General features: G+C 35.1%; 51 protein-coding genes and 4 pseudogenes (2 of these 55 only partly in view). 37 read left to right on the forward strand and 18 right to left on the reverse strand.

Annotated elements, in window-relative coordinates:
• The 6 genes from RCG21_RS33085 to RCG21_RS33110 form a co-directional block, all read left to right on the forward strand.
• On the forward strand, positions 1 to 415 hold the end of the coding sequence (locus RCG21_RS33085) for a carbohydrate ABC transporter substrate-binding protein (protein WP_308914643.1). 920 nt of this gene lie to the left of the window's left edge; only the last 415 of its 1,335 coding nucleotides appear in the window; the start codon falls outside the window, past its left edge; it ends in the stop codon at positions 413 to 415.
• 149 nt (positions 416 to 564) lie between these two features.
• Positions 565 to 1,455, forward strand: a complete 891-nt coding sequence (locus tag RCG21_RS33090) for a carbohydrate ABC transporter permease (protein WP_308914644.1) — start codon at positions 565 to 567, stop codon at positions 1,453 to 1,455.
• A gap of 14 nt (positions 1,456 to 1,469) precedes the next feature.
• On the forward strand, positions 1,470 to 2,351 hold the full coding sequence (locus RCG21_RS33095; protein ID WP_308914645.1) for a carbohydrate ABC transporter permease: 882 nt from the start codon (positions 1,470 to 1,472) through the stop codon (positions 2,349 to 2,351).
• A 12-nt stretch (positions 2,352 to 2,363) separates the two neighbouring features.
• On the forward strand, positions 2,364 to 4,535 hold the full coding sequence (gene gnpA / locus RCG21_RS33100) for a 1,3-beta-galactosyl-N-acetylhexosamine phosphorylase (RefSeq protein WP_308914646.1): 2,172 nt from the start codon (positions 2,364 to 2,366) through the stop codon (positions 4,533 to 4,535).
• Complete coding sequence (locus RCG21_RS33105; protein ID WP_308914647.1) at positions 4,525 to 4,692, forward strand: DUF6903 family protein; 168 nt, start codon at positions 4,525 to 4,527, stop codon at positions 4,690 to 4,692. The genes gnpA and RCG21_RS33105 overlap by 11 nt, the downstream gene beginning before the upstream one ends.
• Positions 4,693 to 4,954: 262 nt before the next feature.
• Complete coding sequence (locus RCG21_RS33110; protein WP_308914648.1) at positions 4,955 to 8,809, forward strand: endo-alpha-N-acetylgalactosaminidase family protein; 3,855 nt, start codon at positions 4,955 to 4,957, stop codon at positions 8,807 to 8,809.
• Positions 8,810 to 9,470: 661 nt separating this feature from the next.
• On the opposite strand, the gene RCG21_RS33115 is transcribed toward RCG21_RS33110, so the two are convergent.
• The 3 genes from RCG21_RS33115 to RCG21_RS33125 form a co-directional block, all read right to left on the reverse strand.
• Positions 9,471 to 10,583, reverse strand: coding sequence for a GerAB/ArcD/ProY family transporter (locus RCG21_RS33115; RefSeq protein ID WP_308914649.1), 1,113 nt, complete (start codon positions 10,581 to 10,583; stop codon positions 9,471 to 9,473).
• A gap of 1,028 nt (positions 10,584 to 11,611) precedes the next feature.
• A complete protein-coding gene (locus RCG21_RS33120; protein ID WP_308914650.1) occupies positions 11,612 to 11,890 on the reverse strand; it encodes a DUF3847 domain-containing protein in 279 nt (92 codons plus the stop codon).
• A gap of 18 nt (positions 11,891 to 11,908) precedes the next feature.
• Positions 11,909 to 12,157 (reverse strand): hypothetical protein, encoded by a 249-nt coding sequence (locus RCG21_RS33125; protein WP_308914651.1) that lies wholly within the window; start codon positions 12,155 to 12,157, stop codon positions 11,909 to 11,911.
• A 213-nt stretch (positions 12,158 to 12,370) separates the two neighbouring features.
• On the opposite strand from RCG21_RS33125, the gene mobQ reads away from it, so the two are divergent.
• The 7 genes from mobQ to aac(6') all read left to right on the forward strand — a co-directional run bounded on the left by mobQ (position 12,371) and on the right by aac(6') (position 19,604).
• Complete coding sequence (mobQ, locus tag RCG21_RS33130; RefSeq protein ID WP_308914652.1) at positions 12,371 to 14,377, forward strand: MobQ family relaxase; 2,007 nt, start codon at positions 12,371 to 12,373, stop codon at positions 14,375 to 14,377.
• A gap of 598 nt (positions 14,378 to 14,975) precedes the next feature.
• Positions 14,976 to 15,248 (forward strand): hypothetical protein, encoded by a 273-nt coding sequence (locus RCG21_RS33135; RefSeq protein ID WP_308914653.1) that lies wholly within the window; start codon positions 14,976 to 14,978, stop codon positions 15,246 to 15,248.
• A 504-nt stretch (positions 15,249 to 15,752) separates the two neighbouring features.
• Positions 15,753 to 15,983 (forward strand): hypothetical protein, encoded by a 231-nt coding sequence (locus RCG21_RS33140; protein WP_308914654.1) that lies wholly within the window; start codon positions 15,753 to 15,755, stop codon positions 15,981 to 15,983.
• 200 nt (positions 15,984 to 16,183) lie between these two features.
• Positions 16,184 to 16,348 carry a hypothetical protein gene (locus RCG21_RS33145; protein WP_308914655.1) on the forward strand — a complete coding sequence of 55 codons (165 nt, stop codon included), beginning with the start codon at positions 16,184 to 16,186 and terminating at the stop codon, positions 16,346 to 16,348.
• The gene (locus RCG21_RS33150) at positions 16,342 to 16,575 is read left to right on the forward strand and encodes a DUF3953 domain-containing protein (RefSeq protein ID WP_308914656.1); all 234 of its coding nucleotides are present in this window, start codon (positions 16,342 to 16,344) and stop codon (positions 16,573 to 16,575) included. The genes RCG21_RS33145 and RCG21_RS33150 overlap by 7 nt, the downstream gene beginning before the upstream one ends.
• Positions 16,576 to 17,357: 782 nt before the next feature.
• On the forward strand, positions 17,358 to 18,239 hold the full coding sequence (locus RCG21_RS33155) for an aminoglycoside 6-adenylyltransferase (RefSeq protein WP_308914657.1): 882 nt from the start codon (positions 17,358 to 17,360) through the stop codon (positions 18,237 to 18,239).
• Between the two features lie 930 nt (positions 18,240 to 19,169).
• Positions 19,170 to 19,604, forward strand: coding sequence for an aminoglycoside 6'-N-acetyltransferase (gene aac(6') / locus RCG21_RS33160; protein WP_308914658.1), 435 nt, complete (start codon positions 19,170 to 19,172; stop codon positions 19,602 to 19,604).
• 204 nt (positions 19,605 to 19,808) lie between these two features.
• Here aac(6') and RCG21_RS33165 read toward each other — a convergent pair whose 3' ends face one another.
• Positions 19,809 to 19,931, reverse strand: a complete 123-nt coding sequence (locus RCG21_RS33165; RefSeq protein ID WP_308914659.1) for a GNAT family N-acetyltransferase — start codon at positions 19,929 to 19,931, stop codon at positions 19,809 to 19,811.
• Between the two features lie 451 nt (positions 19,932 to 20,382).
• Here RCG21_RS33165 and RCG21_RS33175 point away from each other — a divergent pair, with 451 nt between their 5' ends.
• The 3 genes from RCG21_RS33175 (at position 20,383) to RCG21_RS33185 (ending at position 23,959) form a co-directional block, all read left to right on the forward strand.
• Positions 20,383 to 20,622, forward strand: a complete 240-nt coding sequence (locus tag RCG21_RS33175) for a hypothetical protein (RefSeq protein ID WP_308914660.1) — start codon at positions 20,383 to 20,385, stop codon at positions 20,620 to 20,622.
• A gap of 550 nt (positions 20,623 to 21,172) precedes the next feature.
• Positions 21,173 to 21,820, forward strand: a complete 648-nt coding sequence (gene sigH, locus RCG21_RS33180; protein ID WP_308914661.1) for an RNA polymerase sporulation sigma factor SigH — start codon at positions 21,173 to 21,175, stop codon at positions 21,818 to 21,820.
• An 802-nt stretch (positions 21,821 to 22,622) separates the two neighbouring features.
• Positions 22,623 to 23,959 (forward strand): IS3 family transposase gene (locus RCG21_RS33185; RefSeq protein WP_308914662.1). Its coding sequence is split into 2 segments (ribosomal slippage): positions 22,623 to 23,007 and positions 23,007 to 23,959, totalling 1,338 coding nucleotides; the frame shifts between segments, so codons are not numbered across the junction.
• 208 nt (positions 23,960 to 24,167) lie between these two features.
• On the opposite strand, the gene RCG21_RS33190 is transcribed toward RCG21_RS33185, so the two are convergent.
• Positions 24,168 to 25,136 carry an FTR1 family iron permease gene (locus RCG21_RS33190; RefSeq protein WP_308914663.1) on the reverse strand — a complete coding sequence of 323 codons (969 nt, stop codon included), beginning with the start codon at positions 25,134 to 25,136 and terminating at the stop codon, positions 24,168 to 24,170.
• A 315-nt stretch (positions 25,137 to 25,451) separates the two neighbouring features.
• On the reverse strand, positions 25,452 to 25,610 hold the full coding sequence (locus tag RCG21_RS33195; protein ID WP_308914664.1) for a LuxR C-terminal-related transcriptional regulator: 159 nt from the start codon (positions 25,608 to 25,610) through the stop codon (positions 25,452 to 25,454).
• Positions 25,611 to 26,225: 615 nt separating this feature from the next.
• Here RCG21_RS33195 and RCG21_RS33200 point away from each other — a divergent pair.
• Positions 26,226 to 27,586 (forward strand): annotated as a pseudogene (locus tag RCG21_RS33200) (arsenic transporter).
• 34 nt (positions 27,587 to 27,620) lie between these two features.
• A complete protein-coding gene (locus tag RCG21_RS33205; RefSeq protein WP_308914665.1) occupies positions 27,621 to 28,289 on the forward strand; it encodes a YwrJ family protein in 669 nt (222 codons plus the stop codon).
• A gap of 308 nt (positions 28,290 to 28,597) precedes the next feature.
• Here RCG21_RS33205 and RCG21_RS33210 read toward each other — a convergent pair whose 3' ends face one another.
• A complete protein-coding gene (locus tag RCG21_RS33210; protein ID WP_308914666.1) occupies positions 28,598 to 29,119 on the reverse strand; it encodes a hypothetical protein in 522 nt (173 codons plus the stop codon).
• A gap of 56 nt (positions 29,120 to 29,175) precedes the next feature.
• Between RCG21_RS33210 and RCG21_RS33790 the strand changes: the two genes are divergently transcribed.
• The 3 genes from RCG21_RS33790 to RCG21_RS33220 all read left to right on the forward strand — a co-directional run bounded on the left by RCG21_RS33790 (position 29,176) and on the right by RCG21_RS33220 (position 31,062).
• Complete coding sequence (locus tag RCG21_RS33790; protein ID WP_504928519.1) at positions 29,176 to 29,346, forward strand: RNA polymerase sigma factor; 171 nt, start codon at positions 29,176 to 29,178, stop codon at positions 29,344 to 29,346.
• A gap of 564 nt (positions 29,347 to 29,910) precedes the next feature.
• Positions 29,911 to 30,192, forward strand: a complete 282-nt coding sequence (locus tag RCG21_RS33215) for an HPr family phosphocarrier protein (protein WP_308914667.1) — start codon at positions 29,911 to 29,913, stop codon at positions 30,190 to 30,192.
• Positions 30,193 to 30,276: 84 nt separating this feature from the next.
• Positions 30,277 to 31,062 (forward strand): nucleotidyltransferase domain-containing protein, encoded by a 786-nt coding sequence (locus tag RCG21_RS33220; protein WP_308914668.1) that lies wholly within the window; start codon positions 30,277 to 30,279, stop codon positions 31,060 to 31,062.
• Between the two features lie 352 nt (positions 31,063 to 31,414).
• Here RCG21_RS33220 and sda read toward each other — a convergent pair whose 3' ends face one another.
• Together sda and RCG21_RS33230 are read right to left on the reverse strand one after the other, a co-directional pair.
• Entirely contained in the window at positions 31,415 to 31,570 is a 156-nt protein-coding gene (sda, locus tag RCG21_RS33225; RefSeq protein ID WP_308914669.1) for a sporulation histidine kinase inhibitor Sda, read from the reverse strand.
• Between the two features lie 121 nt (positions 31,571 to 31,691).
• Positions 31,692 to 31,913 (reverse strand): hypothetical protein, encoded by a 222-nt coding sequence (locus RCG21_RS33230; protein WP_308914670.1) that lies wholly within the window; start codon positions 31,911 to 31,913, stop codon positions 31,692 to 31,694.
• Between the two features lie 763 nt (positions 31,914 to 32,676).
• Between RCG21_RS33230 and RCG21_RS33235 the strand changes: the two genes are divergently transcribed.
• Positions 32,677 to 34,029: a cation:proton antiporter gene (locus RCG21_RS33235; protein WP_308914671.1), complete on the forward strand. Its 1,353-nt coding sequence runs from the start codon at positions 32,677 to 32,679 to the stop codon at positions 34,027 to 34,029.
• A 353-nt stretch (positions 34,030 to 34,382) separates the two neighbouring features.
• Here the strand turns inward: RCG21_RS33235 and RCG21_RS33240 are convergent, their stop codons facing one another.
• From RCG21_RS33240 to RCG21_RS33270, 7 genes are all read right to left on the reverse strand, one after another.
• Positions 34,383 to 35,900, reverse strand: coding sequence for a COG4705 family protein (locus RCG21_RS33240; RefSeq protein WP_308914672.1), 1,518 nt, complete (start codon positions 35,898 to 35,900; stop codon positions 34,383 to 34,385).
• A 940-nt stretch (positions 35,901 to 36,840) separates the two neighbouring features.
• Entirely contained in the window at positions 36,841 to 38,013 is a 1,173-nt protein-coding gene (gene dltD / locus RCG21_RS33245) for a D-alanyl-lipoteichoic acid biosynthesis protein DltD (RefSeq protein ID WP_308914673.1), read from the reverse strand.
• A complete protein-coding gene (gene dltC, locus RCG21_RS33250; protein ID WP_308914674.1) occupies positions 38,010 to 38,246 on the reverse strand; it encodes a D-alanine--poly(phosphoribitol) ligase subunit 2 in 237 nt (78 codons plus the stop codon). Before dltC ends, dltD begins: the two co-directional genes overlap by 4 nt.
• Before the next feature lie 5 nt (positions 38,247 to 38,251).
• The gene (gene dltB / locus RCG21_RS33255; RefSeq protein WP_308914675.1) at positions 38,252 to 39,418 is read right to left on the reverse strand and encodes a D-alanyl-lipoteichoic acid biosynthesis protein DltB; all 1,167 of its coding nucleotides are present in this window, start codon (positions 39,416 to 39,418) and stop codon (positions 38,252 to 38,254) included.
• Positions 39,415 to 40,929, reverse strand: coding sequence for a D-alanine--poly(phosphoribitol) ligase subunit DltA (gene dltA / locus RCG21_RS33260; RefSeq protein ID WP_308914676.1), 1,515 nt, complete (start codon positions 40,927 to 40,929; stop codon positions 39,415 to 39,417). Before dltA ends, dltB begins: the two co-directional genes overlap by 4 nt.
• Positions 40,930 to 40,950: 21 nt before the next feature.
• A complete protein-coding gene (dltX, locus tag RCG21_RS33265; protein WP_372512795.1) occupies positions 40,951 to 41,085 on the reverse strand; it encodes a teichoic acid D-Ala incorporation-associated protein DltX in 135 nt (44 codons plus the stop codon).
• Positions 41,086 to 41,271: 186 nt separating this feature from the next.
• Positions 41,272 to 41,823, reverse strand: a complete 552-nt coding sequence (locus tag RCG21_RS33270; RefSeq protein ID WP_308914677.1) for a class I SAM-dependent methyltransferase — start codon at positions 41,821 to 41,823, stop codon at positions 41,272 to 41,274.
• A gap of 337 nt (positions 41,824 to 42,160) precedes the next feature.
• Here RCG21_RS33270 and RCG21_RS33275 point away from each other — a divergent pair, with 337 nt between their 5' ends.
• From RCG21_RS33275 to RCG21_RS33315, 9 genes are all read left to right on the forward strand, one after another.
• Positions 42,161 to 42,778 carry a DedA family protein gene (locus RCG21_RS33275; RefSeq protein ID WP_308914678.1) on the forward strand — a complete coding sequence of 206 codons (618 nt, stop codon included), beginning with the start codon at positions 42,161 to 42,163 and terminating at the stop codon, positions 42,776 to 42,778.
• 267 nt (positions 42,779 to 43,045) lie between these two features.
• A complete protein-coding gene (locus tag RCG21_RS33280; RefSeq protein WP_308914679.1) occupies positions 43,046 to 44,146 on the forward strand; it encodes an AbrB family transcriptional regulator in 1,101 nt (366 codons plus the stop codon).
• 328 nt (positions 44,147 to 44,474) lie between these two features.
• A complete protein-coding gene (locus RCG21_RS33285) occupies positions 44,475 to 45,374 on the forward strand; it encodes a hypothetical protein (protein ID WP_308914680.1) in 900 nt (299 codons plus the stop codon).
• A 101-nt stretch (positions 45,375 to 45,475) separates the two neighbouring features.
• A complete protein-coding gene (locus RCG21_RS33290; protein WP_308914681.1) occupies positions 45,476 to 46,213 on the forward strand; it encodes an ABC transporter ATP-binding protein in 738 nt (245 codons plus the stop codon).
• On the forward strand, positions 46,200 to 46,934 hold the full coding sequence (locus RCG21_RS33295; RefSeq protein WP_308914682.1) for an ABC transporter permease: 735 nt from the start codon (positions 46,200 to 46,202) through the stop codon (positions 46,932 to 46,934). Before RCG21_RS33290 ends, RCG21_RS33295 begins: the two co-directional genes overlap by 14 nt.
• 20 nt (positions 46,935 to 46,954) lie before the next feature.
• Positions 46,955 to 47,497 (forward strand): hypothetical protein, encoded by a 543-nt coding sequence (locus tag RCG21_RS33300; protein WP_308914683.1) that lies wholly within the window; start codon positions 46,955 to 46,957, stop codon positions 47,495 to 47,497.
• Positions 47,498 to 47,517: 20 nt separating this feature from the next.
• Positions 47,518 to 48,438 carry a sensor histidine kinase gene (locus RCG21_RS33305; protein ID WP_504928520.1) on the forward strand — a complete coding sequence of 307 codons (921 nt, stop codon included), beginning with the start codon at positions 47,518 to 47,520 and terminating at the stop codon, positions 48,436 to 48,438.
• Positions 48,401 to 49,096: a response regulator transcription factor gene (locus RCG21_RS33310; protein ID WP_308914685.1), complete on the forward strand. Its 696-nt coding sequence runs from the start codon at positions 48,401 to 48,403 to the stop codon at positions 49,094 to 49,096. The genes RCG21_RS33305 and RCG21_RS33310 overlap by 38 nt, the downstream gene beginning before the upstream one ends.
• A gap of 213 nt (positions 49,097 to 49,309) precedes the next feature.
• Positions 49,310 to 49,567 (forward strand): hypothetical protein, encoded by a 258-nt coding sequence (locus RCG21_RS33315; RefSeq protein ID WP_308914686.1) that lies wholly within the window; start codon positions 49,310 to 49,312, stop codon positions 49,565 to 49,567.
• A gap of 1,343 nt (positions 49,568 to 50,910) precedes the next feature.
• Here the strand turns inward: RCG21_RS33315 and RCG21_RS33320 are convergent.
• Positions 50,911 to 52,344 (reverse strand): MDR family MFS transporter, encoded by a 1,434-nt coding sequence (locus RCG21_RS33320; protein WP_308914687.1) that lies wholly within the window; start codon positions 52,342 to 52,344, stop codon positions 50,911 to 50,913.
• 528 nt (positions 52,345 to 52,872) lie between these two features.
• Here RCG21_RS33320 and RCG21_RS33325 point away from each other — a divergent pair.
• Positions 52,873 to 53,121 carry a hypothetical protein gene (locus tag RCG21_RS33325; RefSeq protein WP_308914688.1) on the forward strand — a complete coding sequence of 83 codons (249 nt, stop codon included), beginning with the start codon at positions 52,873 to 52,875 and terminating at the stop codon, positions 53,119 to 53,121.
• Between the two features lie 528 nt (positions 53,122 to 53,649).
• Complete coding sequence (locus tag RCG21_RS33330; protein WP_308914689.1) at positions 53,650 to 54,300, forward strand: hypothetical protein; 651 nt, start codon at positions 53,650 to 53,652, stop codon at positions 54,298 to 54,300.
• Between the two features lie 185 nt (positions 54,301 to 54,485).
• On the opposite strand, the pseudogene RCG21_RS33335 reads toward RCG21_RS33330, so the two are convergent.
• Positions 54,486 to 54,764: pseudogene (locus tag RCG21_RS33335) on the reverse strand (citrate/2-methylcitrate synthase); the annotation flags it as partial.
• A gap of 10 nt (positions 54,765 to 54,774) precedes the next feature.
• Between RCG21_RS33335 and RCG21_RS33340 the strand changes: the two are divergent.
• The 4 genes and pseudogenes from RCG21_RS33340 to RCG21_RS33355 all read left to right on the forward strand — a co-directional run.
• Positions 54,775 to 54,999 (forward strand): annotated as a pseudogene (locus tag RCG21_RS33340) (DDE-type integrase/transposase/recombinase); the annotation flags it as partial.
• Positions 54,981 to 55,148 (forward strand): annotated as a pseudogene (locus tag RCG21_RS33345) (M24 family metallopeptidase); the annotation flags it as partial. The pseudogenes RCG21_RS33340 and RCG21_RS33345, both read left to right, overlap by 19 nt.
• A 1,124-nt stretch (positions 55,149 to 56,272) precedes the next feature.
• Positions 56,273 to 56,458: an aspartyl-phosphate phosphatase Spo0E family protein gene (locus RCG21_RS33350; RefSeq protein ID WP_308914690.1), complete on the forward strand. Its 186-nt coding sequence runs from the start codon at positions 56,273 to 56,275 to the stop codon at positions 56,456 to 56,458.
• Positions 56,459 to 56,779: 321 nt separating this feature from the next.
• Positions 56,780 to 57,671: the 5' portion of an aminotransferase class I/II-fold pyridoxal phosphate-dependent enzyme gene (locus RCG21_RS33355; RefSeq protein ID WP_308914691.1), read on the forward strand. 416 nt of this gene lie beyond the right edge of the window; 892 of the gene's 1,308 nt are visible here — the first part of the coding sequence; its start codon is at positions 56,780 to 56,782; its stop codon lies beyond the right edge, outside the window.

Genomic DNA, 57,671 nt, shown 5'->3' on the forward strand with positions numbered 1-57,671 from the left:
GGGGATGACTTCGCTGCCGGCGATTGAAAATGGCGGTGACCGTTATGCTTTTACATTCTTCGAACAAATGTGGGTCCCAGCCCAAGCTAAGAATAAAGATGCTGCGAAGGACTTTTTAACCTTTGTATATTCAGATAAAGCAGCAGAAATCTTTGCCCAATCTGGAGCTATTCAACCAATTGAAGGAATCTCTGAAAAACTGACTGGTGACAATAAACTCTTCTATAGTATATATGATTCCGGAGCAAAAGCTGGTATGGGTGGGTTTGCTGCAACAGAAGCGGTTGAGGGTGTTAGTATGGCGGATACATTATTCCATTCGATTGATAGTATTGTTACAGGCGATAAAACGGTAAAAGAATGGCAAAAGGCTGTTGAAAAAGTCAGTGACCAATTGCGCTCCGCGTTAAAATAATAGTTCACTAGTATAACGGTGAGTTACTTTCCTCACCGTTATATTTATTAGTAGTTTTGGAGGATTTATTGACTTTGAGAATGATTTTGACCATAGCCAAGGCTGGTAAGGTTCAAGGAGTCGACATTTTTTAAGCTGAGGTGAAAAAAATGAATAAAACGATGGAAAAAAGGATTTTTATCTTTGTTTGTACAGTACCAGCGTTGATTTTACTTACCCTTTTTATGATTGTACCTACTATTCAGGTATTTCGAATGTCCTTATATAAGTGGGGAGGTTTTTCGAACAATAAGGTATTTGTAGGGTTAGATAATTTTAAAATTTTATGGAATGATCTGAACTTCATTCGATCTCTTCAAAATAGCATTGTCCTCATTGTGTTGGTCACACTGATTACAATGGTCGTTGCCATATTATTTGCCAGTTTGTTAACAAGGGAAAACATGAAAGGGAATAACTTGTTCCGGATTATATTCTATATTCCAAATATCTTATCGGTTGTGGTCATCGCCGGGATTTTTTCCGCTGTATATGACCCGACAACAGGTTTATTGAATAATCTTCTTGGGTTATTTAACCTTGATAACCTACAGAAAATGTGGCTTGGCAACCAAAAAATTGCCCTTTATAGTATCGGCGGGGCGCTCGTTTGGCAGGCGATAGGATACTACATGGTGATGTATATGTCCAGTATGGCGAGTATCCCCGAAAGCTTTTATGAGGCATCTGCTTTGGAAGGGGCAGGACGGATCAGGCAATTTTTTAGTATTACCTTACCGCTGATTTGGAACAACATCCGGACTACGCTGACCTTTTTTATTATCAGTACCATTAATTTAAGTTTTCTACTTGTCCAAGCAATGACCGGCGGTGGGCCGGATGGTGCGACAGAGGTATTTTTAAGCTATATGTATAAGCAGGCATATACCAATTCTTCTTACGGTTATGGGATGGCAATAGGGGTCGCAATCTTTATATTTTCATTCGCATTATCGGCAATCATCAGCCAGATCACAAAACGGGACGTGCTGGAGTATTAGGGGGTCCGTAAACAATGAAAAAACAAACAGGCATGAGTGCAGAAAAGATTTATCGTTTATTTATTTATGTCGCACTAATCACATTAGCCATTTCTATTATTATCCCGGTTGGGTGGGTCTTTTTAGCTTCTATTAAACAAAATAAGGAGTTTTATGGCAGTCCATGGTCGATGCCGAACGGGTTCTATTTTCAGAACTTTTTCGATGCTTTCGAAAAAGCGAACATGGGGACCTATATGTTGAATTCTGTGTTGGTTACAGCCGGGGCGTTACTCATTTTATTGTTATTTGCCTTACCGGCAGCTTATGTACTGGCTAGATATACCTTTAGAGGAAGCAAAATCATGAATTCCCTATTTAAGGCCGGATTATTTATCAATGTAAACTATATTGTCGTTCCTATTTTCTTAATGTTATTAGACGGAGATACCTTTTTACGTGAACAATTTGGAGATGGATTTCTATTAGATAATTTATTTGTATTAGCTGTTGTATATGCGGCGACTGCCCTGCCTTTTACCATCTACTTATTATCGAGTTATTTTCAATCGCTACCATCGACGTATGAGGAGGCAGCACTTGTCGATGGAGCTGGCTATTTTAAAACGATGATTAAGATTATGATTCCAATGGCTCGTCCAAGCATTATTGCTGTGATCTTATTTAATTTCCTTGCCTTTTGGAATGAATACATTATTGCCCTGACATTAATTCCCGGTCCAAATAAGACTTTGCCAGTTGGACTAATGAACTTAATGGCAGCGCAGAAATCGGCAGCTAATTACGGGCAAATGTATGCGGGAATGGTTCTCGTCATGCTGCCAACCTTGATTTTATATATGATTGTTCAAAAAAAATTGACACAAGGGATGACCCTTGGCGGTTTAAAAGACTAGAGGAGGATTTACATGGAAAAGAAAACGGGCCGCGTTACATTACCAAGCGAAGAAAACTTTTTAAAAGAGACGAAAGAATTAATGATGCGCTGGGGTGCAGATGCCATTCGTGACAGCGACGGAACCAAGTTGGATGATGAGATTAAACAATTGGATGCAAAAATTTATACAACCTATTTTGTTGCGCGGGGGCATAACCATTTTGCTAAGGAACATATGGAAGAATGCCAGCAGTTGTACTTAATGAGCTTGTTCAATACGGCCCTTACGGAAACATTGGAAATTGATTTTATGAACGGCTATTTTAAGGAACAATTACAGCCGGATTACGTTCATGACCCCAAGAAGTACTGGGAAGTCATCGATCGGACAACTGGTGAAGTGGTTGATATAAATGACTGGGAGGTAAATGAAGTGACGGATCGTGTGCTGATCAAGGATGCGATACCTTGGCATGAATACACGGTTTCCTTCTTAGTCTATGCTATTTGGGACCCAACCCAAATGTATAATCATATCACCAACAATTGGGGCGATAAGCCCCATGATATCCCCTTTGATGTCAGAGGACCATTCTCCAATGAATATATGAGGACCTATTTAAAACAATGGCTCTTAGATAACCCTGATACAGATGTCGTGAGGTTTACCACGTTTTTCTACCATTTTACACTGGTATTTAATAATCTCGGCAAAGAAAAATTTGTCGATTGGTTTGGATATGGTGCCAGTGTTTCTGTTGCAGCAATGGACGCTTTTGAAAAGGAAAAGGGATATCCTCTAAGACCAGAAGACATTGTAGACCAAGGCTATTACAATACGTCGTTTCGAGTTCCAACTCAGGCCTTTTTGGATTATATGGACTTTATCCAAAAGTTTGTTGCGGAAGAAGCAAAAAAACTGGTGGATATTGTCCATGAAAGCGGTAAGGAGGCCATGATGTTCCTTGGTGATAACTGGATTGGAACGGAGCCGTATGGAAAATACTTTGAAAACATTGGATTAGATGCTGTGGTCGGAAGTGTCGGCAGTGGTGCTACGTTACGTATGATTGCTGATATCCCACATGTTCGATATACAGAAGGTCGATTCTTGCCTTATTTCTTCCCGGATACCTTTTATGAAGGGAACAACCCGGTAATAGAAGCAAATGAAAATTGGTTAACGGCGCGAAGAGCAATTTTGAGGAACCCTGTTGACCGCATCGGTTATGGAGGTTATTTGAGTTTAGCTTATAAATTTCCAGACTTTGTAGATTATATCGAGAAAGTTACCGATGAATTTCGCAAAATTTATGGCACAATCAAGGGTGTAACACCGTATAGCGGGTTAAAGGTGGCCATTTTAAACTCCTGGGGCAAGTTAAGGACGTGGCAGACCCATATGGTGGCCCATGCCTTGTGGTATAAACAAATCTATTCTTATTTAGGTGTATTAGAATCCTTAAGCGGTGCTTCCGTTGATGTTTCCTTTATCAGCTTTGACGATGTAATCAATGACGGAGTCCCTGCCGATGTGGATGTCATTATTAATGCCGGGGATGCAGGAACTGCTTTTTCTGGGGGAGAATATTGGAAAAATGAAAAATTAGTTACTACGATTAGAGCCTGGATTCATAACGGTGGTGGCTTCATTGGAATTGGCGAACCAACAGCTTATCAGCATGAAGGACACTTCTTCCAACTGGCTGGGGCCTTAGGTGTGGACAAAGAACTTGGATTCAGTCTATCGACGGACAAGTATTTTGTTACTCCAGTCAAAGAACATTTTATTTCTGCTGACAGTAGCCGGTTTGATTTTGGCGAAGGCATGAAAAATATTTATGCCTTATCAGAGGACACAGAAATCATTGAGTATTCCGATGGAGAAGTCCATCTAACGAGTCATCCGTTTGGAAAAGGAAGAGCAGTTTATATTGCAGGACTTCCCTATAACGAAGAAAACACAAGGCTATTGATGAGAGCATTATTTTATGCGGCCCATAAAGAGGAAGAGTTCCATAAATTCCACGCGAGCAATATTTATTGCGAAGTTCATGCTTATCCATCGATAGGAAAAATGGCGATTGTCAATAATTCGATGAAAGAACAAACAACGATTGTCTATGATGGAAAGGGAATGGGCAAATCAACGACGCTCGCACCTAGTGAAATTAAATGGGAGGATTTTTCTCATGAAGACTAGTTTGCTCATTTTAATTAAATTAGTGGTGTTCATACTTTGTCTTGTGTTCATCATGATTGGTCAAAAGACTGCGGGAAAGTTGGAACTCGGCATCATGCTGCTTGGTTTAACAGGTCTTTTATGGCTTCTTTATGATTATAATCGCAAATATGTGTAATAGTATAAATCCCTCACTTCCAAAATGTGGGGGATTTATTACTTTTAAAAGATAAGAAGCTCAAAAGTGTTCCTGGGACTGCTCGTCATTCATTTCACTAAAAAAGCAATATATCTAAAAATTTGGACAACATCTTTATTGTGGAAGCGCTTTAACAAAAGTAAGCTAGATTACAGTAGGGGACGGTAATCTGACTTACTTTTAAAAATTAAATTGAATTATCGCACTCTACTAATTTTGAATATTCAAAGGAGGAGAGAAATTGTACAGAAAGAATTCCAAAAGGGCTGCTATTAGTTTAATAGCTACGGTATTATTTTCGCCTATGCTTGTAACGGGATTTACGCCGTCAGTACACGCTGTAGCTGAGGTGACGAATACTCCAGTGGAAAACGTTACAACCCAAGTTGAGGCAGGAACTGGGATTGGTGATGAGGGACTTGTCGACATAACCGATCATCAGCTGCAAGAAGGAGATTTTAAAGTCATCTCAGGAGACGGTAAGATCACTTATAATGAAGATGGGTCCGCAACCTTCAAGGTTACATCCACTCAAAAGAATCGAATTGTCTACGATAAAATGCAGGGGATTAAGAACGGGGTATTTGAGGCCGATATTACACCGGGAACGAACGCAATGAATCGGTTTGGCCTGATCTACCGTGTTCAGAATCCATCTGCCTACACATATGTAGGAACAGGAGATCAAAACAATCAGTATTTTGGTGAGACTTTTGGTCCTGCGAACTCATGGACAGCGATGACCTCAGATGTACCATTAGAGGCAAATAAAACCTATCATTTACGACTGAAGTTCATGGATGATACAGCAACCCTTTATATTAACGATAAAAAGGTGAATGCCTGGACATTATCAGGTGGTGTCGACCAAGCTGGTTTGCTTGGATTTGAAAAAAGCCGTGGTGCTGCAGACATAACGATTTCCAACATCAAGATCAAAGAATATAATCCCCCTAAACCACCGGTAACTCCAGCAGTAGAAGATACATTAATTTCAGACGATATGAAGGTCAAGATTGACCAAGTATTTCCGCGTGTTATTGAATACCAAGTGAAAGATAAGGTGATGGATGGACAAAAATCGCCCGTTTATGGTCTAAAAGTCAACGGTTCCCTTTATTACCCTAAGGTGAGTTTTGAAAAGCTTAACAAAAGCGAAGCATTATATACGTTAAAAGTAAAAGATGAATTTGAAAATCTGGATGCTGTTTTTAAAGTTTCATTAAAGGTGGATAAAAATAAAGTAATCTATACCTTTGAGGATATAAAGAATGCAGGATCAGCAAAAATTGAAAGTGTTGAATTCGCTGATTTGAACTTTATCTCCGTCAATTCAGCGCAACCTAATGCGAAAGCCAAATTAACGAATTTGAGCAGCGATGTGACAAAATCGGGTGACGTCAATGTTACCGTTGATTCCTCTATGGAAGGGGTTGGTACTTCTGCAAAATACTATACAGCCTTTCTTTCAAACGATTCATTAAGTGCAGGTGTATGGTCCAGCTCAGAAGTCGATGGCTATCGTAATCTGGTTGCGAATCGTTATCAGGGTGAAAATGGAACAAAAGCCATTGGAATTGGTTCTAGTTTGCTCTATTATCAACGGGCCTTTATGCCAAACCCGCAAGAAGCTAAACCGACGATTAAGATTGCCATTGCCGAAGATTTAAATCAGGATCATCAAACTGATTGGCAGGATGGTGCAATTGCTTATCGGGAAATTATGCAGGATATTCCAGGTTCAAAGGATGTCAACAACCTTGTAGGGACGAGGATTGCCATGAATTTTGGTTCCCAAGCACAACAGCCATTCCTTAAAACCTTGGATAATGTAAAAAAAGTGGCACTGGCTACAGATGGACTAGGACAGTCTGTACTGTTAAAAGGTTATGGAAATGAGGGACATGACAGTGCTCACCCAGATTACGGCGATGTGGGTGAACGGATTGGCGGTGCAACCGATTTACAGACGCTTATTCGTGAAGGACATAAGTACCATTCACAATTTGGTGTTCATATTAATGCACAAGAAACCTATCCTGAGGCAAAAGCTTTTAATGAGGACTTTATCGACGGACCAAATTCTAAAGGTTGGGGCTGGCTGGACCAATCTTATACCATTAATAAACTGAAAGATTTGTACTCTGGAACACGTGCAAAACGCCTGGATGAATTGAAAGCGGCCGCACCGGGCCTTGACTTCGTTTATCTAGACGTATGGTACCAAGATCAATGGGAATCTGAACGGATTTCTGAGCAGTTCCTCGACCGAGGCTGGCGGGTAGAAACGGAGTTTGGTACATCTGTGGCCAATTATTCAACGTGGCAGCACTGGGCTACCGATAAGAATTACGGCGGACCGGAAAATAAGGGGATTAACTCGGAAGTGCTCCGTTTTATTAGTAATCAGCAAAAAGATTCTTGGGTATTAAACTGGCCTGAAGCGGGCGGAACTGCTGATCATCCGTTGTTAGGCGGATTTGAATTAGCCGGTTTTGAAGGATGGCAATCGGATAAGAACTTTGATCATTTTATCCGGACGACCTTCGATACCAATCTGCCGACTAAATTTTTACAAAAATATTATGTCACCAATTGGAAAGACGATGAAGGTGACAAGAGCAAAACAAACTTGGAAAAAGAAATTAAATTGAAAGACCCAAGTAACGGAGACTTGGTGGTTGTTAAGAGGAAAAGTAATTCCCGAGAGCGGGTCATTACACTGAATGGGAAGGTTGTCCTTGATGAGCATGCCTATCTAATACCGTGGGTGGAACAAGATTTTAAACATCCAACTCCTGCTGCAGAAAAAATGTATCACTGGAACCTCGAAGGCGGTACAACTACTTGGACATTGCCAGATGGATTTGTTGGTCCTTCCAAAAAGGTCTATGTTTATAAATTGACGGACCAAGGCAGAACAGATGTAAAGAAGGTTGAGGTCGTCAATAATCAAATCACATTGACGGCAGAGGCAGCTACCCCTTATATTGTTATACCGGATAAAAAGGAGAAGGGCTTGCAGGTTGATGATTGGAGCCAAGATGCACATGTTTATGACACTGGATACAATTCAGGTACAGTGAAAGACCCGAATACAAAAGTTGCAGGCGATAAGGATTCTGTTAGTGTCCTTCGTACAAGTCAAACTGGCGATGCCCGGAATCTGAGCAGCGGAGACTATTATTTGAATATCGACAGCCCGTCTAAAAAGACTAGCGTTTCCCGGTCGATTACGGATCTTGTCCCAGGAAAAGAGTACGTAGCAGAAGTTTATGTAGATAACAATAGTGATGTGAAAGCAGAAATTAACGTAAGCGGCGGGGTAAAAGATGTGAGCAATTACACACTAAGAAGCCTGCAAAAAAATTATGTTAAAGCAGATTCTCATGCAACGAATGATGGATACAATAATAAGATGCAAAGAATGCAAGTAAGCTTTACAGCTTCGTCAAAAAAGGCAGAATTTACACTCAGTCGTGAAGCTGGAGAAGGAATCACCAAATTTGACGAAATTCGGGTTGTTCAGAAATCCTTGAACAATGATGTATCGTCAAAAGTGTTTCAACAAGATTTTGAATCGGTCGTTCAAGGAATTTACCCATTTGTGATTGGGAATACGGAGGGTGTGGAGGACAACAGAATTCACCTTTCTGAATTACATGCCCCGTATACGCAAAAGGGATGGGCAGGAAAATTGGTGGATGATGTCCTTGGAGGAAAATGGTCTGTCAAGGTGAATACGGGGAACAAGGGCTTGGTGTACCGGACGATTCCACAGAATTTCCGTTTTGAACCAGGCGTTACCTATAAGGTTTCCTTTGACTATCAAACAACAGCGAACGCCTATCGCTTTATTTCAGGGGATCAAGAAATCGATGCCCGGGATATTGCAGCGGTAAAGGGATTAAACACGAATCAAACGCTCACGGCTTCTACCGACACCAAGAGGGTTGAATTTACCGTAACCGGGTCCGAGAATGGCCAAACCTATATTGGAATTTTCAGCGATGGTACCAGCTTGAACGGTGGTACTGGAGCAGGAACATTTATTTTGGATAACCTGCGGATTGAGCAGGTTACCGACGGAAAGTGATGCGGTTTTCCACTTCTTCATAAAAAGTAATTCCTTTAGAAAGGGCATCTATCTTTGATTCTATTGTGGATAGATGCTCTTCAAGAGGGGAAAAAATTGCGTAAGAGCTTATTTGAAAAATTAACTGAGCAAGAGAGGCAACAATTATTAAAAGTATATGAAAAGCTCAGTTCTAATGCTATTAACATCTCAGATTAATAGGGTTTTCCCTAGTGCATTTAAAGTGTAGGCAGCTGTCTTGTCTGCATTGGCTCTCTTAATACAATACGGCAGAAGAAAGTAAGATTTTCATGGGATGTCCGACAAATAACGATTGAAAAGCAAATAATTAAATCTTGGGATTGTATTAAAAGAAATAAATAAAATGTGTACTCTAAAAGGGGAGGTTTCCGGATGTCTTGATGATAGATGTTCTTCAAAAATTTGTTTGAAAAGTTTCAGCGTATGGTAACCGAAGGTCTTCGTGAGCTTCGCCGTCCACTCAACCTCATCATTACAATTACTTATATTTTTTTTTCAGGAATATCGGATGCCATGTTAGATCTGCAAATGCAAAATAGACATCGAATTGGGGTACGAGTTGAGTGTTTCTTCACTGTTAAATCACAAAAATATAATTTCATATGCAAAACAGCCATTAGCAATATAAATGGCTGTTTTTTTATTTTAAATTTGTATCAGGTTTTTTCTTCCTATTTCGAAAGAATGCAATAAGCAGTAAGATGCTTGGAATGATAACTTGAAAAGGCATATTTAAAAAGTATGAAGAAAATCTAAGATTTTCCTTGACAAATTCAGCAAACGTCGATGCCATGGATATGGATGCAAATAAAACAATCATTCCAATTGGAAACGACAATTTTTCCTTTTTTTTAAACTGAAATAGATCTGCTGTACCCTCAACTGCTGCATAAAAATACAATGATATTTTAAAGAAACCGCTAATGATTAGGTAGAGCATAAAAAGAACATCCAGCCGCTCTAAAAAATTTGCCAGTTGAATTCTTGAAACGGTTGTTAACAATGGGAAGGTAGAGCGGGTATAAAGTTCTGGACCAATGGTTGAAATGGTAATAATCACGGTAATGGTAATATTAATCCCCGCTAAAATCATCCCCCCAATACAAACAAATTTTATTTTCTTTCGTTCCTTCACCAACGGGTATATCATCGTGAAAATAAGTATTTCTCCAAAAGGAAATGTAAGTGTGCCAGGGAAAGACTCTTTTAATATGGGTTTCCATCCATTTTCAAGAATAGGCTTTAGAAATTCAAAATGGATTAACCCAGAAAAAATAATTAACAGAAAACCTAAGATGGCCATTAAATAAATAATGCCAAAATAAATCTGCCCCACTCTTGCGATTACCTCTAACCCTTTATGAATGCCATAGAGGATGGTCAAAATCATCAATGTATTAATTGTAAATAACGGCGTATTGGTATAAATAGTCGTTACTAAGAGTTCGCCATAATCTCGTAATATTACTGAATCTGTATAAATAAAATAGCTGACATAGAATAAGGCGATAATCCGGCCCGGCCATTTTCCGGCAATTTTTTGTATATAGCCGGTTAGAATTAATTCTGGATAAAAAAGAAACAGACGATAGTGTATAAAGAAGACAATCAAACCACCTGCTAACCCTAATAAAATGGTAATCCATGCATCCTGTTTTGCATTTGCTCCTAGACCAAAGAGGATTGAACTACCCATTTCAAATAAAAATACTAGTACGAAAAGCTGGGATGCGCTTATTTTAATCTTTTCCATTTACTATATTTCCCCTTTGCATAGGGTTATTTTTGCTTCTCCAAAGTACTTTTTTTCTTTAGTGTACTAATTGTTTCTTGGGCATCCTCTGAATTTCTTTTCAACCAACTGATCAATTTTTTAACAACAGAAACATTAATCAAATCGATAGGAATAAAATACTCTCTTCATTTGAACTTTTTCGTTTCTCTTTAATAAATGAATAAAATTAAAACAATCTCTGCCTAATTAAGAAAACATCTCTAATATTTTCCTTAATATTGGGTGTAGTGTCAGATATCCACCAAATTATTCAAGTCGCATAGAGTATAAACGTTTTAATAGTACAGACGTACAAACCATGTTGAACAAGATTTATTAGTAAAAGAGAATGGTTTTGCTCGCAATTGTGAAATCCTAATGAAGAGAAAGCCATGGCAAGAAGGAAAGGGAAAATTGTTGTTGATGAAAAATGAAATACTATGGTAAAGGTTGAGGTTTGTGCCAAAAAAGAACAGTGCTTTTATAATTAAATCCAAAAATAACATGTTATGAAATAGAACAGGAGCCAATGTTTTTGAATCGGATATAGATAATTCAAAGCATATAAATTATTATGTAATGATCCATCTTTAATAATAAAGATTTGAAAAAGGACAAACCAAGTAGATTGAATTTGGGAGCTGACAATTAATTATTTCGTTCAACATCAAAATCGAGGGAGTTTTTGTAGTGTGGGAAGGTAAAGGAAAGTTTTGACTAAGGATTATTAAAAATAATTGGAATAATTGTTTGCTTTTCTAAACTAAAAGAGAATGAAAACACTTCAAATACATTTTCATATTTGGATTTATTTATACTTTCCTAGGTTAGAGTAGACCACCAATAATATAAAATATTAATTTAATTTCAAATTACTTATTCTTATGAAGAATAGAAATTTCCAGGTATCTAAAAATGAAAGTTATCGAGCTTTTAATTAATTAAAATCAAATGTACAGAAGGAAAGATATGAAAAAGAAGCGCAATAACAATATAGAATATTATTATTACACTTCTGTATCTTCTTTCATTTCTTGAATTTGTCTAATGACACTTTCTTTATTCTTTTTTATATATTCTGCTAAAATTCTCAATAAATTTTCTGTATCTTTCGTTGGGACACCTTCTTCATTTTCTAAATACTTTTCAAGTAGCGCTCCTTTTTGAATCAATCTTTTAGTTCTTGATCGTCGATTTTCATTTGAAATTTTATATTCTAATGCTTTCTTTTTTTGTTCTAGGACTTTAATTTTGTTCTCAAGTTTATGTATATCTTCCTTTGTCATTTTGAACACCCATGAGAATTAAATTTTAACCTCGTCCTCTTCTTGATTTTCTTTAGATGAAGCAACTTCTGAATATACCTTTACCTGGTCTTTAAGTAAGTCTATTAGTTTTTTTGCTTCACTCACATCTTCAATTCCCCATATATCCATAACGTACTTACCAATTTCCCTTTGAGAAGTTGCTAAAATTCTTTTCTGTTTTTCTTTCAGTCTTTTAATCTGTTCCTCAATGTTAGTTATTTGCTCCTTTGTATTATGTTTGGCCATTTTTACCACCTCTTTTGAATATTTACTATATTATATCATTTGAACCAAATATTGGATAGTGATAGAATATACCTAAAAAAGAGCTAGAAGGGCGCACTTATATACCACTTCATTGATATGGTGCGTTGGCTCCTTCTTTGATGGAGCCAATCTCGTGAGGCATCGAAAAAATTCGCTTCGCTCATGTCTTAAAAAGAATGTGGGGTAATATCAATGGCTATCTATCATTTCTCAAATCAGATCATTTCAAGAAAAAAACAGCAAAATACAATAGCTGCTGCAGCTTACCGTTCCGGTGAAAGATTGATAGATGAAAGAACAAATGAGGAAAAGTTCTATAAAAGAAAAGTGAAGCCCATCACTCATATTCTTGCCCCAAGCCATGCACCACAATGGGTTTATGATCGCCAAAGACTTTGGAATGAAGTTGAGTTAAAGGAAAAACAATGGAATGCTCAACTTGCACGTGAAATAAATGTTGCATTGCCAAAAGAGATATCAAAGGAAGAGCAAGAAGAATTAGCGATTGAATTCTGTAAACATGTTTTTGTAAATAATGGTATGGTGGCAGATTTATCAATCCACCGAGAAAATGAGGAAAATCCTCATTTTCATGTGATGTTAACGATTCGTCCATTTAAGGAAGATGGGACCTGGGGAAATAAGCAAGTGAAAGTAAAAGAATTAGTGGACGGTAAAGAACAGGTTAAAGCATTACATACAACTGATTGGAATACTAAAGTAAAGTTGATTTATTGGAGAGAACAGTGGGCTCGTTATGTAAATCACTATTTAGAGAAGAATGGATTTTCTGAACGAATTACTCATTTATCAAATAAAGATAGAGGGATTGAAACACTGCCAACTATTCATGAGGGATTTGTTGCCCGGCAAATGCAAAAAAATGGGAGAGAATCCGACAGGATTCATATAAATCAATCAAGAAAAGAATACAACAAAACGATTATTGAACTCCAAGAAGCGAAGAAAGAAAAACAAAGGATAGAGAGAACAGAAAAGTTCGTTCGTCGCTTTACTCCTTTAGAAAAAAAGCAACTTCGTGAAACAGCTAAATATTTAAGAATGTTTGTAAACTATGAAAATATTAACATCAGGAAATTGCAGTTAGAAAAATGGCAGTCTCGTATTGAATTTCAAAACGATTCTATTGATAAGCATAAAAAATTAAGTCGAATCGAAAAAGAAACAGATATCTTAAAACAAGCTGAATTTATATTAGAAACCGAAGCAAATCGATTTCTGGATAAATACTATCCAAAATTAAATAAAAGTGAACTAACAAAAGACCAGAAAATAGAAGTTGTTGACATTACTGTTTCGCAAAATCAATTGTTAAACACTAATGATATTGAAATTGTATGTCGGGAATTAGAGAAAAAACAGATTGAAAAAGATCTAAATATATTATTAAACAACCGACCTAAATTTGTTTTAGCATTGCAGCAAGAAATACATAATGATGGGATAAGATTTGAACAATTGAGATTAAAAAGTGGAATTAATTTTGCTGAACCAAATTCTATAAAAAATGCATCAGAAAAAGACTTAAATCAATTGCAATTTTTATTGAAACAAAAAGAAAATATGAACAAATCTTTAGAATTAATGAATCAACTATATGATTATCACCTTAGTGATATGTATCCTAATTGGGAGCGGCGCAATTATTTATCCATTGAAGAGAAAGAATTTTTTGTGATGGCAGAAGAGTATTATGGGAAAACCATAACACCTGAAGATTTATCATACACGCCAAGAAAATATTCAATAGAAGAACAAAAGGAAATTATTTCTTATTTGTATTGTATTTATAACAATAAAGTTGAATCAAATCATGATGATCGTGATGATCGAAATTATGAGTTAATGCGTAATAAATACCCAGATTTCCAGTTGCATAATCAATCCTATAAACAAATGTTTTATTATGAATGTATGAAATATAAGGATGAAATTGGCCAAGATACAATTGATCAACTTCAACGTATATTTAATGTTCAACCATATGAGAATATCGAGGAAATACAACCTGATAGTTTTAGCAATACTATACCAAATTCTAAACTCATTTCCTCCAATGGTTTTGACTTCTTTTCGATTCTTGAAAGTGCAATTCGTGAAGCGGATCGAAAATGGAGTGAAGACGAATTTGAACAGCGGAACAAGAAAAAGAAAAGACAAAAGGGGATGGATCGTTAAATAAATTATCAACTGATGATTACTCGATTACCCATATAAAAAACACTTTACTGGACGGAATGTTTCTTTGATTCAATTCATTGTCAGAACGGCAGGCACCATTCCACTTCACATAAACGGAAAAATTGACTCTTACTGACAAAAAAATAAGCCGTACTTTGAAGTTAGATGATGGATACTGCATCACTCTAAATCTAATTTCGTTGTACGGCATCCTAGTGACATTATAAATCCTTTTTATGACTGAACTTGTGAAGATAATCGACCTCTTCAGGCTGGTAATTTCCTTTAATTAATCGTGATAATTCTCCATTGGTAATCTGAAGAATTATCACGGTGCATGAATAACGGTGATGATAGAACATCTAAGCCAGTGTTAATCCCTATTTTTCCTTCCTGCATTAAATTAAACCTGTTGAAGCTGCACATCAATTTTTTTAAGTTCCGAAAGTGTGTTTCAGATTCCTTCAGAATTGCATCCACATATTGCTTCTTGGAGTGCATTATTTTAGAGTAGGATTTTTATACTTTTAACTTTTAGTTTCATTTCGTCACGGAAAATCCTTTCTAATTCAGTTGCTTTATCAGCTGGTTGCATATGAAACTTTGTGTTCATGCTTTACATGCCATTAATCAAGGAATGCGGGGATTTAACAAAACGATTGCTAGCTTTACCCTTTATTCTATTAATCAGCTAATGTCTTTTAATTTAATTAGCACCATTGCAAGCGAAGCAGGGAGCAAAGATCAAAATGAAGGTCGACAACTTGAAGCCATAAAAAATTTGGAGTCGACCAACGTGATATTTTTATATTATGGAATCCAAACCGAAAGGGCCCAACAAAATTTTGGGGTATCAGGATTTAGGTAGAAGTCTTGTCAACTAAGCTCCCTTTAACTCAATAACAATTATTTAAACCCCCATCATTTTCACAATACGTTGTTCAATAATATGGCCCGATTGCTGAATAAATTTAATAGCGCTCTTTAGCTATTTGTTATTTGATTGTGGGCATCGAACCCCCAACAAGACGGCTGCATCCATGCTGCGAAAGGATGTAGCATAAAAAATAGTAATTGTAGATTTAAAATAAAGTTTGATAAAACCCTGTATTAATTTAGTTTATTTTAAACCTTAAACCCCCGCTATAAAGAGATCCAAAGGGAAAACACTCCCTCTTGTCTCTGTAAAAAATAAAAATATATAAAATTTGAATTTTAGTGGGTTTTAAGTGTAGCAAAACACAAGAAACAACACCATTTACCCTTAAAAAGTATCTTTTGACGCCCGTTTAGTGTAGAAAAATTCACTATTTCGCCTTTTGATATTAAAGCACCCAAGGTTTATATTCAAAGAAAAAGGAGTGTGAAGAAAATGAAGAAATATAAGATTTCCGATACTTTTTACTATGCTCAAACGAGAGATCGGGTTGGAGGAACGATAAGAACGGATGTATTTCTTCAAGAAAACGGTTTTTTAAAAGCATATTCTTCCTATTGGCAAGACCAAGATGAAGAAATAGTTGGATACGCCGAGAGTTATGATGATGAACAGGCTGTTTTGTTATCCATGAAAGACTTAAGAAAGGAATGGATAGAAGAATAGGAACGAAGAGCTTCGGGAATTGAGAAGGAAGAGGAAGAAATCATAATTCACATGGCTTCCGGTAAAGTAATAAGACTTTAAAACTTTAAATACATAAACAATTTGTCCTGTTTTAGGTTAACATGCGGGCAACTAGGAACAGCTTACTAGCTGCTTTTCTTTTTGGGGTATGGAAACGATTCAAAGAATGAGGGGTAACTATGGAAAACAAATCCCAAATTGAACAATTAAATGATTATAAAATTGTTCAATTAAAGGGCCATATTATTGAGCAGCACAGTTATGGCATTATGCTAAAATTAGAGATGTATTTAAAGTATCGCGACGGGTTTGTTCGAATAGAGAGGAAGGGATATTCTTGTTGAAAATCCTTCGTTATGTGTTATCAGTAATAACCCTTTTACTTGCTTCTTATGGGCTAATTACGAAAAGTTTTAGGTTTGGGGAAATTATGATTTTTTTCTTAGGTCTATCAATGTTGGTTATGGGGTTAGAAGAGTTACGAAATGAACGAAAAGTAACTGGATGGTCTCTAATTGGCGTTTTTTTATTTTCATTGTATGTATCGATAGAAGGGTTCTTATTAAGCTAACGGGCGCTTTTCTTGAAAAAGAGACTTCTTTTATTTGAGCGTAGAAGTAGTTATTAAATGCGTAAGTAATATGTATCTTAAAAGGGTGGTGAAAATTTGTTAGTTAAAGGTCATACTGTGCCTAAAAATTATTGGATACTAATGATTCCAATTTTTTTATGGATGATTAGCAATAGGATTTTTTCTAGTTCACAATGGGAACGCTATGGCTTTTCTGAGATTGAGGATTTTGGTCGCTTGATATTCGATATAGTCATTTGCCTATTAGAAAGTTTTATTTATATATTGTTAATTTGGTTGTGTGTGTCAGTATTAAAGTATATATTTGGCAATAATCGAAAAAGAAACAAATTTAACTAACGGGTGCTTTAGTTTAACAGTAAAAAGCAGTAATCACTATCTTGATATTCTACAATCGGGCGCAATCCTTGAATAAGGATTGCGCTTATTTCTATTTTAGGGCCATATTGTGAAGGAACTCATTTTAAAAATAAATGAATAAATATGTTAGATTTTATGGGGAGATTGTGAAGAATGGTATTGAAAAAAACGTAGCAGGTTAATAAAACTTTTGGTGATACTTAAAGAAGAAATTGGTGTGCACATGTTAAAATAACTTAAATAAGAGATATCTCTAAATAAGAAAGGAAGGCTAGAATGAAAAAAAGATTGAATAAATTATAACTTCCGTATAACAGATTAGGCATTCATTATTCACGAGCCCCTCCATTGTAATTCAATTTTTCATTCAAAATTCATTATGACATGCGGAGGGATATTTAATGAGAAATGAAAAAGAAATGATGGACTTAATAATAAACACTGCCAAGAAAGATGAACGTATTCGGGCAGTATATATGAACGGTTCGAGAACCAATCCGAATGTTCCAAAAGATATTTTTCAGGATTACGATATTGTTTATGTGGTAACAGAAACTTCTACTTTCATAGAAGATGAAAATTGGACTAATATATTTGGAGATTTGTTAATGATTCAAGAACCAGATAAGCTTGATCAAGGTATTGGATTAGAGATGAATTTCGAACGTAGATATGCATATTTAATGTTATTTACGGATGGCAACCGGATTGACCTAACACTTCAAACAAAAGAAACAATGCTTGAAGAGTATGGAAAAGATAAACTCACGATTCCGTTAATTGATAAAGATGATTTTTTACCATCAATCCCTTCTCCTTCAGATATAGACTATCATGTAAAAAAGACAACCGAAGGCCAATTCGATAGTTGTACAAATGACTTTTGGTGGTGTTTACAAAACGTTGCGAAAGGCATATGGCGTGATGAACTACCATATGCAAAGCAAATGTTTGAATATAACACAAGAGAGTCTTTGGATGAGATGGTCAATTGGTGGATTGGAATTGAATATGATTTTCAAGTATCAACTGGGAAGATGAAAAAGTACTTCAAAAAGTATCTTCCCGAGTCATACTGGGATATGTATCAAGCAACATATTCTGATGGCAGTTACGAAAACATTTGGGATTCTGTATTTATTACCTGTGAATTGTTTCGGGCGTTAGCAAAAGATGTGGCAGAATCTCTTTCATACACTTATCCAGCTGATGACGATAAGAACATGATAGAATATCTCCAATATGTAAGGAAATTACCTGCAGATGCAAAGGAAATCTATTAGTAGTTGGAGCACTCTACAAAGTTAGTAGGGTGCTTATCTATTCAATAATCGGGAGCATTAGCAAAATAACTAAGGAATTATTTTGCAACTTTCTTGTTTTTCAATCTTCAACAATCGGGCGCTTTTCTTTAATAAGAGGGTGTTTTTGTAATGCCCCAACACATTTAAGAGATTAGATCTTGTTAAGGTAAAAAAAAGATTGTGAAGATTTCTACTTAAACTATAGGGTGCAATTGTGGAGCAAAAACAGCATAAAATGATCAAGCTTTTTTATAAATATTAAATTCAAATCCACAAAAGAGGAAATCATTTTGTTTAATCCTTTTTCAAATGGATTCCTCTTAATTGCTGTAAAATGTAGGTTTAAACAATAATTTTGACCAAACTTTATTTAAAGCAACATCAATTGCAGCTAAGCTTTCAAAAAGGAATCTCTACTGAATTAGTAATTTTCGTAACCCCTCAAAAACCAGAATACTTTAATGGAAATGGAAAAAAATCCATTTGTTTGAAAAAGCATTGATTTTTATTCAGTGGGTTAAGGTGGAGACCTAGGATAGATTGGAAACTGGGTGGACTTTACTTTCCCTGGAATATGTTTCACATGACCCTCCGACGAAATCAGAGATATTGGAGATTGTAAATTCAATGAAATAATACTTAAAATGAACGACACACTTTAGTTGTTATTCAGTTAAAGGACGCATTTCTGAAGAATATGATCTTTCTTTGTGTATAGGGCAATTATATTGAAAAGTAGGTTGGATAAAACTGTAAATATCTTATGTAATTACCAAGTTGAGTGAAGATAAAGTTTAAAAAAGGACTAACATGTAATATTGTTTGCTCATAAAAATTTATAATGGAATAAAAGGAATATTCTCCAAACGAATATTTAAGTTAAGGGCAGAATTAATTTGGAGGTTTTATATGCTTAAAGAGGCGACATTACTGGAAGCAAAAGAAGCTGCTCACCTTGCTTTACTGCTTTGGCCAGATCACACTTTAGAGGAATTTATACAAGAAATGACGCATCTTATTGATCAGCCTGACGCAATGGTTATTTTAGCTTATCATGACAGCGAAACAATTGGATTTGCACAATGCCAACTGCGATATGATTATGTTGAAGGGACAATTTCAAGTCCGGTAGGATATTTAGAGGGACTTTATGTAAAAGAGGATTTTCGTAAACAAGGATTTGCTAAAAATTTAGTTAATGCATGTGAGAATTGGGCTAAGCAAAAAGGTTGTCACGAGTTTGCTAGTGACTGTGAATTAGAAAATGAAGAAAGCTTAGCAATGCATCTTAAATTGGGATTTAGTGAAGCAAATCGTATTATTTGTTTTAAAAAGATGTTATAAGACGGATGTAAATTGAGGATTCGTCAATCAAATAAAACAACTTTATTTTACTTATATCCAGAAAAGAGTTAAAGCGCGTTCTTCATAGAACGTGCTTTTTTCAAAATTTAATGGAATAAATGATTGAGGAAGCCCACATTGTCTGAAATAATTGTAATTAAGTATGGGAGGATTGGTGAAAAAAGTGGAGGATTTTTATGTTAATTAGAGAAATAAAACTTGAAATAAAGCTGTTCCTATCCCTTGCCCTCTGTATTCTTCTAAAATTCCAATAACAAGATAAGCAGAGTGCTTTGTTCGCTTAACACTTCCACCAATAGCAATCAAATAGCCTCCTAACTTTCCTTCTTCTTGTTCTGCAATAAAAATTGTTGAATTGCTTTGCTGTTCAATACGTTTCTAATTGTTTACATTTTTGTTCTGGAGTAGTTTTTCTTTGTATATAAGTGTGGGCAATAATTCATAATATTTCACGATTAGAACATACTGTGGTAACAAAAAATGACGCAGGTGTAGCTCTATATAAGAAAAGTGGATTTGAAATTGAAGGTACGAAGAGAAATTCACTTATGATTGATGGAACGCTTTTTTTGAGTATTATATTTCTAAATTATTATGAGTTTCTATACTCTGTTAAAGGGCGCCATTCTTGAGGATTGGCGCTCATTTTGAAATTTAGTACCATATTGTTGAATTAAATATTTTTTACAATTTTACTTTATAGATAATTAATGGATGATATAATAAGATTAAGAACAATTGGACTGGGGAGAAATTTGTGGAAGAAATCTTAAAACAAATTTTAAATGAAATAAAAGAAATGCGCATAGACATAAATGAATTGAAACAAGGACAGAACAGACTGGAAGTTGGGCAAGAAAAATTACAAAAGAATCTTGTCGATAGTTTAGGATTATACACAGATAAAATTGTTGATCATATCGATGATAAAACTGAAGTATTAAACAAAAGAGTCTACAAAGTAGAAACAGAGATTGAACGATTGAGCAGACAGTAAGGAATCATACAGCCCTTACTGTCTTTTAGTTTATATCTCAAAAATTAACCGGAAATCTATGTATTATTCCATAAACGGGCTCGATTGCAGAACAATGAGTAATCGCTTTTTTATTAGGCGACTCATCTTAATAGGTCTATAAATGATAAATAATTAAGAAACCCAGCTAATCTTCTCATGTCAAAGAAGCTGGGTTTTTTAAAGGTTGGAAGTGCAAAATAACACTTAAAATATACGCAAATTATCGGTCAAAATGACAAAAGAAAAAAACTGATACTTTCGTAGTGCACAAAACTTACAACTTTTAGATATATAGTTTTTTTGATTGCCCCTTTTTTCTTTTAAAAAAGTTCAGACACTATTTATTTAGCAAAATCAATTGATTTCCATCAATTGGATCTGGTGCAACAATAAGAATTTTCGCATTTTGTCGTAATTCGTCTATCATTTATAACGAATCTCCATTTATAAAAGAGGTAGTTTAAGTTATGATTATTTAATAACGCTTTCATTAAAATAACAACTGGCTCTGGACAAAAGGGGGATAAGAATGGCGATATGTGTTGGTGGGATTCAAGTAAACAATGAGCTTGAAGATGAGATATTAATAGATAATATACATAACGGAGATAGTGAATCGTTAGAACGATTAATCTTTAAATATAAGAACTTTGTGCGTTCAAGGTCAAGTAAATACTTTTTGATAGGTGGAGACAGAGAAGATATTGTGCAAGAAGGAATGATTGGATTGTACAAAGCAATAAGGGATTACCAAAAAGGAAAAATGTCCTCATTTCTTTCATTTGCTGAGATGTGCATTAAAAGACAAATGATTACTGCTGTTAAACAAGCTACCAGACAGAAGCACAAACCTCTAAATTCTTATGTTTCTTTAGACAAGCCTGTATATAAGGAAGATGGTTCTGTTACATTTATGGACTTGATTCCTGGTACTAGTAATAGCGACCCTATGTCATTGGTGTTAAATAAAGAAAAGGATTGTGAATTTAAGTTACAGTTAACTAAGTTATTGAGTGAACTAGAAAGAAAAGTGTTATCTCTTTATTTGGACGGACAATCGTATGTAGAAATGTCGGAAGAGTTAAATACACAGGTAAAATCGGTAGATAATGCTTTACAAAGAGTGAAAAGAAAAATAGAACGTACCTTAGATATAAATTCGTTCGTAAATGTGTGATAACTTGGAGGGAAAATGATATTCAAGGCAAAAAAGGTATTAAAAATAGGTGATCATATCCATTTTAAGTTGTACTCTGGATGGAAGTCTCGTAAAGGAAACAATCCGCCTAGCCGGAAAAGCAAGACGGATCGTCATATTGGGTAAGAATGTTTTCGTTTTTTGAGACCTTGGTTGGGAGCTAATGGTCTCTATTTTTTTAAATTGTATAGCAATCAATGTTTATATATTCCACTGTACTTCCGAAGTCAAACAGAAAAATTACAGTGGAGTGCTACTTGGAATTAATTCCTAAAGAGTAATTTGTTGTTAAGCTTGAAGAATTACAAAGAGTAATTGATGGAATTCTGATGATGGTCAATCTATATGACAAACAGGCTTAAGCCTGTAATATAAGTCTTAAGGCTAATTCTTAAATAATGTTTGATTTGTTTGGGAGGAGTTTACATATCAAAAATATCGTCAACAAATTTGATAAAGAAAGATATAAAGACTTTGATTAAATTCCATGTTGAAAACTGTAAGTCAGGGAAGAAGTTAAAAATAAGATGTATCTGATTATCTTGCAAAACAAAAAAATTAATAACGATGGTAAAATCCAACATCCAGGTTACTAATTTCTAAAGATCAAAAAGAGTATTCTTCTTACTACCCCGACTACCGTAATATTAAGACCATAAACAAAAAGGTCAACCAGAAAAATAAACTGTACCCTATAGAGTAGACACATAAAAAAAGGTCTACTCTATAGGGTATTTTTATGTATAATCAATAAAAAATAGTGGAATCGGAGAATAATCAAATGCCAAAAAAATACTTTACTGAAAAGGAAATAGAAATTCTTTCTAATAATCCTTATGTTAATTCCGTTAGTATCAAGGGAATTATTTATTCAGATGAGTTTAAAAAGATTTTTATTATTGAAAATAAGAAGGGAAAATCACCACGGGAGATTTTTGAGGAAAATGGGTTTGATGTTGAAGTCATCGGTATAGTTAGAGTAAATAGAACAGCCTCTAGATGGCGTGCAGCTTATAATGAATCAGGTATATTGGGACTCCGTGATACACGTAAGGACAATTCGGGGAGACCAATCCAAAAAGAACTTACCTTAGAAGAAAAAAATGCTAGATTAGAAGCCCAAATTCAACTTTTGAAAGCTGAGAATGAGTTACTAAAAAAGTTAGACATGATGGAAAGGGGGATGGAAAGAAACAAGTAAAAGTCTCTGCTGAAGAGAAATTTCTTTTAATCCGTTCAGTGATTGAAAAGTACGAACTTAAAAATATGGTGAGTTTTTTATGCGAGATTGCTAGAGTTTCACGATCTGGTTATTACAACTTTTTTTCTATAGAAGCCCAAGAAAAAAGAGATCGACAGGAGAAAGAAGACTTAGTTCTAAAAGAAAATATCTTAAAGGCTTTTCATTTTAAAAGACGGAAAAAAGGCGCTCGACAAATTAAGATGACGTTAGAGGGACAGTTTCATATTACATACAACTTAAAACGTATCCGAAGGATAATGAAGAAGTACAAAATCGAATGCCCTATTAGAAGAGCCAATCCATACAAGAAACTGTTGAAAGCTACCCAAGAACACTCCGTACTACCAAATTTACTAAACCGAAAATTCAAACAAGAAATCCCAGGTAAAGTATTTCTTACTGACATTACTTATTTATATTACGGAAAGAGACAAAAAGCTTATTTGTCTACTATTAAGGATAGTTCCACTAATGAAATATTGGCCTATAACGTGTCTGATCGACTTACATTGGATTTAGCCACAGATACATTGGAAAAGTTAAAAAATAATAGAAAAGTAAGGTTTGCCGAAGGAGCCTTTATTCACTCAGATCAAGGAGTACATTATACTAGTCCCACTTTTCAGAAACACGTAAAAAAATTAGGGTTAGGACAATCTATGTCAAGAAGAGGAAATTGTTGGGATAACGCTCCACAAGAGTCTTTTTTTGGTCATTTTAAGGATGAAACATATGTAAAATCTTGTACTACTCTAAAAGAACTTAAAAGGGAAATAAGGAGTTATATGGCCTACTATAACAATTTTAGATATCAATGGAATTTAAAGAAGATGACTCCTGTTGAATACAGAAATCATCTTCTAAAAGTAGCATAACCTTTTTAAAAACGTCCTTTACAACGGGTACAGTTTAAAAATCTGGCTAACCTTATATTACGAACGGGTGCTTATATTGAAGATTCTGCTGCCATCGATGCAGCATTTTTTGTGCTAAATGGCAGAATACTTAAAGAACGGATTCGTATGAAATAAAAAAGAGCAACACTTAAAAGTTGCTCTAATTTTTTATTCTAATGCTTTTATTTTAAGACGCAATTAATTTTTTCTTAATTGCTTTTCTTTTTGTTATATAACGTTGTGCAAAATAGGAACCTAATACATAAATTACTGCTAGTGTTTGAAATAATAAAGTTTCTACAGTTGGAAAAATACAGAACCAAACTTGAGCCCAATTAGGTATATAAAGATTACTAATTGCGGTTGTACTCATCGAACCTGCTAATTGCATCTCTTGAATAGTTTCGCCCACCATTACTGCTAAGACTATTACTAAAAGAGCACCGGTAAACACTAACATCTTTTTATGAGGTAAACGACGTTGGGCTATAAATGTGAGAACGCCAACAATCATTGTTAATGCTAAACCAATTAAAGCTCCTTGAAGAACAATTTCCGATCCTGCTTTTAATCTCAAATTCTGTAGGAATAGTACCACTTCAAATCCTTCTCTATAAACAGATGTGAGACCTAGAATGAAAAGGGACCAAAAAGTAGATGCTTGAACTACTTCCCCTTTATTAGAAGTGATTTTTTGTTTCTTTTGATTATGGAGTTTTATCCATCCAGTCCAATAAATTTGGTGGAAAAACCAGTTCATAATAATAAGCAAAACAACCACTGCTAAAATACCAGTAAAAGCTTGAATATGTAACTCAGATGCGTTCACTGCTGAGATGATGGCTACAACAATGAACCAAGTGGCTATGGTAGCTAAGAATGAAACACCAGCTCCTATGGAAATAGGTTTCCATACAGTGTCTTCCTTTTTACGAACTAGTCCAGAAATTATAGCAGCTAACACTAATATAGCTTCTAATCCTTCTCGAAAAACAAGGATAGCAGTATTAATAATGGCTGCACCTGGTGTTATGTTTTTTGCTGTAGGATCCGGATTACCATGATAATTTACGCCTTGCCATATTATAACACCAATCAACACTGCTAACGCAACAGTTATAAGAAATGTCTTGAGATTAATGATTTTTCTTAACACTTTGATCAACTCCCAAATAAAAACGATAATGATAATGAGAATCTTTATCATTTAGAATGACTTAATTTTAGCCAAACTTATATGTATGAGTCAACGAAATTCTCAAAATCTAATTAAATTTTAATTTATTTACATATTGAGGTATTTTTTCGACCAACTATTCATTCAACATCCTCTCTTCTACTTATAATAGGAACATTTGTTCTATTTTATCAAGGTCCAGTTACTAACATTTTGGATTGACTACATTCCCCAAAGAAAAGGCGATGCCTTCTTAAAGCATCGCTCCTTTAGTGGAATAAAATTACCTCATTATTATAATGGGAACTTCCCTAATCTTATTAATTCATAAAATGTGTGCATTCTTTCTTTTACGTTTAATTTTTTAAAAACTTTACTAACGTGTTTACGTACACTACCTTCACTAATAAAAAGTAAATTAGCAACTTCTTTTGTGGGTTTTCCGTTTATCAATGAATCCGATACTTTTCTTTTTCCCGCGGTCCTTTGTCAAGTCATAGTGAAAAATAGTGAACTTTCACCCCATATTACTATATTAAATGCATTCTCCACACCCCACTGGAGGCTTTGCCTCCCCTGTCTCAACGGGTTATTTGCCCTGTAACTCCTTCGTCATGCCTATAGGGGTGGAGGACAGTCATGCTAACCTGATGGGTCAGAGCCCTTATGGTCAATAAATCTTCTACTCCATACATATTTTGAAATCCCACGAATAAGCCAACATTCAGTCAATATAAGTGTTCAATATTATTTATTTTAAGGTAAGTTATTATGCTAACTGACTCGTTACTTCAATTGGAAAAAGCATTAACGTTGTTCCGGTAATGCACCGTAGCTTAATAAGAACTGTATTGATATCTATCCAGAGCATTAGTTAATAGATTAAAGCACATTTGTAATAAAAAAGGGTACAAACCTAAAGCATGTCTTATTCGTGATACATATAAATACAGTACAAATTCCCAAGAGGGATAGATGGAAGGGAGGGACAACAGCGGACTGAACTTATATGAGGGATGGTTGTCTTATGCAAGTATCATTAATAGTTAGGAAGGAAGGAGAAAAAATATGCTTCAACCAATGGCTTGGATCACCATTTTAGCCTTCTTAGGTACTCTAATATTTATTCTATGGAGACCAAAAGGGATAAATGAAGCCATACCTGCTGCGATTGGTGCATTGATTGTATTATTTAGCGGCAGTGTTTCATTTTCGGATTTAGGTGTCATCACGGATACCATTAGTGGTGCTGCGATCACGATCATGGCAACCATAGTAATGGCGATTGTATTAGAAAGCTTTGGATTTTTCCACTGGGTAGCCGATAAGCTGGGGAAATATCCAAAGGATCTGGAATACGATTATTTTGGTATGTCAACCTTCTGTGTTTCCTTATGACACTGTTTTTCAATAACGATGGGAGTATTTTAATTACCACTCCGATTTTAGTCATGTTATTAAACAACATGGGATTAAAAAACCATCAAAAAATTCCTTATTTACTATCTGGAGGCTTAATTGCGACCGCTTCTAGTGCCCCAATCGGTGTAAGTAATATTGTCAATCTGATTGCATTAAAAATCGTGCATATGACATTGTATTTGCATACAGCGATGATGTTTGTACCGGCCACACTTGGTTTACTGCTCTTAGTCGGGCTCCTCTTCGTTTATTTTCGCAAAATCTTACCAAAGACCATTCCTACTAGTGTTTTGGGTCTAAACAATCCTTCTCATCATCCAAAGAAACTAGGCCCTAAATTTGCTTCGGAGAAGAAAAGGACAAGGTTTATGCTATATGTCCTGCTATTCGTATTTGCTGTACGTGTCAGCCTCTTTGTTGCATCCTTTTTCGCCATTCCGGTTTCCCTTGTAGCAGTTCTTGGCTCGCTTGTCCTCTTAGGATGGCGCTGGGCTTATTTAAAGATTCCACCAGGTGATATGCTGAAAAAAACACCGTGGTATATCCTCATTTTCGCTTTTTGTATGTACACCATTATTTACGGTTTAAATAACATTGGTTTAACAGACTGGTTAATTGGATTCATGCGTCCATTGGTATCCGGAAGCCTGCTCCATGCGAGTGTCTTAATGGGGACGCTATTAACGGTACTGTCTAACCTTTTCAATAACCACCCAGCCCTAATGGTAGGAACCCTTACCTTAACTCATATGAACCTAGATTTACTCTCCTTAAAAATTGCGTATTTAGCAAACATTATTGGCAGTGATATGGGCTCGTTACTACTTCCAATGGGGACGCTCGCAACGCTCATGTGGATGCATATTTTAAGACGCGGAAAAGTAATCATTACTTGGTGGCAATATATGAAAGTTACATTTGTCGTGATTCCACCCACTGTTTTGTTCACATTAGTGATTTTATATTATTGGGTTTCTTATTTTTTTGGAGGAGTCCTTCAAAGATAAACTCATTTAAAAAGGAGAATAAAGGTGAATTAAAATGCTTTTAGATTTCATTGAAAAAAATATTGAGGTGGAGATAACAGGAGGAATTGTTCACAGAGGAATCTTAATTGATTCAGGCTTAGACGTCCTTGTTTTGTATCATGAATGTACCCATACCTTTCTCTATATTCCATTCGTTCAAATACAAAGAGTGAAAGAAATCAGTTTTATTGAAGAAGATACCTGTTTCGGTACTCCCTCAGAAAAACCGATTGAAATTGAGGCAATATCCTATCGGAAAATTTTATTGAATGCTAGAGGATTATTCGTAAAGGCATATGTGACAGGGAATAAAACCATTAACGGCTATTTAACCAGCATCATGAACGACTATTTTGAATTTTATTCACCTGCCTACAAAACAGTGTTTATATCAATGAATCATTTAAAATGGCTAATTCCTTATCCGGCAAATACAACTCCTTATAAGCTGGACAGTCGAAATGTTCTCCTTAAACATCGATCTTCCCCTTTAGCTAGAAGATTTGATGATCAGTTGAAAAAGTTAGAAAATCAACTCGTTATTCTGGATGATGGAGACCATCCCGATAAAATAGGTTTACTCGAAAAGGTACAAGATAACCAAGCAACCTTGATAACAGATGAAGGTGAAATAGTCGTATGGAATTTAGAGCATATAAAAACAATTCAGTTACCTAATTAATTCAGATCATTTTGTACGGGATTAATATCCTTATTTAAAAAACAAAAATGGATTGGTAGGCGTTGAATGTGCAAAGTCAAAGTAAACTCAAAAGAAAAATCCATCCATTGTTTAGCGACCGAGGATGGATTTAAACATCATTTCTAGAATTATTTTTTAGACCGTGTTCAATAAATCACGGTCTTTTTTTAATATATTACCCATTATTAGAATATGTTTTTTGCTGAATTTTGTTCAAAATGGTAAACATACTATTTTTCCCATTTTGCATTTAAAATAGGAACCGCGATTTTGCGATTCTTAAGATATTATTTATTTGCTCCTTTTATGACACTAAGCGAATCGTTAAGTGCAGATTTGCAATGGGTAATATCTGGGGTTGATGAGCGCACGGCTGCTAAAACAACATCAATTGTTCCATCAATTTGAGTCCAGGTTGTGCCATCTATTTTTCTAAGTTTTGCCTCTGATGTGTCCCATTGATGTTCCAATTTATCGGCCCCTTTTTTTGCCGAAGAAAAGTCTTTTGAGTTAATTTTGTTTAACATATCACTTTCAATTTTTGCAAAATCTGTTAATTGGCCAGTTAATATAGTTTGTGTAGAATCGGTTTGTGATGTTATATTATTGCTCCGCCAAACATATCCGCCAATCCCAACAAATAAGAAAATACACAGTACGGCAATGGTTTGTGTTAAAACATTTTTCTTGCTTGCATTTGTTACGGCTTTTTCACTTTTTGACATTGTATCAATTTTTGTAACAGCCAGAAAAACGATGATTGCTAAAATAGCGATAAGAAAAATTACACTTGTAACGGTTGTCCTCAAACCTAACCCGCCATTAGTTTTTGGCTGAGATAGGTAATCTCCTAATTGATATTGGAATGTTACAAGAGATTGATAAAATTGATGAGATATACTCAAATTATGAAAGGAAAATATACAAGCATACCTTTTCGTATGTAAGGGATCCTTTTCTTGCCGAGGATATTACTCAGGAAGTTTTCATGAAATACTATTATATCGCGATAAATTCACAGGAAAGTGCTCTTTAAATACCTGGCTTTATAAATTAACAAAAAACCATTGCATTGATTATTTGCGTAAAAACTATAAAAATAAGATATTGCTTTCTGAGGAATTAGCTTTATCAGGTGTTGAAGAGAAAAGAAAACACCTGAATTAGAATTAATCTTACAAGTGGATAGTAAAAAGGTTAAAGAAATGCTTATGTTACTCCCTCAAATTTACCAAGAAGTGATTTACCTTTTTTATTTTTAATCCAAGTTTGTAAAGAAGCAATTGATATAAGTAATGCTTCCGTTGTTGCTCGTCGGTATGAGCTAAGTTCAAATATGGTGAACCGTTGGGTTAAAGAATACAAAGAAGAAAAATATGATAACGTGAACTTGGGGGAAGATTTTACAGATTTGAAAACAAAGAAATTATCCCAAGAAAACGGTCGTGTTGAGGAAAAGAAAGTGCCCACAACGTCAAAAAATAATCTCTTATCCTAGAAAGCTGGCAAGAAACCGTGTGATTACTGATATCTGTTTCACAGAGTTGATTGGATCCTTTGGGCTATTCTCCTGAGTTGCAGAATGGGTTGGTGATTTCTAGTGGTTGAAAAAGAGATTGTGTGTCAACTATCAAATGGACTTCAAGCACGTGTTGCAACCGAATTTATAACAAAAGCTAATTTATTTAAAAGTGAAGTCAGTCTTATAAAAGAAAAGAGAACTAAAAATTGTAAAAGTATAATTGGTGTTATGGGTCTAGCATTAAGAAAAGGTGATGTTGTAAAACTTAATGCTCGTGGGACTGATGAAAAACATGCATATGAAAATCTAAGAAAAACAGAGAAATCAGGAGATTTTGCTTTCTTTATTGAGGGAGTTTAGTTCAAGAAGGAATTACATAATTTTTGTTGAATGAATCAATAAGTAATAAACATTTTGTAAGATATGAGAATAGAGGTAATAGTTTTGAAAGAAACAATTATAAAATCCTTATTAAAAATAGAAGAAGATTTTAATGTAAAGATTCTATATGCTGTTGAGTCGGGAAGCAGGGCTTGGGAATTCCCTTCAAAAGACAGTGATTATGATGTTCGCTTTATCTATGTACATAAACAGAATGATTATCTAACAATAGACCAAATGGGAATAGGGAAGAAAAGAGATGTAATTGAATTACCTATAAATGACTTGTTAGATATAACAGGATGGGAACTTACAAAAGCATTGAGGCTATTTAGAAAATCTAATCCGCCATTAATGGAATGGCTAAGATCAGGGATAGTTTATTACCAAGCTTTTTCTACTATTGACCAGATGAAAGAGCTTAGTAAAAATATTTTTGCTCCGAACTCCTGTTTACATCACTATTTAAATATGGCAAGTAATAATTTTCGTGAATACTTACAGGGGGATAAAGTAAGAATAAAAAAATATTTTTATGTACTAAGACCTGTATTAGCAGCTAGATGGATAGAAAAATATAATGAGTTTCCACCATTAGAGTTCCCTAAATTATTAGAGGACATATTACCCAATGGGGAACTAAAGAAACACATTCAAATCTTATTAAAAAGAAAAATAGACGGAGAAGAACTTGATTTTGAACCGAAAATTGAGGTAATAAACGATTTTTTAAATGAGGAAATCTTACGACTTAGAGAATATACGAAGACACTAAATATAGATATACCCGACTTCACACATAATCTTGATCTACTTTTTAGAAATACATTAGAAGAGGTTTGGAAATAAGATTATTTATTAAATTGGCTGCCAATTTTGGCAGTCTCTTTTTCAACTATAGGGGTAGGATAGCTCAACAAGGATTTAGAATTATAAACTGTATTATAACTTAATATAGGGGATGGTACAGTAGAAATTGAAAAATTCATAAGTGATGGCGACTTTTATGTTGATAAAGAAATAGAGACGCTATTTAAAGATTTCAGTGATTAATTCAAAATGTTATTAAGCTAACGTGTTTGATTTGAAGATCAGCTGCTACTCTTAGAGGCTATTGTTGTTTCACTAACAGGTTAGGTTAATGGAAGCGGAGAAATTACGCCATTATATCCCTATCGACTCAAAAAGCTAAAAAATAAGACTAGGATTGTAAACCAGTCTCAAGTAATACGTCATATATTTCTCTTTCCACAATTTCTTCTAACAACATTTTTAAAAAAGAAGCATTTAATTTTTGTTCATAAGCCGTTAAATATATATCAATTAGCTCTTCATTTGACAGTGTTTTAAATCGCATTACTATCTCCTTGTTATCCATCCTAGAATAATTTGCGAATATTTATAGAGAATTTTTGTAAGTCTTTATAAAATCCAAGGTGACTTTTTATATTGAGTTATAAGTAACTGCATTTTATTTTTTATAAAACTAATATCTTTTCATTTATAACCCGTACATAACGTATTAAATATGAATTTATCATAAAAAGTCCTTGGTCATCTTTGACAATGAAGTAGTTGTAACGCAACAATTTTTCAATTACTTCTTGTTCAACATCTTCTTTTTTAACATCTAATTCTTTTATCAATTTTTCGGTTTTAATATTATTATCTAAAGTATAGCAAACAGTAAATTCCTTCAATCTAATTTCCCTTTCTTATAATTCATTGTTAAAAACTTCACATTTAACACCATTACATTGTCTTAAATTTAATTATTGCTCAGTTTTTTCTTTCAGTGACTTTATACATGAAATGGACATCCATATTGGTAAAACGATGGATAGGACTCCAGTAATTTCATTACTTAACCCATGTATCGGGTTTATAAATAATTAATACGTACCAAATAAAAAACCTAAACAAATGAATATAAGGTCTATTATTGAAATCTTCATTTTCATCTCCTTAAGTGTACACTTCAACAGAACTTACCATATTATCCGAAAGATACACTAAATCTGTGACCATTAAATTTCAATTCTCTCATTTTCTTGTTCCACTAATGGGCAGGTTAGAAATTTAATATTTTTAAAGAACCTTCGAATTAGAGCTGAAAAATTAAAAGTATTTAAAAAAGGATAGCTACTTTTATTGTCATATCTATTCATAAAGATTTAATGATTCCTTAAGAAAGGAAAAGCTATCGATTCCATATATTTTGGATAAAGGAGGTAAGGTAATATCAGATAAACCCCAAGTACCGCTTCAAGAACAAACATTAGAGCAATCACAAGAAAATACTTTTAATGATTTTATATGGCATCAGAATGTGCCTAGGTGCAAAAATGGATTAGCCATTTTGAACATTTTTTCTTGGAAGTTTGTTGTCTCTTATATGTAAATGGCCATGACCAACTTGTACAAATATCATATTTTATATTGAAAACAAAAGGAGGGGTTTAGGTGTTCGATTTTAGCTCTATAGAACTTAGTCACTTTTTGTTGGCAACAGCCATCTTGTTAGCACTAGCTCATTTACTAGGCTATTTTGCTGAGCGGTTAATGATTCCTAGGGTGATCGGTGAAGTGGCAGCAGGAATTCTTTTAGGACCAACATTACTTGGATATTTTTATCCAAGTGCTTTTTCTTGGCTGTTTTCTGGTTTTCCACAGGAAGATCGGATGTTTGGACTTATGTTTCAAATCGGTCTTACATTACTTATGTTTTGTTCTGGATTAAAGTTCCACACTAAATTTAAAAAAGGTGATGGAAAAATTACAACTGTTCTCGTTCTCGCCTCTACAATTCTTCCGTTTGCACTGGGGTGGATTGCTACCAATTTATTTAATTTTCAACAATTTATTGGACCAGCCAATAGTGAGTTTGCAATCAAGATTGTCATCGCAATTTCAATAGCTGTTACTTCAATACCTGTTATTTCTAAAATATTTAATGACTTAGGAATAATGCATTCAAGATTTGCAAAACTTGTTATAGCAATTGCTGGAGTCCATGATACATTGCTTTGGGTCGCTCTTGGAATAGCTACCTCAGTTGCTGGGCATAGCGGATCAGTTACATCTGGGGCTGTTTTTAAGAGTATTGGTATTACAGCAGGGTTCATTATGGTTACTCTTTTTTCTCTTAGCTTTTTGTTTAAAAACCTAACAATTCGAAACGGGAATTTTTTATTTAGAGCTTCTCATGTTGGATATTTTTTATTTATCATGTTTGTTGTTTCTTCAATAGCTGGATATTTAAATATTGATACCATTTTTGGAGCGCTATTAGCAGGAATCGGAGCAAAGTGGGCTTTACCCCCAACGTTGTTTAAACGATTAGAACAGTCTGTACTTCAGATTTCATTTTCTTGGTTTATTCCAGTTTACTTTGCCGTAGTAGGACTAAAATTAGATCTTGCCAAACATTTTGAACCATTATTCTTTTTACAATATTTGTTATTTGCTACACTTGCACAATCTATTATTGTGTTCCTTGCTTGTAAGATCATTCATCAGGATCGATTAACAAGTATGAATTTTGCAATGGCAATGAATGCACGTGGGGGTCCAGGGATTGTTCTTTCAACTGTTGCCTTTTCAGCAGGGATTATCAATCAAGACTTTTTTGCAATTTTAGTAATGTTAGCCCTAATTACTTCATGGCTTGCAGGTTCTTGGCTTCGCTTTGTCTTAAATAAAGGCTGGAGGTTAATGCCTGGAGATGAGGATCTGGTTCCCGAAAAAATTAATAATGATAGTGACATTATAGTTCTGCAACAACAAATAAAATATGAAAAATTGGAGGGAAAATAACTTTATAATGTTTATTCTTTGTGATACTTTATACAAGAAAAAGAAATCCATAAAGATAAAAAAATGGATAGGATTCCAGTAAACTCATAACTTAACCGATTTATCGGTTTTATAAATAACTCATACGTACCGTATGATAAACCTAAACAAATAAATATAACGTCTATTATTGAAGTTTTCATTTTAAAACTCCTTAACCATCATATTAAAAAAATAGTAATTCTATAATTCTTATTTGTTATTCGTGTGAAGGAGCAAGAAAGGAGGCTCCTTATAAATTTTTTCTTTAGTCGAATGACCTACAAAAGAAAGTTTCATTTAAGAAGGAACCGCGATTTGCGATTCCTTATTTTTTATTTGTTTGCTGCCTTTATGGTACTAAGTGAATTGTTAATTGCTGTTTTACACTTGTTTACATCAGGATTTGATGAACGTACTGCAGCTAATACAACATCTATTGTTCCATCAATTTTTGTCCATGTAGCACCATCGATTTTTCGAAGCTTAGGTTCCTGAGTGTCCCATTGATGTTCTAATTCATCTGCCCCTTTTTTCGCTGAAGCAAAGTCATTTTTGTTTACAGCGTTTAGTATATCATTTTCGATTTTTGAAAAATCGTTTAACTGTCCAGATAATGTAGTTGATGAGGCACCAGATTTTGATGTTGATCTATTTGCCCCTTTTAAGACACTAATTGAATTAGTAAGTGCTGTTTTGCTTTGGTTAACATCAGGTTTTGAAGAACGGGACGCTGCTAACACAGTGTCAATTGTTCCATCAATTTTTGTCCAGGTAGCACTATCAATTTTTCGAAGCTTAGGTTCTTGTGTATCCCACTGATGTTCCAAATTATCAGCGCCTTTTTTGGCTGAAGCAAAGTCGTTTTTATTTACAGCGTTTAGCATATCATTTTCAATTTTAACAAAATCGTTTAATTGACCTGCTAAAGTGGTTTGCTCAGCAGCCCCTTGTGATGCAATATAATTACTGCGCCAGTTATAACCACCTATACCAACAACTAAGAAAATTACGAGTACAACAATCGTCTGTGTGAGCACATGTTTCTTATTTGCATTACTTTGATTTGTTTCTGCAATATCACTTTTAAGATTTGTATCAACTTTTGAAACGGCAAGAAAAACGATAATCGCTAAAATAGCGATAAGAAAAATTACACTCGTAACCGTTGTCCCGAGTCCTAATCCGCCATTTACTTTTGGTTGAGATAGGTAATCTCCAAGAGAAGCTCCAAGCGGACGAGTTAAAATATACGCAATCCAGAAAGCTAATACTCCGTCAAGTTTCAAAAATTTATAAGCTAAGAAGACAAGAGCAATAATAATAACAACGCCTAAGCCTGTGTTAAGATATCCAAAACCAAGTTGTTCGGAATATAAATCGCCGACCGCTGTTCCAAGTGCAAAGGTGAAAAGAATCGTAAGCCAGTAGAAAACCTCTCTTTTTCTAGTAAAAATCGAGTGGATCGATAATGTTTTTTCACTAAGATACCAAAATAGAAAAGTCAGTCCTAGTAGCACCGAGAAAACTGCTGTACTAACCTCAAGCGGTACGCCCATATTATCTGTCAAGTTATCCGTTACCAGTGTTCCAAATACGCTTATAAGAACAACTGTTACCCAGTAAAAGGCTGGAACATATCTGTTTGCTTTAAATTGAAAAAATAATACAATAAAAAACGCAATTCCCATAATAATGGTAGTAAGAGTTAAACCAAGTCCCATGTTGAAATTGATGAAATCAGCAAATGTTTCACCAACAGTTGTACACAAAACTTTGATGATCCAAAAGAAAATCGTCACTTGTGGTACTTTGTTAAGTAAAATTTTCATTTTATTTTGGTTTTCTTGCATATAAAAAATCCTTTCTTTAAAGTGGTTTCCCACAATTAAATTTTATTTCACTCTAAATAAGGATACCCATCCAAATCCAAGTTTATCATTAAGGATTTTTGCGCTGATTCTCCCACAGCAATTTTTCATAATCTTAAGGTTTCCCAAAATATGGTGACTTGTGATTCGTTGCTTTTCATTTACCGACCTAGAGGTTGTCCCATATACGTTATTCAGAAAATGCTAAGTTTTCTTTAAAAAACTCACCCCCTATTTGAAAGTAGTCAATGTTATAAAGCAATTTCGATCTCTTATTTTCATTTGAGATGATGTCTGTCTCTACTATATTAGAAATGGGGGGGCTATTTATTAATAATTAATTAAAATTAACTTAAGTGTCTATTATTATTGTACATATGGTCCAGGAGTGTTGAAGAAGGGAAAGAAATTTTTCATACTGGGAGGAGAAAAGGATTAGAAGGGAATATTTGAAGATATTTCACCATAGTCGTTATTCATTTTAGGTCTTACATCCGTTTACCGCGAAGGATTCGAAGTAGTTCTTTTTCTTCAAAATTTAAGATTAAAAGTAGGTACTGATATAATTCTTCAAGGAGCATTCATCGGTCTGGCATTAACTATGATTGTAGGTGTTTTAACTTTCCTTGCTTAGCGACGATTACCCCATAAAAAAATGCTGGTATTTACAGGTGCTCTTTTAATAGTGGTTCTTGCCGTAATGGTTGGAGAAACTGTTCAAGAAATGCAATTAGCTGGATGGATTAGTGCATCAACAATTAAAGATCTATATTCCAGATTGGGTTCAAGTATGGTTCTGTATATTCTAACGAATTCGTGAATAAAGAAATTTGAAAAAAGACCTGTTCTATTCCAAATTGGAACAAACAGGTCTTTTGATTTTAAAAGCTACTAAGGGTTCTTGTCAGGGTTTTTAGTTAATTCAAAAATTATCGTAAAAATCTTTAATTGCTTTGTCCACATATACCCATCCTTTCCATCCGATATGAAACGTATCCTTCATAAAATAAGGGTCGTATTCATGATTGGAAAAATCAGCAATTGGATACCCTTGTGACTCAATTTGATTTTTAATTCGTTTGTAATAAGAAGTACGGCCTTCTTTTGGAAAACCGATGTAATCATACCATTTACCGTTAACGGGAACCGAAATAAATAATGGTTTTGCATCAGATTGTTTTAAAAGATCTAGTACAAGCTGAAAATCTAAATATTCATCCGATTTACCGTATGATGCACCTATTTTGGAGTCCTTCAATTGAGGAACTCGCTTCTTTATTTTATTGTATTTAGCGTTAATCACATAATATGAATTATTCGTTGACTGCCGTTTACCCATTAAGTCTGCTTGATGTTTTAATTCCGCCCATGATTTATTTCGTACTTTTGGGCTGATATCGCGTTTGTGCGGAATACCGCCTGCTATCGAGTAATATAAATCTTTTTTCGTTAGTATTCCTCGATAGACAAAAGCAAATGGACGTACAAATGTGGCTTTTCGCTTATCCATCGCATTATTCGAAATTTCTGCTTGATAAAGGGTCGAAAGCATTCGATCGTCCTGTACGGGTTTAAACTGTAACAATCGTTTCATCACAATCTTCTTCACTTTTCGGTCAATTTTATCGTTAAAAGCAAGATCATATCCCTGAAGTATTGAGTAGTTTGGCACAAAATGTGACAAATCTGCCCCCTGAGGCTGGAACCATTGGGGAGATAAAACAAATACAATTTTTTTTCCTTTTAACTGGTCCATATGTTCAGCAAAGTTGAGAAAATGAATTAAGGAAATCGAACCACCGCGTCCAATAAGAAAAGGAGTAAACCCGTCATAATTTTCTTTAAAATAATTGGATGGATGAAACCGATCAAGCCTAGCCAACTCGGATGAACCGTATATGGGCAAATACTGATGATCCTGAAGCATTTTCTTCTGAATATATTTTCCTTGGAACATTAGCGGATTCAATTCTGTTGCTGCTTGACTCACCCTTTGTTTTGGAATGAGCCGTTCTACCCAGCTATTAGGAATAATAATCAAAAGCAAAAATGTAACAAAAGCAAATATCAGCGGTGCAAATAAAGCTTTTTTCATTTAAATTCGGCCAACTGCTTCGCGATATTATTGGGGGTATTCCATGTGTCGCGGTCGAATTCCGTAATGGGTACTGTAATGCCAAACCGTTCTTCGATTTGGACAAGCAATTCTACTGTCCCAAATGAATCGAGCAGCCCGGATTCAAATAAATCAATATCTGGGTCTTCTTTTATCACATCGTCTTGGCAGATTTCCGCCACTAATGCAATAACTTGTTCATTCAATTCCATATAAATCATACTCCTTTATGTAAAAAGTGTCCTGAAAAAATATAAAATCCAAAGCATACAAAATGGAACGTGATGATGACAGACGCAATATGAGTCATTTTATTTTGCGGCCACCAATGATGTTTCTTATTAAATTGTTCAAACGAATTATAAGCAACCATTAAAAAGGCGTGGTAAACTCCATAAAGAATATATTGAATTTCCAATCCGTGCCAAAAGCCCATTAATAAAAATAACAGAATATAACCCAAATTGGAAACTATTTGTCGATTTTTAATCCATTTTTTCTTCGTCATCCAAAACACAAACCGCATAAACACATAATCCCTGAACCAAAAGGAAAGTGTCATATGCCAGCGATTCCAAAAGTCTTTCATATTTCGGCTGATAAAAGGTTGGTTAAAGTTTTCTGGAGTTTTTACACCCATAATATAACTGACACCAATGGCAAATGCGCTATAACCTGCAAAATCAAAAAACAGGTATAAACTATAGGTATACATATAAAAAAGATGATGTTGGATGGTACCATGGCTAAAATGCCCAAGTCTGATCATAATGTAATGATGGATCAAATAACCAATGATAAACTTGTAAAGAAAGCCAAGAAAGATTTTATTCATCCCTTTGTATAGGAAAAGTTTATATTCTTCCATTGGTATGTCCTCGTTTAAATCTTTTTCAAAACGGCGATATCTGTCAATGGGTCCAGATGAAAGGGTTGGAAAGAAAAGGATGAAATAAAGCAGGTGAATAAGGGGGACCTGATTTTTAATTAATCCATCCCTAGTTTCCATTATCATTTGTACACCTTTAAAAGTAAGATACGATATCCCGAGAAATCCCCATAAATTTTCGATGAATAAATAGGACGATAGTTTAGATAACAGAAGCGGGAGAATCGAAAGAATGACCGCTAAGCAAAAAATGTTCCCACTGTTTGCCTTTTTTCGATAGGCAATATAGCCTTTTATTAAGATTACTTGCCAAAAGGTAAAAAAGATAAGGGCATTGGTTTCCCGTAAATTTACGGAAAAGATAAGCACCAAAAAAATAAGTGTTACAAGAATATTATAGGTCTTAAACCGTTTCCCATATAAACCAAGAATTACAGTAGGTGCTAAAAGGATGGCTATGATAAAAAAGAACAGAAATGTACCATATGGTGTCATAGTATTACCTTTTCTCTAATTCGTTTTCGGTCTACTTTTCCGTTCGGTGTTATCGGCAGTTCATGATAATACTCAAACTTTTTCGGAATCATATAAGCCGGAAGCTTGTTGCCGAGTTCTTTTTTGATGGCACCCGTAAGCTGATATTCCTTGTCAAATTCATGCTCGGCGGGCACAATCGCCGCAGTTAAATATTCGATTTTTCCCCCTTTGGAAACCGGGATAACCACTGCTGTTTTGACATATTGAGAATTGGCAATGTGTTGTTCAATCTCCTCTAGCTCCATTCTGTAACCGTGTAATTTTATTTGAAAATCGATCCTGCCTTTATAGAAAAGGAGATCCTCTACCATTTCCCCTTCATCACCAGTACGGTAGGCTGGTTTGCCGTCGAAGGTGTAAAATGACTTTTCCGTTAATTCCGGTTGCCCTAAATACCCTTTGCTAACGCTTGGTCCGACGATGATGATTTCCCCCTTTTCTCCTTCAGAGACTTCATGTCCATCCTCATTCAGTAACAGTAACTGAATATCTTTTTTTGCTCTTCCAACAGGGAGGGTCGGATAAACGTTAAGGATTTCTTTTGTTATCTCGACAAAGGTAATGGCAACAGTCGCTTCTGTTGGACCGTATGTATTGTAAACCTTTGCTTTTGGAAATCGTTCCTTAAGTTGACGAGCAATTTGTACGGGTAGAATTTCTCCGCAGAATAAAAAAACCATGATTTCTGGAAGCAATTCTTGATTAAAAGACGGATCCATTAAGCACATTTGCACAAATGATGGAGTAGAAGTCCATACCTGCGTGTTTGATGTTTTTAGGGCTTCGAATAACAATTTCGGTTTCGCAATCATTTCCTTTGTGATGGGAAAAAGATGTCCACCGGTTGCCAGGCAAGGGTAGAGATCCATTACCGAAAGATCAAAAGAAAAGGGCGCTTGATTGATAAAGCGCAGTCCTCCTTGAATCGGAAAATCTTCTACCATCCAATCGACAAAACTTTGGAGATTATTGACGGAAATTTGAACTCCTTTTGGATTGCCAGTGCTTCCCGAGGTATAAATAATATAAAAATTTTCATCTTCAGATACCCAATCGGCAGGATCAATTTCATCGGAATCAGTAGAAAAGGTTTTGATTTCATCAAACGTAATCATTTGAATGGTTGAATTTTGGAATTCCAATGGGTTTCCTGTAACATTGATGAAGATTTCGGATTGAGAAGCTTTGCTGATTTTTTCAATTCTTTCCAAAGGAATCGAAAGATCGACGGGAATATAGGCATGTCCGGATTTTACACTTCCCAAAAAAGAGATAATCATTTCTGGTTCCATATGACCGTAAATCATTATGGGTGAACCTGTTGAAATATTTTGGCTAAAAATATATCTTGCCACTTGGTTTGATTTTCGCCAAAGTTCTCCATACGTTAATGGATGATTTGGCGAAATAAAAGCTTTAGCTTCCGGCTGTGTGAAAGCAAAATCTTTTATTTTTAATAACATTCTCATTTAGAAAAAGCACCTCCAGCCTTAAAATTCAGTGTATATATAAGCCCCGGCATTGGCGTCACTAAATCCATACATGAAAAATAGCAAAAGCAGGATGAATATATAATACAAGTAACGGACAAAACCATTTGTTTGATTATGATTGTTCATCATCATTAAACCCCACCTCCATATTTTCCACTTAAAAGGGAATTTTTTAGAAAACCCGATTTATTGATATTATCAAACTAAAAGTAAGAGCAAATTCAGTGGACAGGCTATATAAAATTTGGAAATGTCTATGGGAAAATCAGGGAAAATAAAAAACACCGCTGTTATGCGGTGTAGTTCAAATTTATATAGTTAGGGCTGACAAATATATGCGGGTGGAATATTCCAATGGACCTTTATAATTTCAATATGAGTAAAGTAGAATACGAAGAACTCCTTTTTTAGTTGGCTATATTGAAAAGTAACGAATTCTCCATTATTACCCAAAATTGCTTTCGTTTTCCTTAAGATATTTTTCGAAATATCTATCGGCAAGCTTGTAAAAGGCAAACCTGAAACAAAATAATTCACCTGTGGAACTTTATATTCTTGGATGTAGCGGTCAATATTTTCAGCGGACCCATGGATTATATGAACATTTGGAATTCCGTAATATTTCTCCTTGAGTAGCTCATAAAATTCTGTGTTGGATTCAACGACCAACAAAACCGTATCTTCATTTTTATGGTCAATCAGTTGTTCAGTAAAAATCCCGGTTCCTGGCCCATATTCGACGATACCTTTTGCATGGGCGAATTGGATCAGTGCAATCATTTGTTTGGCAAGCTGTTTTGAACTGGGGAAGACAGCGCCGACGGTTCTAGGATGCTTTATAAATTCTTTAATAAACGCCATCTCGTGCATGGTAAGCCCCCCATTCATACGAATATGGAATAGCTTTATTATTATTCCTATTTTTCTTTATTCCCTACTAGGAAGACGCTACCAAAAATTAAAATGTGTTTTGGAAGGCTAATGTTAGGGGGAATCAAAATATTCATTTTGGGTTTTCTTTTCATTTTCCATATTGCTTCATCGTAACTGTAAAAGCCTCTGGATTTATGTTCTTCATAATCCTGTTTAAGAAGGTAATGGGAAGAGAACAATTAGAAGTAGGGACAAAACTAATCCAACTTGAGGAAGTCTGTTAATTAAACGGCTTATAAAACCTCCAGTAATCATTGAAAGAAGTGAAATTTTCATGCAGCATTTTAATTATCTTATCGAGCATTACGGATACGTCGGCATCTTTATCGCGTTAGTTGGCGGGATTATTGGATTGCCTTTACCGGACGAAGTTCTTCTTACATTTGTCGGTTATAATGTCTATCTAGGTAGAATGTCTTTACTACCATCAATTTTGTTTGCATTAATAGGAACGTGTGTAGGAATCTCTCTTAGTTACTTTTTAGGAATGCAATTAGGTCTTCCTTTTTTAAGCAAGTTCGGTCCAAAAATCCATATAACGGAACCTAGAATAGTTAAAACAAAAAAATTATATTCTAAGTTAGGACCGTATTTGCTTATTATTGGATACTTTATTCCTGGCGTACGACATATTACTGCCTATCTTGCTGGCATAAATAGCTATTCAATTAAAAAGTTCTCTTTATTTGCTTTTGCAGGTGCGGCATTATGGTGTATTACTTTTATTACGCTAGGAAGTTTTCTTGGTCCACAATGGAAAATTGTTCACGATTACGTATCCAAATATGGTACGTATATTTTTGCATTAGGAATTTTTTTTGTTGTAATTGTTTCAATTATTTTTTGGCAAAAAAGGGGAGGACAAAAAAAGAATCATTTACAAAGAACATAATATTCCCTTTGAACCATGACTTTATTGTAGGATTATGACCTTTCCTCCAAAAATCTTAAATTGTGAAGAAATATTATTTCTATTTCTATCCTCTATTTTCATCTCCTGTTTAAAATATTTAGGAGAGCTTTTTTTTCCTTTATAAAGTTTTAAAACAACACCGCTAAAGGAGACAAGCTTTTTTTATTACATTTTTTGATTAAGCCCACCGCTTTTTGGGCACATTAACTAATTGACGAATTCACTCAAAAAGGAAGTATAAAATGGATGAGAAACACATATTACTCCTTTCCCAAAAATACCTTTTATATTCTTTTTAGCATGATTGGTGGACTTATTTTTTCGATTTCAGGGAGTCCGATTGCCTGGATGTTGGGAAGCTTAATATTTGCTACACTTCTGTCCTCCTTACCTACTAAATGGATTCAAACTCAAATAAAGAAAAATGGCATCCACCCTTATTGGAGGCAAATTGGACAAACAATATTAGGTATTGAGTTAGGACGAAGCTTTAGCGTTTCCATTATGGATACCTTTGAAGACTATTTTTTCATTATTATATTAATGGTGATTTCATCCATTGTGATTGCCTTTTTTTCGGGGATCTTATTATGGCGCTTTAGTAAAATAAATATGATGACCAGCCTTTTTGGCACCACTCCTGGCGGTATTTCTGCGATGCCGACAATTGCAGAAGAGGTAGGAGCAAATGCCTTTGTCGTAAGTATTATTCAAACACTGCGTATTTTACTGGTTGTCGGAGTTATCCCTTTTGTCGCAGGAACCCTTACAACTAGAACGGTAGCAATCGATTTAGAGGGCCATCAAGGATCCTTTTCCCTTCATTCGTTGTATATTACCGGAATTATCATGCTTGGGGCACTGGCTGGAGCGTATCTCACCAAAATAATAAAGATGCCTGCCCCTTGTCTTGTGGGAAGTATGCTAGGCGCGGCAATTGTTCGATTGGTATGCCCTGTCTTTTTTAGACATGCCGGAGCAACTTACTGGCCTCATGAACTGATAATCCTTGCTCAGGCTTTGATCGGAAGCAGTATTGGTTCACGGGTAAATAAGAATATGTTCAAAGGTTTAGGTAAAGTCGTTGTCTTAGGATTACTTAGCTCCATTTTTCTAGTGATCACCATGCTCTTATGCTCCTATTTAATCTCTATCACGACACGGATTCCACTAGTAACCTGTATTTTAGCCTTCGCTCCTGGAGGAGTGGCTGAGATGGCAACCGCAGCGCTTGCTCTTCATGCGGATTCAACTTTTGTTGTAGCAGTTCAATCATTAAGGTTAATCACTATTCTACTCTTGTTACCACCAATATTTCGGTTCTTAAATAACCGTAAACCGATTTAATTGTAAAATAAGAAACTCACATGATTTATTAACTCACACCCCTAAATGAAAATATATATATTCATCAGGGGCTTTTCTTTTACCCTAATATCCCCATCTAATTATACAGATGTTCCACCTGTTTAACCTTGTCAACCGTCCTAATCATACCCAAGATAAAGAGCAGGATAATATATTCGCGTATCGGTCCTTTGCCAAAGGGATGGAGTTAGCCTCTTTTCAATCATATATACATTTAATAAAAATTTAAGATTTCCTTAATAGGGTGTTTAGGCTTCAAGTCTAATATTATAATGTTTCATAAAATCATTTGAAGGAGGAAATCGGAATGAAATCAAAAGTAATAGCAGCCGTTGGTATTAGCGGCTTATTAATGGCAGGAGGTGTTTTATCTGCCTCGGCTTCAACATCAGGCTATGACCTCTTTAAAACAGCTGTAAAGAAGACTCAAACTATCAACAGTTTTTCAGCACATATTAAAGGATCCTTAACAGATAATGATAAGGTGGTTTATCAGGTAGACTCCATTAACACCGAAAATCTAAACAATGATTCTAGTAATAGTTCTACTAGTGTTAGTAAAAATGGAACAACAACAAAGGTAGATTTCTATTCACAGGACAATAAGGAGATCGTTAAAAGCAGTAATGATGTCAATTATTATGTTAAGCAAGAGAAAGCAGATAAACATGAAGTAAAAGATGAGAAAGAAAAAGAAGGATTATCACCTGCTATGCAAAAAGATGTAGAAGCCATTTTTGATGCATTGACAAAAAACTATCAAGACAGCATTACTACAAAAGATATCTCAAAAGGTCATACTCAAATTGAGCTAGACCTTTCTAAAAATCAAATACCAACTGTTGGGCAAGCAGTAGTTTCATTTTTCCTAAAAAATATTGATCAAAAAACAAAGCATGAAGAAAAACAGCGATTTGGTTCTTTATCATTTGCAGATTTGAAGCCACAATTGCCTCAATTAAAGAATAACATAAGTGTCTCAAGAGTCGTCCTTCAGGGTGATATCGATAAGGACCAATACTTAGTCGGGCAAAAAGCAGAGATTTTTGTGTCAGGTGATGATTTAAACGGAAAACATCATGATCTGGTACTACATTTATCCAATCAGTTTGATAATTTAAATAATGCAAACGTATCAAATATTAATTTAACTGGTAAAAAAGTAGTAAAAGTACAAGAAAAATACCATGGACATGAAGAAGATTAAACAGATTTTCAATGCTGATTACCAGAGAGGCAGAGTCTATCTCCGCCCTCTGGTTCTTCTAATTAGAAGGGAATATTTTTTAAAGAAGGGAAAGAAACTGCGTGCCAATACTTGAACTCCAAAATGTTACTAAACGGTTTAAAAATGGTCGTGGGGTAGAAAATATTACCTTAACGGTCAACCAGGGAGAGATTTTTGGTTTATTAGGACCAAATGGAGCAGGGAAAACAACTTTAATGAAATGTATTGTAGCTTTGTGCCGTCCAGATAAAGGGAAAATCTTGATTAATGGTTATAATGTAATGGAAGAATTCGAAAAGGCAATGAAATCAGTAGGAACTTTAATTAGTGGTGTAGAAGCTTTTGACTATTTAAGCGCATATGAGAACCTAATGCTTATAGCGAGGATATACCCGGAAATTGGAAAAACGAGAATAAGTGAGGTAATGAATTTGGTAGGAATGGAAGCTCATATGGATGAAAAGGTTAGATCTTTTTCAACTGGAATGAGGCAACGCTTCTATTTAGCTGCTGCTTTACTCTCAAACCCGACCCTTGTTATTTTGGACGAACCGACAAACGGTTTGGATATTGAAGCAAAAGTTGATTTTCAACAACTAATCAGCAGGTTGGTGAAGGAAGCAGGTGTTACGGTTATTCTATCTACCCACCTGATTGATGAAGTTGAGCGTCTATGTAATCGAATCGCTATTCTTTCAAAGGGATCCATTATTGGGGAAATATCCAGAACAGAATTAGCTGAGGCGCAGACATTTGAATCGTATTATATGGACCGTATTCGTAGTGGGAAGGAAGGGAAAGATCATGTTGAACTTTAGAAATGAATGGAGCAAGCTTATACAAAAACGTTCGACAATTGTTCTTTTTTGCCTGTCCGCAATCTTCCCATTAATAACTGGTCCAATTATTCAAATGATGCAAAATAGGTTTGGTTTTACTGCATTCGATGGAGAAAGTTTCCCATTGGTTATTTTGGGTTTGGCGGTTTCAGTTTATCTACCATTAATATTGGCATTGGGAATTAGTGATATGTTTACAGGAGAGCAAGAACAAAAAACACTTTCATTTCTTTTAGTTCGGCCAGTATCTCGTTTTAAAATTTTTGTGTCTAAGATTGCTTGTAGTTGCATTTATTTATTGTCCCTATTGATGATTGTATTTATTTCTTCTATGTTAACTGGTGCTATCTGGTTAGAAAATTTTACACTTCATGGTCTAATCCTTGGTTTTTTTGCTTACCTGTTATCTTGGCTGCCATTAATGGCGATTGGATTGATGCTGGTTTTTCTTGCACTTTGGTTTGGAGCGAGCAGCAGGGCGATAACATTTTCTATCTTACTTTATTTAGTGATGATGGCTATATCCTATCTATTCCCAACGATAGCTCAGTGGCTTCCTATTTATGATAATAGCTGGTATCAACGATGGATTAATAGCGGATTTAGCGTAGTAACTTTAGGGAGAACTCTTTACTTGTTATCATTTTGTACATTATTTTTCACGCTTGGTTACTATAAGTTTACTACTAAAGAATATTAAATTTGAAAGCAGTGAATTATATGTCGATTCGTTTTAGACTTGTTTTATCCTATCTTGTGATGATTCTTGTTCCGATTATATTTGTGATTGTTTCAGCTTTTCTCGTTGCACTACTTTTTAGAGGAGATATCAAAGAGCTAAGAAACATCTATTTACCACCGGAACACCTACATAAGATGTCTAAGAACGATCAGTTATATATTGATTTACATCGTCAAACATTGAGCAATCCAGGGTATTTTCTCAGCCAATCGTATTTAAAGAAGATTGACAACCAATTAAGCAAAAATGGTGGTACTGGGCTAATTGTTAGAAAGGGAAATAATATTATATATCAATCGGTTTCAGTAAAACACGTAGATAAAGATGACCTCCCTATGTTTGGAGTGTTTGGCGGTGTCGATCCATTGGAAGAAATTGATCATAAAGTGGTTGGGATAAAGAAAATTGATTTCTTTTTTCCTGATAATACAGAGGGGTCTCTTTTTTTGTTACTGATTCCAGTAGTTTTGCCAAATTTGTTCGCTCCTTTTTCCCATTTTTATTTTTTAGTCTCATATTGATTTTAATTATTACCAATGGATTGCTTACCTACTTTGTTTCAAGAAGCATTCTGGTTCCTATAAGACAATTACAAAAGGCTACACAAGAAATGAAAGAAGGAAACCTCAATGATTCTATCACACCAATGTCAAAAGATGAGTTAGGTCAGTTGGCCCAGGGATTTAATGAAATGAGGATGAAATTAAAGGAATCGATTGAAAAGCAGTTCGCCTATGAAGAAAACCGGAAAGAGCTTATAGCAAATATATCACATGACCTCAAAACCCCAATTACAACGATTAAAGGATATGTCGAAGGGATTCGGGATGGAGTGGCTAATACTCCAGAAAAAATAGATCGTTATATTCAGACAATTTATTCGAAATCTATCGATTTAGATCATATGATTGATGAGCTTTTTTTGTATTCCAAATTAGACTTGCAGCGACTTCCATTTCATTTTGAGAAAATCCACTTTGACCATTATTTACAGGATTTTGTGGAAGAACTTCGTTTTGAAGTGGCGGAACTAAATGTAGAGGTGGATTTAAAAATAATGAAAAATAGTAATTATTTAATAAATGGAGATCGGGAACATTTAAAGCGAGTAATTACGAATATTGTCGATAATTCTTTAAAATATAACGATAATAAATATAAAAGACTCTCTTTTCATCTTTCAACAATAGACTCTCATGTCCTTTTTAAATTGCAAGACAACGGCCCTGGAATAGCGGATGAAAATCTACCGTACATTTTCGATCGCTTTTATCGAGAGGATTTATCAAGGGGAACAGAAAAAGGTGGTAGTGGCCTTGGTTTGTCCATTGCAAAACGAATTATTGATGAACATAATGGAAAAATATGGGCTGAAAGTAAAAAGGGACTAGGAACCACAATCCTATTTACAATAGAAAAAACAGGTGATGAAAGTGAAAAAGATCTTAATAATAGAAGATGACAAAAGTATTGCAGAACTGGAACGGGATTATTTAGAAATAGAGGGTTTTTCGGTTGAGATTGCTTTGACAGGGCTAGTTGGTTTAAATAAGGCATTAATGAATGAGTTTGATTTAGTATTGCTTGACCTTATGCTTCCTCGTGTAAATGGTTTTCAAATTTGTAAGGCAATCCGAACCGAGAAAGATATACCTGTTCTTATGGTGTCTGCGAAAAAAGAAGATATTGATAAAATTCTCGGATTGGGATTAGGGGCGGATGATTATATTGTAAAGCCATTCAGTCCTTCTGAACTGGTTGCAAGAGTCAAGGCCCATCTATCTCGATATGAACGTTTAAAAGGTAAGGAAGTACAAAATGATATTGCTATTCGTGGTTTAAGAATTGATCAGGTGTCAAGGAGAGTCTTTGTTAATAATCATGAAGTGATAATTACTGCTAAGGAGTTTGATATCTTAACATTTTTGTCTCTTCATCCAGACCATGTATTTAGTAAAGAGCAGTTGTTCGAAAGGATATGGGGGTTCGATTCATTAGGTGATATTTCAACAGTGACCGTCCACATACGAAAAATCCGTGAAAAAATTGAAACAGATCCTTCCAATCCTCAGTACATTGAAACAGTTTGGGGCGCGGGTTACAGATTTAGAGCTTTTTAATAAACATCAAAGTTATGGTTACTATAACGTGTCGCAATTAATCGAAAACATATCAATTTCCGTTCCAGCAGGTATTATCTTAATATATTAGATTGGTAAGGCAGGTCGATAATAACCTATCGAACAATACGAGGAATATATCCACCATGAGCCTGAAAGATATAAGGATTTAACAAATTTATAAACGAAGGATATCAACAAAAAGGTGATATTGTGAGAACATTTTTTGCAATCTTAATTATATGTTTTATGGCATTAGCTGGTTGTCAGAAGGAAGTAAAGCAATATGAAAATGTCAAATTAGTTTATGAGGGTGGTGTAAATAGCAATGGAGTTAAAGAAGGATCGGGGAAACTGTATGAACCTGTTACAGGAAAAGTCATTTTTAATGGAATGTTTAAAAATGGTCTTAAGCTAATAGGGACAATGTATGACAAGAATGGGAAGAACCCACATCCTTATGAAGAATAAAAAATACGGAATCCATGTCATACTCATTTATAATTCACCCAAAATATAAAAGTGTGAAATTCCAATTATGCTATAAAAGAAGTTCTAAACGGGTATTTCTTCCCGGGGGTTTACATAGTAAAAAAATCGTTCTGGTTTTTTTGCTAGTTGTTGTTTTATGTTTAACAATAACAGAAAAAAACAGTCTCATTCACATGATTATCCAAGGTGGGGGTACCGCAATGCTGATTACCTTGCTGTTACTTTCTTTATGCGTCTTTTTTTCAATAATTCCTGCACCAATTGTGAACATTGGGTGTAGCTTAAGTACAATTAATTGGAAGGTCTTTGTTATTGCTCTTTAATTGGAAAAATCCCAAATATACTATTTTTATCTTATGCTGGAGCGAGCTTCCAAGAAAATATGGGTTTTCAGTTTATATGTACGGACTTTACTAGGTTATTATTTTAGCAATTAACATTGGGATTTACCGGTATAATCCTAAAACAAAGTAGGGGAAAAGAATGGAACAGACTATAAACCGTTCTTCTTTTAGATAATAGAAAATTAAATTTTATTAATATTGTTTAATTAATAAGGACAAGAGGCGTTTTTTTATATGAAATATCTTCTAGTAATTACATTAGTTTTAATGGATATTTTAATTTTAATCTCCGTGATATCTGGTGAATTAAAATAAAGTATACGTATAAATGGTATATAGATCTAAAAAGAAAGAAAATAAAACGACCTCCTCAATTGCTACTAGGTCATTTTTTCTAATATCATTTTTATTGATGGATTTTATCACTAATTTATCAAAACTATATGTCTTCTAAGTTTTCTTGAGGGTTTTGCTTTAATATTACTTTAGAAGTTACAATTGTATGTATTTATCGCAAAATACAAAAACATAATTAGGTTAAATTCTAAAGAAAATTTACCACAGATTACAGCCATTAAGATTAGAATATCCATTATAATTAATGCGATTATCATACGTTTCATCTAATAAAATCCTCTCGTTTTAGAGTATTAGGGTGATACACTTACCCAGATAACAAAAAGAAGCAATGACTTGCTCCTTTTTAATGATAAGAAAAGCATAATTTTGACTCTATGACAGCAAGGAGGGTTTATATTGGAGGATTATATAATAAAAGAAAAAGAGGTAAAACCAAGGAACAGAGATAACTTTTTAATCAAGCAGCGTACGTTTAGATCAAGAAGGAGACTGTACAGGCAAGAAAAAACTAAGGAACTGTTTCCTGATAATTATTTTTAATCCTTTATTGGATGTAATTATAAAAATATACTAATTCATGAAAAAAGGGGGCCAGTTGCAGGCTCCCTTTGGAAAACATTAATGCATCGAATTCATCGCCGCATGGTTGACGATAACGCGGCGGATAAAGAATGCTAGCACCAGACTGATCAGCGTCACGATCATTGCAAACAAGAACACGTTCTGTGAGCCGAACGTCATTGCTTTTGCCATCTCGGTCGGTTGGGTTGGAGCAGGGGATACGTGCTTATACTTCTCCATTCCGCTCGTTAGGATAATGATTGCAATAGTTGTTCCTATCGCACCCGCAACCTGCTGCAGTGTGTTCATGACTGCCGTACCGTGTGGATAAAGCTCCGGCGGCAGCTGATTCAGGCCGTTCGTCTGCGCAGGCATCCAGACCATGGAAATGCCGACCATTAGTCCGATATGCAAGGCGACAATAAAAGCAATCGAAGATGAAGGCGAACTGCTGGAAAGACACCATAACATAATCGCGACGACGACGAGACCGGAAATAACAAGACACTTCGGCCCATATTTGTCGAACAAACTCCCCATGCGAGGTGACAGGATGCCGTTCAGCGCGCTACCTGGCAACAACATAAGCCCAGCAGTAAACGCGGATAGTTTCATACCGTTTTGAAGAAACAGTGGCAGAATAATCATGCTTGACAGGATTATCATCATACAAGATAGTACCATAAGCAGCCCAACGATATACATTGGATACTTAAAGACACCAAAGTCCATCATCGGCTCACGCATAAATATCTGCCTCAAAGTGAACAGCACGAGTGCAGCCAGCCCGATTGCGATGGAAGAGACCACTGCCGGGCTGGTCCAGACTTCCGTCCCTTCACCCGCCTTGCTAAAGCCAAAGACAATGCCGCCAAAGCCGAACGTTGATAATATGACAGAAAGTAAATCAATTCTAGGCTTCGTGACTTCGGTAACATTTTCTAAATACTTAAGCCCTACCAAAAGCCCTACCACTAAAAACGGCAGAGATAGCCAGAAGATGTAATGCCATGTTAAATATTCGATTAGAAGCCCTGCCACGGTCGGACCAATCGCTGGTGCGAACATGATTACAAGTCCGACGAAACCCATCGCCGCCCCGCGCTTCTCTGGTGGATATACGACGAGGATCGTATTGAACATAAGTGGAATCAACAGGCCCATGCCGACCGCTTGAAGAACTCGAGCAACCATAAGCATTTCGAAATTGAACGATAGAGCCGCAATCAATGTGCCTACGATGGAGCTAACCAGTGAACCGATAAACAATTGCCTGGTCGTAAACCATTGGAGGAGCAACCCAGTCATCGGCATCAAAATGCCGAGAGTAAGCAGGAACCCCGTCGTCAACCACTGTGCGGTAGCAGCCGAAATTTGGAAGACGACCATTAAATTACTAATCGCAATGTTGAGAGCAGTCTCACTGAACATGCCAACGAAACCGCAGATAAGTAGCGACGCCATGATGACACGCGTATTGTATTGCTTCATTTTCGGATTCCACTTCCCTCTGATATCTATTTTTAAACTCCTATATGTGTGTTACCTGTTAAATTTTAGTATCCACAATTATCCAAGTCAATAAAACATCATTGTAAGGAGAGCTCTTTTTTTTAGGAAAATTTTTTTATTGTTCTTGCATTAAAATTCTAATTTCAATATGTGCTAAATTCAAATTATCATTATATGTACGCCCGGACAAATTATTATATTTATCAAAGTGCCACCGCCAAACGGTTAGCAAGGAAGGGGGATTAGGCAGGATAAAAAAATAGGAGATAAAAAGTGAAGACTTGGAACAGAGGAATTTTTAGTCAAGCACAGTACGTTTAGATAGAGGACGTCAGACCGAAAGGCCAACCAACATAGAATTAGCACAAATATTAGCAAAAGGTTATGTAAAATATGGTTTAACTACTGACGAATTTATTGTATTGAATGCTTACTGTATGCACTCCAGTTTTTATTATGACAAAGTGGATTTACAAGAGATCGGTAACATGACCGGAAAAAGCAAGGATGAGGTTAGAAATATTTTTGCTTCTCTTATTGAAAGAGAAAAAAATACAACCTAATGGCAATGCGATTGATATTTGGAAATTGTATCATTCAATAAAAAAAATTTTTGAAAGTGAAATGAGTATTGGCGATCGTATAATAAAGGAAATACGTGAGAATGGAATGATGGGTGGTTATAATTCCGGGCATCTTGGCAACATTGAATTAGTTCCTTATGAGGAAGGATTAGCCGTGGTAAATAACGGTTGAGTCGTAAATATATGTGGTCCACAAGCGATATTTTGAAAATGGTTCAAGAAATATTGAGTTTTTATGACTCTATAGATGATGATTTTGTTAAGGAATATAACAAAAAATTTGTTATGCAAGAAGATAAGGAAAGAGAATTAAATGTTTAAAGGCGAAAAGAAAGAGAAGAAGCAGCGTGAAATTCCGAAACACGGTTTCATTTTGTTGCTACAATTTTCAACGGTACGCTCAAATTTACTTATACAACTTCCTTGTGTAAAATTTGAATATGGTGATACTGTTTAAATTGTTCATACATTGGAAACTTACGACACAATGAAGTTTTATCACAAATTTTTAAAGGCTCAGTTTTCTAATAGATTGGTTGAAGGCAAATCCAATCATTATAAATTAACTAATGAAGATGTTGCGTATTTGAAAGAGGAAAAATTCCCTTCTAATGCGATGGAATGGTTTGAAGGGCCATTACAAGTTTAAAAATAATACCGGGGTCTAATCCTCGGCTCAATTATGAGGAGGCATATCAACATGAGCAAAATCACTTACAAGGAATTAGCCGAATCCGTACCTACTAGCTTTAAACTAGTACAATTTGGGAAAGGTCAGAAGCTTCATATTGTCCCTAATACTATTAATCAACCATATTGTACTAGAGCACGAAATAAAGATCCGGAAACGGCAATAAGAAGTATCTATGTAAAGGATATTTCAGATTATCAGGGGGATGATTTATGTCAAATGTGTAAGGTGGTGGTTCCGGACATTAAAACTATTAAGGAAAACACCAGTGAATATAAGGGGGAAGTTTCATTAACTGAAAAAGCTAAAAAGCTATATTTAGATTGTGATAATACGGACTCCAATAAAGGCGTATTAATACCACTCTATCTAGAAAATTTTAATAAAATAAACATCTATTACTGTATGGTTATTGGTCACCTCATTAACAAGTATGCAACAGAGGAGCTTGAGGATGATTGGATTGAATATAGCCGTGAGTCATTCTTTATAGGAAAACACGATAAAGAGGGTTGGACTAAATTAAAATCCTTAGTTTACCGGTTGGAAAAAAAGGGCTATGTTAGAACAAAATTTGAGAATGGTGTTAATTATATTCGTTTAACTAATGAACATGCTGAGATTTTTAATGCTGAACTCTATAAGAGAAAAGGTGCATAAAACGATACTGGTGGATTTGCCCCGGCTTTATATAAATTAAAAAATCCGTGAGAGTCATCTAAACGGGCCATGTGCTTACTTTTAGCAGATGACCCGTTTTATTGTTTATACTGGTGTATTCTCCTCTACTGGTTGGTTGAGGGATGTTTTGTAAATCGATGACATATTAAAAAAAATCTATAGAATTATAATCTTTGACACTCAACTGTCTGATTACCGATATACTTTGCCTCTGGACGAAAAATGGTTTTATCAAAAGACTGTTCAATGACATGAGCTGTCCATCCGACAAATGGGCTCACTGTAAAAGTAGGAGTAAATAATTCAGGAGGCATATCAATCACCTTCATAACAGCAGCCGCATAAAGTTCCACATTTGTATAGAGATTTCTTCCAAGTTTATATTCTTCAAGTAATTTAATAGCCATTTTCTCTACATAGCCAGCTAAATGAAGCCACGGGTCAACTTGTGCTAAATACTATTTATCCCCCATGTTAGATTTATTTAACGGGGAAATTATCACGTATACTATCGATTCAAGAACAAAGTTTTCTCTTGTTAAAACAATGCTAGATTAGGCATTTGAACGACTTTCAGATGAGGACGAACTTCTAATTCATTCGGATCAAGGGTGGCATTACAGGATGCCCCAATACCAACACGCATTAAAAGGAAATAACGAATCCAAGGAGAAGAAATTGAAAACTATATTCATCCTGACAATAAAGTTCCGATGAGAGAATCTGATAAGATAGGACAACCGCGAGATTGGATTCTGGAGATACATTTTATTGATCGGGAACTGGAAATCGGCGCTTTCTTCGAGCAATTACTAACAGTTGAATAGATTGTGTGGAAATAGAATTAAAAAGGCATTGTAAAAGATGTATTAAGAATGATCTTCAATAAGCGGGCGCTTTTATGGAATATCGGAAAAGCCCAATTTCTCAGCATTATTGGGAAATTGGGCTTTTTATTTTTGAATTTATTGGTTAACGTTGTAAATTTGCGTTTTGCTGGTTGTACCCCCTTTATAAAAAAGTGAATTAGAGACTAAATAAAGAATATTGTATACGAAACATATGTTCGTTCGTAAAGTATATGAGGTAGCAGCCTCGAGAAACCTGAAAAACATCTTACCAAATGGGAAGCGGAGCAACAAATCAAAACAAGAAATGTGAATCCATCTCCCTTTTTTTATACTTATTGAATTAAGGTACATGTAGCTCAATAAGTCGTATTCCATTTATTCCCTAAAATGATTAAACTTTATTTAAACCATTATTTACATTGAAACATGTAAACGATGTGAGAACCATTGATAATCCAATAGTTCTCACAACTTAGTTAAGATAAAAGCTCTTTTCTGTTGTGACCCTTATTTTAAGGTAGAAAACAAAAAAGTATATTTAACAGAAGCAGTCTTAAGACCATCATTTTGTTAAATTCACTTATGGGATAAAGGGAAATATATCTTTGGTCGAACGGTCGATTAGAACAGAATTATAAGACCGCACCCCCTTCGGTCGCTCCCCCGCGTTAAGGAATTTATCCCTTAACAACCCCGATACAGGGGCCCTGCCCTGGTCCTGGACCAAAAACGCAGGTGTGGTTTGCGTTATGGTTGTAAGTAGCTTTAGCCTGTAAAGGATTCGGGCAACGCTACGCTAAATACGCCCTCTCAAGAAATTTTTTCTAGTTGTATTTTACTTTAGTAAGTACCGTTGCCCTTGTAACTCCATCCATTGTATACAAGTTCCTCTCTACTCAACGATTAAAAGTTTAAGTTTTCTTAATTAAGAAAACATTTTTCTAAAATATGAAAGGAAATGGGATAGATTAAATGAATGCATCGCTTGAAAACCAGTCATTATACAAAAAATTAAAGATTGGCATGGAAATTGCATCTTAAAACTTTACAGTAGCAGAGAAGGATAAAAATCTCTTTATTGCATCTAGGAGGAAAAAATAATGGAACTTATGAAATATGTAGAGAAATACAATTATCTAAAAATCGAAATGGAGAAGTCAGGAACAATGTATGGGCTGTCTGATCCAAGAACCATTAAATATAGTCAAGAATTAGATTTATTACTTAACAAGGTGATGAAAATTAGATATTTAGGAATAAAGGGCAGAAAGAAGCAGCCCGTATAGAGGGCAGTTCCTAAAAAGGTTAACTGGTAAATTTAAATTATTTTATCCTATTAGAAAATTGAAGATAAAGCCGGTATATTTTTTCCTAAGATTGAAAACGTTTTTCTCAAATGTGAAAGAAAGTCAGGCTGATTCCAGTTATAAAAAAGTACAATAATAGGGTTTTAACAGAAAATTAAAAATTGGCATGAATATTGCAAATTACTATTCATGTATAAGGGATTTACACCCACTAGGAGGCAACTGCTGGAGGGGGCTGGAGTCTGATGAAATCCATTTAAATAGAATTTGAAAATCAAACTAGATAAAGAGGGGAATAAAATGTTAAACCCATTGGCGTTAGAATTAAATCATGTCATTGAAGAACGGAATAAACCAGTATATGAGATGTTTTCATTGTTAGGAAAATCCTTGTATTTCCCAAAAGGGATTGTCAGCCAAGCAGGAGAAGCAAGGGGGAAAGCGGACATTTTCAATGCAACTATCGGGATGGCTACTAAAGGTGGACAACCCATTTATTTAGATGTGATTCATAAAAATCTCTCCGGATACGATCCAAAAGATTTGTATCCCTATGCACCACCTGCAGGAAAACCAGAGCTGCGTGAGGTTTGGAGAAAAAAGCTTCTAAAGGATAATCCTTCCCTTGAAGGGAAGGATTATGGCATCCCAATTGTGACGAGCGGGCTGACCCATGGCTTGAGTATTGTATCCGATCTGTTTGTGGATAAAGGCGATTCGATTATCTTGCCGGATAAGTATTGGGATAATTATCAGATTCTCTTCAACGTCCGCCATGGCAGCGAGACTGTGACTTATCCTTTATTTACGAAAGCAAACGAATTTAATGTAGAAGGGTTGCTGGAGGCTCTATTATCCTGCAAGAATGGAAAAGCGATTCTTGTGCTTAATTTTCCGCATAATCCTACCGGGTATACTCCTACGGAAAAAGAGGCGGAAGAAATTCTTGAAGCCATCAGGGAGGCAGCAGATTATGGAATTAACATTGTTGCCGTTATGGATGATGCTTATTTCGGATTATATTATGAAGATTCAATCAAGGAATCTATATTTGCTCGTTTAGTAGGATTACATCCGCGTGTCCTACCGATTAAAGTGGATGGAGCAACAAAAGAAGAGTATGCCTGGGGTTTTCGTGTGGGGTTTCTTACATTTGGAACCCATGATCCTCTGGTTTTAGATGCGTTGGAGA

It is taken from the genome of Bacillus salipaludis, from assembly GCF_030938565.1.
In the GTDB taxonomy this organism is placed as follows: domain Bacteria; phylum Bacillota; class Bacilli; order Bacillales; family Cytobacillaceae; genus Neobacillus; species Neobacillus salipaludis_A.

Excerpts from the sequence above, each read along its gene's own strand:
- RCG21_RS33275 (WP_308914678.1), top strand. The coding sequence starts at position 42,161 with ATGCAGCATTTTAATTATCTTATCGAGCATTACGGATACGTCGGCATC.
- RCG21_RS33240 (WP_308914672.1), bottom strand. The coding sequence starts at position 35,900 with ATGCAAGAAAACCAAAATAAAATGAAAATTTTACTTAACAAAGTACCA.
- sda (WP_308914669.1), bottom strand. The coding sequence starts at position 31,570 with ATGCGATTTAAAACACTGTCAAATGAAGAGCTAATTGATATATATTTA.
- RCG21_RS33285 (WP_308914680.1), top strand. The coding sequence starts at position 44,475 with ATGAAATCAAAAGTAATAGCAGCCGTTGGTATTAGCGGCTTATTAATG.
- RCG21_RS33115 (WP_308914649.1), bottom strand. The coding sequence starts at position 10,583 with ATGGAAAAGATTAAAATAAGCGCATCCCAGCTTTTCGTACTAGTATTT.
- RCG21_RS33140 (WP_308914654.1), top strand. The coding sequence starts at position 15,753 with ATGAAGAAATATAAGATTTCCGATACTTTTTACTATGCTCAAACGAGA.
- RCG21_RS33095 (WP_308914645.1), top strand. The coding sequence starts at position 1,470 with ATGAAAAAACAAACAGGCATGAGTGCAGAAAAGATTTATCGTTTATTT.
- sigH (WP_308914661.1), top strand. The coding sequence starts at position 21,173 with ATGGCGATATGTGTTGGTGGGATTCAAGTAAACAATGAGCTTGAAGAT.
- dltB (WP_308914675.1), bottom strand. The coding sequence starts at position 39,418 with ATGACACCATATGGTACATTTCTGTTCTTTTTTATCATAGCCATCCTT.
- RCG21_RS33280 (WP_308914679.1), top strand. The coding sequence starts at position 43,046 with ATGAGAAACACATATTACTCCTTTCCCAAAAATACCTTTTATATTCTT.
- RCG21_RS33325 (WP_308914688.1), top strand. The coding sequence starts at position 52,873 with ATGAGGTTAGAAATATTTTTGCTTCTCTTATTGAAAGAGAAAAAAATA.
- RCG21_RS33790 (WP_504928519.1), top strand. The coding sequence starts at position 29,176 with ATGTTACAAGAGATTGATAAAATTGATGAGATATACTCAAATTATGAA.
- RCG21_RS33330 (WP_308914689.1), top strand. The coding sequence starts at position 53,650 with ATGAGCAAAATCACTTACAAGGAATTAGCCGAATCCGTACCTACTAGC.
- RCG21_RS33350 (WP_308914690.1), top strand. The coding sequence starts at position 56,273 with ATGGAACTTATGAAATATGTAGAGAAATACAATTATCTAAAAATCGAA.
- RCG21_RS33295 (WP_308914682.1), top strand. The coding sequence starts at position 46,200 with ATGTTGAACTTTAGAAATGAATGGAGCAAGCTTATACAAAAACGTTCG.
- RCG21_RS33300 (WP_308914683.1), top strand. The coding sequence starts at position 46,955 with ATGTCGATTCGTTTTAGACTTGTTTTATCCTATCTTGTGATGATTCTT.
- RCG21_RS33320 (WP_308914687.1), bottom strand. The coding sequence starts at position 52,344 with ATGAAGCAATACAATACGCGTGTCATCATGGCGTCGCTACTTATCTGC.
- dltC (WP_308914674.1), bottom strand. The coding sequence starts at position 38,246 with ATGGAATTGAATGAACAAGTTATTGCATTAGTGGCGGAAATCTGCCAA.
- gnpA (WP_308914646.1), top strand. The coding sequence starts at position 2,364 with ATGGAAAAGAAAACGGGCCGCGTTACATTACCAAGCGAAGAAAACTTT.
- RCG21_RS33120 (WP_308914650.1), bottom strand. The coding sequence starts at position 11,890 with ATGACAAAGGAAGATATACATAAACTTGAGAACAAAATTAAAGTCCTA.
- RCG21_RS33145 (WP_308914655.1), top strand. The coding sequence starts at position 16,184 with ATGGAAAACAAATCCCAAATTGAACAATTAAATGATTATAAAATTGTT.
- mobQ (WP_308914652.1), top strand. The coding sequence starts at position 12,371 with ATGGCTATCTATCATTTCTCAAATCAGATCATTTCAAGAAAAAAACAG.
- RCG21_RS33155 (WP_308914657.1), top strand. The coding sequence starts at position 17,358 with ATGAGAAATGAAAAAGAAATGATGGACTTAATAATAAACACTGCCAAG.
- RCG21_RS33105 (WP_308914647.1), top strand. The coding sequence starts at position 4,525 with ATGAAGACTAGTTTGCTCATTTTAATTAAATTAGTGGTGTTCATACTT.
- RCG21_RS33270 (WP_308914677.1), bottom strand. The coding sequence starts at position 41,823 with ATGCACGAGATGGCGTTTATTAAAGAATTTATAAAGCATCCTAGAACC.
- RCG21_RS33135 (WP_308914653.1), top strand. The coding sequence starts at position 14,976 with ATGAAACTTTGTGTTCATGCTTTACATGCCATTAATCAAGGAATGCGG.
- dltA (WP_308914676.1), bottom strand. The coding sequence starts at position 40,929 with ATGAGAATGTTATTAAAAATAAAAGATTTTGCTTTCACACAGCCGGAA.
- RCG21_RS33090 (WP_308914644.1), top strand. The coding sequence starts at position 565 with ATGAATAAAACGATGGAAAAAAGGATTTTTATCTTTGTTTGTACAGTA.
- RCG21_RS33125 (WP_308914651.1), bottom strand. The coding sequence starts at position 12,157 with ATGGCCAAACATAATACAAAGGAGCAAATAACTAACATTGAGGAACAG.
- RCG21_RS33205 (WP_308914665.1), top strand. The coding sequence starts at position 27,621 with ATGCTTTTAGATTTCATTGAAAAAAATATTGAGGTGGAGATAACAGGA.
- dltD (WP_308914673.1), bottom strand. The coding sequence starts at position 38,013 with ATGAAAAAAGCTTTATTTGCACCGCTGATATTTGCTTTTGTTACATTT.
- dltX (WP_372512795.1), bottom strand. The coding sequence starts at position 41,085 with ATGATGATGAACAATCATAATCAAACAAATGGTTTTGTCCGTTACTTG.